The 57,032-nt window shown below is 70.0% G+C and carries 49 protein-coding genes and 3 pseudogenes (1 of these 52 cut by a window edge); 30 read left to right on the forward strand and 22 right to left on the reverse strand.

Annotated features, from left to right (window positions below):
- The 5 genes and pseudogenes from ACFPZI_RS14065 to ACFPZI_RS14085 form a co-directional block, all read right to left on the reverse strand.
- A pseudogene (locus tag ACFPZI_RS14065) lies at positions 1 to 1,996 on the reverse strand (hypothetical protein); the annotation flags it as partial.
- Positions 1,997 to 2,191: 195 nt separating this feature from the next.
- Positions 2,192 to 2,350: a DUF6760 family protein gene (locus tag ACFPZI_RS14070; protein WP_215209509.1), complete on the reverse strand. Its 159-nt coding sequence runs from the start codon at positions 2,348 to 2,350 to the stop codon at positions 2,192 to 2,194.
- The gene (locus ACFPZI_RS14075) at positions 2,347 to 2,865 is read right to left on the reverse strand and encodes a hypothetical protein (protein WP_381363012.1); all 519 of its coding nucleotides are present in this window, start codon (positions 2,863 to 2,865) and stop codon (positions 2,347 to 2,349) included. Before ACFPZI_RS14075 ends, ACFPZI_RS14070 begins: the two co-directional genes overlap by 4 nt.
- Positions 2,865 to 3,308 carry a phage tail protein gene (locus ACFPZI_RS14080; protein ID WP_065004200.1) on the reverse strand — a complete coding sequence of 148 codons (444 nt, stop codon included), beginning with the start codon at positions 3,306 to 3,308 and terminating at the stop codon, positions 2,865 to 2,867. Before ACFPZI_RS14080 ends, ACFPZI_RS14075 begins: the two co-directional genes overlap by 1 nt.
- Before the next feature lie 101 nt (positions 3,309 to 3,409).
- Positions 3,410 to 4,996 (reverse strand): phage tail sheath family protein, encoded by a 1,587-nt coding sequence (locus ACFPZI_RS14085; RefSeq protein ID WP_381363015.1) that lies wholly within the window; start codon positions 4,994 to 4,996, stop codon positions 3,410 to 3,412.
- Between the two features lie 219 nt (positions 4,997 to 5,215).
- Here ACFPZI_RS14085 and ACFPZI_RS14090 point away from each other — a divergent pair, with 219 nt between their 5' ends.
- Positions 5,216 to 6,823, forward strand: coding sequence for an eCIS core domain-containing protein (locus ACFPZI_RS14090; RefSeq protein ID WP_381363017.1), 1,608 nt, complete (start codon positions 5,216 to 5,218; stop codon positions 6,821 to 6,823).
- A 149-nt stretch (positions 6,824 to 6,972) separates the two neighbouring features.
- Positions 6,973 to 8,352, forward strand: a complete 1,380-nt coding sequence (locus ACFPZI_RS14095; RefSeq protein WP_381363019.1) for a ricin-type beta-trefoil lectin domain protein — start codon at positions 6,973 to 6,975, stop codon at positions 8,350 to 8,352.
- Positions 8,353 to 8,428: 76 nt separating this feature from the next.
- On the opposite strand, the gene ACFPZI_RS14100 is transcribed toward ACFPZI_RS14095, so the two are convergent.
- The 3 genes from ACFPZI_RS14100 to ACFPZI_RS14110 form a co-directional block, all read right to left on the reverse strand.
- Positions 8,429 to 10,666: an AAA family ATPase gene (locus tag ACFPZI_RS14100; RefSeq protein WP_381363020.1), complete on the reverse strand. Its 2,238-nt coding sequence runs from the start codon at positions 10,664 to 10,666 to the stop codon at positions 8,429 to 8,431.
- Positions 10,663 to 11,307 (reverse strand): Pvc16 family protein, encoded by a 645-nt coding sequence (locus ACFPZI_RS14105; protein WP_381363022.1) that lies wholly within the window; start codon positions 11,305 to 11,307, stop codon positions 10,663 to 10,665. The genes ACFPZI_RS14100 and ACFPZI_RS14105 overlap by 4 nt, the downstream gene beginning before the upstream one ends.
- Positions 11,308 to 11,471: 164 nt before the next feature.
- Positions 11,472 to 12,155 carry a helix-turn-helix transcriptional regulator gene (locus ACFPZI_RS14110; protein ID WP_332429485.1) on the reverse strand — a complete coding sequence of 228 codons (684 nt, stop codon included), beginning with the start codon at positions 12,153 to 12,155 and terminating at the stop codon, positions 11,472 to 11,474.
- 513 nt (positions 12,156 to 12,668) lie between these two features.
- Here ACFPZI_RS14110 and ACFPZI_RS14115 point away from each other — a divergent pair.
- A complete protein-coding gene (locus ACFPZI_RS14115) occupies positions 12,669 to 15,656 on the forward strand; it encodes a helix-turn-helix transcriptional regulator (protein ID WP_381363215.1) in 2,988 nt (995 codons plus the stop codon).
- Between the two features lie 260 nt (positions 15,657 to 15,916).
- On the opposite strand, the gene ACFPZI_RS14120 is transcribed toward ACFPZI_RS14115, so the two are convergent.
- Entirely contained in the window at positions 15,917 to 18,199 is a 2,283-nt protein-coding gene (locus ACFPZI_RS14120; RefSeq protein ID WP_381363023.1) for a heterodisulfide reductase-related iron-sulfur binding cluster, read from the reverse strand.
- 615 nt (positions 18,200 to 18,814) lie between these two features.
- Here ACFPZI_RS14120 and dnaK point away from each other — a divergent pair.
- The 5 genes from dnaK (at position 18,815) to ACFPZI_RS14145 (ending at position 24,754) form a co-directional block, all read left to right on the forward strand.
- Positions 18,815 to 20,662, forward strand: a complete 1,848-nt coding sequence (gene dnaK / locus ACFPZI_RS14125; RefSeq protein WP_381363025.1) for a molecular chaperone DnaK — start codon at positions 18,815 to 18,817, stop codon at positions 20,660 to 20,662.
- Positions 20,659 to 21,330 carry a nucleotide exchange factor GrpE gene (gene grpE / locus ACFPZI_RS14130; protein WP_381363027.1) on the forward strand — a complete coding sequence of 224 codons (672 nt, stop codon included), beginning with the start codon at positions 20,659 to 20,661 and terminating at the stop codon, positions 21,328 to 21,330. Before dnaK ends, grpE begins: the two co-directional genes overlap by 4 nt.
- Positions 21,331 to 21,420: 90 nt before the next feature.
- Complete coding sequence (gene dnaJ / locus ACFPZI_RS14135) at positions 21,421 to 22,617, forward strand: molecular chaperone DnaJ (RefSeq protein ID WP_381363028.1); 1,197 nt, start codon at positions 21,421 to 21,423, stop codon at positions 22,615 to 22,617.
- A 5-nt stretch (positions 22,618 to 22,622) separates the two neighbouring features.
- Entirely contained in the window at positions 22,623 to 23,075 is a 453-nt protein-coding gene (locus ACFPZI_RS14140; protein WP_381363029.1) for a heat shock protein transcriptional repressor HspR, read from the forward strand.
- A gap of 572 nt (positions 23,076 to 23,647) precedes the next feature.
- The gene (locus ACFPZI_RS14145) at positions 23,648 to 24,754 is read left to right on the forward strand and encodes a sugar ABC transporter substrate-binding protein (RefSeq protein WP_381363031.1); all 1,107 of its coding nucleotides are present in this window, start codon (positions 23,648 to 23,650) and stop codon (positions 24,752 to 24,754) included.
- Between the two features lie 167 nt (positions 24,755 to 24,921).
- Here ACFPZI_RS14145 and ACFPZI_RS14150 read toward each other — a convergent pair whose 3' ends face one another.
- The 6 genes from ACFPZI_RS14150 to ACFPZI_RS14175 all read right to left on the reverse strand — a co-directional run bounded on the left by ACFPZI_RS14150 (position 24,922) and on the right by ACFPZI_RS14175 (position 28,986).
- Entirely contained in the window at positions 24,922 to 26,103 is a 1,182-nt protein-coding gene (locus ACFPZI_RS14150) for a DUF418 domain-containing protein (protein WP_381363033.1), read from the reverse strand.
- Positions 26,100 to 26,996 carry a hypothetical protein gene (locus ACFPZI_RS14155; protein WP_381363034.1) on the reverse strand — a complete coding sequence of 299 codons (897 nt, stop codon included), beginning with the start codon at positions 26,994 to 26,996 and terminating at the stop codon, positions 26,100 to 26,102. The genes ACFPZI_RS14150 and ACFPZI_RS14155 overlap by 4 nt, the downstream gene beginning before the upstream one ends.
- Positions 26,953 to 27,909: an ABC transporter ATP-binding protein gene (locus ACFPZI_RS14160; RefSeq protein WP_381363036.1), complete on the reverse strand. Its 957-nt coding sequence runs from the start codon at positions 27,907 to 27,909 to the stop codon at positions 26,953 to 26,955. Before ACFPZI_RS14160 ends, ACFPZI_RS14155 begins: the two co-directional genes overlap by 44 nt.
- Positions 27,902 to 28,168: a hypothetical protein gene (locus ACFPZI_RS14165; protein WP_381363038.1), complete on the reverse strand. Its 267-nt coding sequence runs from the start codon at positions 28,166 to 28,168 to the stop codon at positions 27,902 to 27,904. Before ACFPZI_RS14165 ends, ACFPZI_RS14160 begins: the two co-directional genes overlap by 8 nt.
- Positions 28,169 to 28,231: 63 nt before the next feature.
- Complete coding sequence (locus tag ACFPZI_RS14170) at positions 28,232 to 28,450, reverse strand: hypothetical protein (protein WP_381363040.1); 219 nt, start codon at positions 28,448 to 28,450, stop codon at positions 28,232 to 28,234.
- Positions 28,451 to 28,779: 329 nt separating this feature from the next.
- The gene (locus ACFPZI_RS14175; RefSeq protein WP_381363217.1) at positions 28,780 to 28,986 is read right to left on the reverse strand and encodes a response regulator transcription factor; all 207 of its coding nucleotides are present in this window, start codon (positions 28,984 to 28,986) and stop codon (positions 28,780 to 28,782) included.
- Between the two features lie 456 nt (positions 28,987 to 29,442).
- On the opposite strand from ACFPZI_RS14175, the gene ACFPZI_RS14180 reads away from it, so the two are divergent.
- Entirely contained in the window at positions 29,443 to 30,483 is a 1,041-nt protein-coding gene (locus ACFPZI_RS14180) for a helix-turn-helix transcriptional regulator (RefSeq protein WP_381363042.1), read from the forward strand.
- Here ACFPZI_RS14180 and ACFPZI_RS14185 read toward each other — a convergent pair.
- Both ACFPZI_RS14185 and ACFPZI_RS14190 read right to left on the reverse strand, forming a co-directional pair.
- Positions 30,446 to 31,450, reverse strand: a complete 1,005-nt coding sequence (locus ACFPZI_RS14185) for a helix-turn-helix transcriptional regulator (RefSeq protein WP_381363044.1) — start codon at positions 31,448 to 31,450, stop codon at positions 30,446 to 30,448. The two genes, ACFPZI_RS14180 and ACFPZI_RS14185, sit on opposite strands and share 38 nt — an antisense overlap.
- Before the next feature lie 9 nt (positions 31,451 to 31,459).
- Complete coding sequence (locus ACFPZI_RS14190; RefSeq protein WP_381363046.1) at positions 31,460 to 32,437, reverse strand: helix-turn-helix transcriptional regulator; 978 nt, start codon at positions 32,435 to 32,437, stop codon at positions 31,460 to 31,462.
- Between the two features lie 161 nt (positions 32,438 to 32,598).
- On the opposite strand from ACFPZI_RS14190, the gene ACFPZI_RS14195 reads away from it, so the two are divergent.
- The 5 genes from ACFPZI_RS14195 to ACFPZI_RS14215 all read left to right on the forward strand — a co-directional run bounded on the left by ACFPZI_RS14195 (position 32,599) and on the right by ACFPZI_RS14215 (position 37,971).
- Positions 32,599 to 32,781 carry a hypothetical protein gene (locus ACFPZI_RS14195; protein ID WP_381363047.1) on the forward strand — a complete coding sequence of 61 codons (183 nt, stop codon included), beginning with the start codon at positions 32,599 to 32,601 and terminating at the stop codon, positions 32,779 to 32,781.
- Positions 32,782 to 32,784: 3 nt separating this feature from the next.
- The gene (locus tag ACFPZI_RS14200; RefSeq protein WP_381363049.1) at positions 32,785 to 33,120 is read left to right on the forward strand and encodes a hypothetical protein; all 336 of its coding nucleotides are present in this window, start codon (positions 32,785 to 32,787) and stop codon (positions 33,118 to 33,120) included.
- A gap of 656 nt (positions 33,121 to 33,776) precedes the next feature.
- Entirely contained in the window at positions 33,777 to 36,374 is a 2,598-nt protein-coding gene (gene clpB, locus ACFPZI_RS14205; protein WP_381363050.1) for an ATP-dependent chaperone ClpB, read from the forward strand.
- Between the two features lie 172 nt (positions 36,375 to 36,546).
- Positions 36,547 to 37,077: a type III secretion system chaperone family protein gene (locus tag ACFPZI_RS14210; RefSeq protein WP_381363052.1), complete on the forward strand. Its 531-nt coding sequence runs from the start codon at positions 36,547 to 36,549 to the stop codon at positions 37,075 to 37,077.
- A gap of 339 nt (positions 37,078 to 37,416) precedes the next feature.
- The gene (locus ACFPZI_RS14215; protein WP_381363054.1) at positions 37,417 to 37,971 is read left to right on the forward strand and encodes a Uma2 family endonuclease; all 555 of its coding nucleotides are present in this window, start codon (positions 37,417 to 37,419) and stop codon (positions 37,969 to 37,971) included.
- Between the two features lie 31 nt (positions 37,972 to 38,002).
- On the opposite strand, the pseudogene ACFPZI_RS14220 reads toward ACFPZI_RS14215, so the two are convergent.
- Positions 38,003 to 38,440: pseudogene (locus tag ACFPZI_RS14220) on the reverse strand (aminotransferase class I/II-fold pyridoxal phosphate-dependent enzyme); the annotation flags it as partial.
- A gap of 23 nt (positions 38,441 to 38,463) precedes the next feature.
- Between ACFPZI_RS14220 and ACFPZI_RS14225 the strand changes: the two are divergent.
- The 7 genes and pseudogenes from ACFPZI_RS14225 to ACFPZI_RS14255 all read left to right on the forward strand — a co-directional run bounded on the left by ACFPZI_RS14225 (position 38,464) and on the right by ACFPZI_RS14255 (position 45,713).
- Positions 38,464 to 39,909: a recombinase family protein gene (locus tag ACFPZI_RS14225; protein ID WP_381363056.1), complete on the forward strand. Its 1,446-nt coding sequence runs from the start codon at positions 38,464 to 38,466 to the stop codon at positions 39,907 to 39,909.
- Positions 39,910 to 40,086: 177 nt separating this feature from the next.
- A complete protein-coding gene (locus tag ACFPZI_RS14230; protein ID WP_381363058.1) occupies positions 40,087 to 40,290 on the forward strand; it encodes a hypothetical protein in 204 nt (67 codons plus the stop codon).
- 423 nt (positions 40,291 to 40,713) lie between these two features.
- Positions 40,714 to 41,559 carry a helix-turn-helix domain-containing protein gene (locus ACFPZI_RS14235; protein WP_381363060.1) on the forward strand — a complete coding sequence of 282 codons (846 nt, stop codon included), beginning with the start codon at positions 40,714 to 40,716 and terminating at the stop codon, positions 41,557 to 41,559.
- A 5-nt stretch (positions 41,560 to 41,564) separates the two neighbouring features.
- Entirely contained in the window at positions 41,565 to 42,254 is a 690-nt protein-coding gene (locus ACFPZI_RS14240) for a zinc finger domain-containing protein (protein WP_381363219.1), read from the forward strand.
- The gene (locus tag ACFPZI_RS14245; RefSeq protein ID WP_381363062.1) at positions 42,251 to 42,637 is read left to right on the forward strand and encodes a hypothetical protein; all 387 of its coding nucleotides are present in this window, start codon (positions 42,251 to 42,253) and stop codon (positions 42,635 to 42,637) included. The genes ACFPZI_RS14240 and ACFPZI_RS14245 overlap by 4 nt, the downstream gene beginning before the upstream one ends.
- An 853-nt stretch (positions 42,638 to 43,490) precedes the next feature.
- The gene (locus ACFPZI_RS14250; protein WP_381363063.1) at positions 43,491 to 43,982 is read left to right on the forward strand and encodes a plasmid mobilization protein; all 492 of its coding nucleotides are present in this window, start codon (positions 43,491 to 43,493) and stop codon (positions 43,980 to 43,982) included.
- A pseudogene (locus ACFPZI_RS14255) lies at positions 43,979 to 45,713 on the forward strand (relaxase/mobilization nuclease domain-containing protein). The gene ACFPZI_RS14250 and the pseudogene ACFPZI_RS14255 overlap by 4 nt, the downstream one beginning before the upstream one ends.
- Before the next feature lie 22 nt (positions 45,714 to 45,735).
- Here the strand turns inward: ACFPZI_RS14255 and ACFPZI_RS14260 are convergent.
- Positions 45,736 to 46,788: an AraC family transcriptional regulator gene (locus tag ACFPZI_RS14260; RefSeq protein WP_381363065.1), complete on the reverse strand. Its 1,053-nt coding sequence runs from the start codon at positions 46,786 to 46,788 to the stop codon at positions 45,736 to 45,738.
- 864 nt (positions 46,789 to 47,652) lie between these two features.
- Between ACFPZI_RS14260 and ACFPZI_RS14265 the strand changes: the two genes are divergently transcribed.
- The 7 genes from ACFPZI_RS14265 to ACFPZI_RS14295 all read left to right on the forward strand — a co-directional run bounded on the left by ACFPZI_RS14265 (position 47,653) and on the right by ACFPZI_RS14295 (position 52,723).
- Entirely contained in the window at positions 47,653 to 48,723 is a 1,071-nt protein-coding gene (locus ACFPZI_RS14265) for an LLM class flavin-dependent oxidoreductase (RefSeq protein WP_381363067.1), read from the forward strand.
- Between the two features lie 31 nt (positions 48,724 to 48,754).
- On the forward strand, positions 48,755 to 49,276 hold the full coding sequence (locus tag ACFPZI_RS14270) for a cupin domain-containing protein (RefSeq protein WP_381363069.1): 522 nt from the start codon (positions 48,755 to 48,757) through the stop codon (positions 49,274 to 49,276).
- Positions 49,273 to 50,232, forward strand: a complete 960-nt coding sequence (locus ACFPZI_RS14275; RefSeq protein ID WP_381363070.1) for an isocitrate lyase/PEP mutase family protein — start codon at positions 49,273 to 49,275, stop codon at positions 50,230 to 50,232. Before ACFPZI_RS14270 ends, ACFPZI_RS14275 begins: the two co-directional genes overlap by 4 nt.
- Positions 50,232 to 50,366, forward strand: a complete 135-nt coding sequence (locus ACFPZI_RS14280) for a hypothetical protein (RefSeq protein ID WP_381363072.1) — start codon at positions 50,232 to 50,234, stop codon at positions 50,364 to 50,366. Before ACFPZI_RS14275 ends, ACFPZI_RS14280 begins: the two co-directional genes overlap by 1 nt.
- A gap of 1 nt (position 50,367) precedes the next feature.
- A complete protein-coding gene (locus ACFPZI_RS14285) occupies positions 50,368 to 51,303 on the forward strand; it encodes an SDR family NAD(P)-dependent oxidoreductase (RefSeq protein WP_381363074.1) in 936 nt (311 codons plus the stop codon).
- 35 nt (positions 51,304 to 51,338) lie between these two features.
- Positions 51,339 to 51,863 carry a flavin reductase family protein gene (locus ACFPZI_RS14290; protein ID WP_381363075.1) on the forward strand — a complete coding sequence of 175 codons (525 nt, stop codon included), beginning with the start codon at positions 51,339 to 51,341 and terminating at the stop codon, positions 51,861 to 51,863.
- A gap of 380 nt (positions 51,864 to 52,243) precedes the next feature.
- A complete protein-coding gene (locus tag ACFPZI_RS14295; RefSeq protein ID WP_381363077.1) occupies positions 52,244 to 52,723 on the forward strand; it encodes a riboflavin kinase in 480 nt (159 codons plus the stop codon).
- 360 nt (positions 52,724 to 53,083) lie between these two features.
- Here ACFPZI_RS14295 and ACFPZI_RS14300 read toward each other — a convergent pair whose 3' ends face one another.
- Entirely contained in the window at positions 53,084 to 53,356 is a 273-nt protein-coding gene (locus ACFPZI_RS14300) for a group II intron maturase-specific domain-containing protein (protein ID WP_381363079.1), read from the reverse strand.
- A gap of 126 nt (positions 53,357 to 53,482) precedes the next feature.
- Here ACFPZI_RS14300 and ACFPZI_RS14305 point away from each other — a divergent pair, with 126 nt between their 5' ends.
- Positions 53,483 to 53,989: a helix-turn-helix domain-containing protein gene (locus tag ACFPZI_RS14305; RefSeq protein WP_381363080.1), complete on the forward strand. Its 507-nt coding sequence runs from the start codon at positions 53,483 to 53,485 to the stop codon at positions 53,987 to 53,989.
- Positions 53,986 to 54,552 (forward strand): Uma2 family endonuclease, encoded by a 567-nt coding sequence (locus tag ACFPZI_RS14310; RefSeq protein ID WP_055628263.1) that lies wholly within the window; start codon positions 53,986 to 53,988, stop codon positions 54,550 to 54,552. The genes ACFPZI_RS14305 and ACFPZI_RS14310 overlap by 4 nt, the downstream gene beginning before the upstream one ends.
- 422 nt (positions 54,553 to 54,974) lie before the next feature.
- Here the strand turns inward: ACFPZI_RS14310 and ACFPZI_RS14315 are convergent, their stop codons facing one another.
- Positions 54,975 to 56,141 carry a pyridoxal phosphate-dependent aminotransferase gene (locus tag ACFPZI_RS14315; RefSeq protein WP_381363082.1) on the reverse strand — a complete coding sequence of 389 codons (1,167 nt, stop codon included), beginning with the start codon at positions 56,139 to 56,141 and terminating at the stop codon, positions 54,975 to 54,977.
- Between the two features lie 28 nt (positions 56,142 to 56,169).
- On the reverse strand, positions 56,170 to 57,032 hold the 3' portion of the coding sequence (locus ACFPZI_RS14320) for a restriction endonuclease subunit S domain-containing protein (RefSeq protein ID WP_381363084.1). It continues 421 nt past the right edge of the window; the window shows 863 of its 1,284 coding nt (coding positions 422–1,284); its start codon lies off the right edge, out of view; its stop codon occupies positions 56,170 to 56,172.

Below are 57,032 nucleotides of genomic sequence, written 5' to 3' on the forward strand. Positions count from 1 at the left end.
GGGCGGTGGTCCCGGGGGCGGCTATTCCGGGTGTCGGAGCGGTGACAGGGGTGCCGGGTGCGGCGGGGGCGTCACCGATGGCGGCGACGGGGAGTGCGGGGATGGATGAGGCCGGGGTCGAAGTTCCGGAGCCCGCGCGGCGCTGCACGGTCGGAGCGGTGGCCCCGGGAGCGGCCGTTCCGGGTGCCGGGACGGTGGCCGGAGTGCCGGACGGTGAGGCGATGTGCGTGTTCCGGGCCCGCTGGACGAGGGGCGTCTCGGCGGTGGCGACGGACGGGGAGGATCCGGGCGTGGCCGTGGTCCCGGGGGATACGGGAACGGTCGTGTCCCGGTGCGCCGGTGACGACGACGGGACACGCCGGATCGGCGCGGCGGGTGCCATGGAGCCGGGCCGGGCGAGGCGCTGCACGGCGGCCACGGGGACGGTGGTCGGCGCGGACGCGGGTGTGCTGCCGCGGGCGCTCCCGGGCGGGCCGGCCGCCGGCCCGGTGGGGGTGGCCGGTGCGCGCTGCACCGTCGACGCTTCGGACGGCGCGGCCGGCGTCCCCGAAGGGCCGGTCGAGGGCGCTCCCGAGGACACGGCTGCCGGGCTCACGGCGCCGGACGGGGGAGGCGCGACGGAAGGCGTAGCGGCAGAGACCACGGGAGGCGCGAGGGCAGGCGCAACGGAAGCCGCCGGAGCGGGAGTTGTCGCGACGGGAGCCGCTGCGGCAGGAGCCGCCGTGCCGCCACCACCGTCTGCCGGCGCGGTGCCGGGCCGTCCGGGTCCTGGGCCGCCCGACGGCCCGGAGGCGTCGGGCTGTCGCGTGCTCGTGGCACCGCCGCCGGACCGGGCCGCCCGTCGCTGCACGGCGGGCGCGGTCTGTCGCAGGGGTACGGCCACGGGTGCGGGGCGGAGCCTCGGAGCCATCGGCGACAGCGCGGACGGCACGGCGGGAGCCAGTGCACGGGCCGGGGTCAGGGACCGCACCACGGGAGGCGCCGGGGTGGCAGGCGCCGGGGAGGAAACCGCTCGTGCCGGTGCCTGCTCCCCCGCCGCTCCCTCGGTGTCCCCGCGCGGTACGGACACCGGCGCCGGGTCGGGGCCGGGCGTACCGGACGCCGCTCGCACGGATGTGACGGTCCGTTGGACCGCAGGATCCGGCCCGCCGGGGCGGCCGGCGTCCTCGGCCACCCGAGGAACCGCCACTCCGGCCTGCGTACCGGAGGCCGTACCCGTACCGGAGTCCGCGCCGGCCCGACTACTGGTGGCCTGCGCACTCGGACCGGGCCGCACGGCCGCGCGCTGCACGGGGGCGGGGGCATCCGTGCCGGAGGCCGGGGAGGCCGGGGAGTTCGTGAGCGGGGCGGAACCCGGGGGCGGGGCCGTCACGGGCGCGCCGAGCAGCGGCCGGCGACGCGCGCCGGCGGGAGCGGCTCCCCCGGCGGCCGGGGCGGGGGAGGACGGCGGGGTGACCGCGGGAGCCGGTGAGGCGGCCGGGCGTGTACCGGAGCCGCCCCTGCCGGTGCCCCCGGCGACCGGCAGGGCACGCCGTTGGAGGGGCGCTGCCGTGGCCGTCGTCCGGGTCAGTGCCGCGGGCCGGTGGGCCGGGGCGGGGACGGGGACGGGGGTGACCGACGGCCCCGAAGGGCGGGTGACGGTGAGGGGCGCTGCCGCGCGCTGTACCGGCGGCGGCGCCGTGCCGTCGCCCGAGTGCCCGGCGCCGTGCTCGCCGTGCTTGCCGGGCTCCGGGCGCGTGGTCCGGGGAGCCGCGACCGGCAGGGAGAGCGAGGGCAGTTCGAGTCCCGGTGAGGGCTCCGCCGAGGCGGCGAGGACGCCTTGGACCAGCCCGCCGGGCGCCCCGTCGAGCACGGCGTGGGAGAGCGTGCCCATGAAGGCCGGGTTCTGCCAGGTGCTCAGCCGGCCACCGAACCCGGAGTCGGCGACGGGCCACGAGGGCCGGGCGGTGGCCCGCTGGATCGGCGGCAGCCCGGGCCAGGCGGCGGTCCGCACCACGGACGCGCCGCCGCCGTTGTCACCCGCTCCGGCAGATCCCGCGGACGCGAAGGACGCCCGCGAGGACGCCCCGGGGGCATCCTGCGCAGCACCCGTGGCAGGGGACGGCGTGGGCGTGTCGGCCGCGCTGGATGCGTCGGCCCGGCCCCGCCTCCCCGGCGCGTTCCGCAACCGGTCGAGGAATCCCATGCCGCGTCAGCCCTCCGCCGTGGCGCGGGTGACGAGCGAGGTGATCTGCTCCGTGTACCGGCGGCGGTCGCCGTGTTCGAGGTCCAGGATGTTCTCCAGGCTCCAGTGGAAGTGGTAGGCGATGTACGCGATCTCCTCGTGCAGCCGGTCGGTCGCGTACGTCACGATTCCCCCAGGCGGCTCCCGCCGAGTTCGACCTCGAACGGCTGCTCGCAGTGGGGACAGGTCACGCCGGCCCGGGTGTGGCCCTCGGCGTTGACCTGCCGGTAGAAGTCCTGGAGGAACGCCAGGTCGGAGGCGAACATGTTCTCCACCACCCCGTCGTGCACCATCGGCAGCGTGCCCAGCCGGGTGATCACCCGGCCGAGCAGGACCACCGACAAGTAGGCGGGGTTCTCCTGCACCCGGACGTCGCGCAGCGGGATCAGTTCGTCCCGTGCGGTCGCGAGCCGCATCACACCGTGCCGGTGCACGGTGCCGGAGTCGTCGACGTACCCGCGCGGCAGTTCGAACGGGAACTCGGTGCGCAGCACCTGACCGGCCGGGGCCGCTTCCGCGGGCGGCGCGGGCAGGGTCTGCTCCGGTCCCGCCGGGCTCTCCGCGACGGGCTCCCGGCCGGTTCCGGTCCCGGGACCGGAACCGGCCGGGACGGATCCCGGCCGGGCAGTGGTACGGCGCATTACTCGATGACCAGTTCTTCGAACGTGATGGTCACGGTCTCGGACAGGGCGGAGGCCTCACCGGCCTTCACCGTGCTGGTGTCGATCTTGCTGCACCACGCGTTGCGCATGTTGTACCGCTTGACCGGGTTGTTCTGGTAGTCCATCACCATGATGGTGGCGTTCTTGCGGGCCGTGGCCATCGCGCCGTTGACCGACTCGTTGATCCACTGGTTGAACGCCGCGGACTGGGTCATGCCGCGGACGACGGTGCAGGTGCCGGCCTTCTTCACACCCGGCATCTTCTTGGTGACGGGCTTGCCCTGGGCCGAGACCTGCTGGTACTCGATGACGTCCTGCTCGAGGCTGAGGCCGCTGACCTCGGCGAGGTACTCGACCATCACACCGTCGATCTGGAGGCCGAAATTGTGTGACGTAAGGGCGTCACCCGGCTGCAGACTCATTTATCTTTCTTTCCTTCTGACCTTGAGCGGCCCGCCCGCGGCGTGAGCCGAGAGCGGGACCGGGGGATGGGAGGGCGGAGAACGCGGGGGGAGACCTCCCCCTACTCCTCCAGCTCCCCGCTTCCGCTGGAGAACTGGGCCAAGCGGAAGATCACGAACTCGGCCGGCTTGACCGGCGCGATGCCGATCTCGCAGATGACCCGGCCGAGGTCGACCGACTCCTGCGGGTTGGTCTCCTCGTCACATTTGACGTAGTACGCCTCCTCCGGCCGGGCGCCGAAGAGGGCGCCCGAGCGCCACTCGTTGACGAGGAAGGCGGAGACGTTGCGCCGGATCCTGGCCCACAGCTGGTGGTCGTTGGGCTCGAACACCACCCACTGGGTGCCGATCAGGATCGACTCCTCCAGGTAGTTGAAGTACCGGCGGACGTTCAGGTAGCGCCAGGCCGGGTCCGAGGACATGGTGCGGGCGCCCCAGACGCGGATGCCGCGGCCGGGGAAGGCGCGGATGCAGTTGACGCCGACCGGGTTGAGCAGGTCCTGCTCGCCGCGGGTGATCTGGATCTCCAGGTCGACGGCGCCGCGCACCACCTCGTTGGCGGGCGCCTTGTGCACACCGCGCTCGAAGTCGTTGCGGGCCCAGATGCCGGCGATGTGGCCGCTCGGCGGGACGGTCCTGGTCTGGCCGCTCGCCGGGTCGAAGACCTTGACCCACGGGTAGTAGAGGGCGGCGTACTTGGAGTCGTAGCCGGCGGTCTCCTGGCGCCACACGCGGATGTCGCGGGCGTTCATGTTGGGGGGCGGGTCGATGACGGCGACCCGGTCGCCCATCAGCTCGCAGTGCGCGATCAGGCCGAGCTGGACGGCCTTGACGGCCTCCAGGTCGATGGCACCGCGCTGGTAGGCGGCCATCAGGTCGGGAACGGCGACCATGGAGATCTCGTCCACGGCCTCGAGGCCGCCGAAGCCGGTACGGTCCGCCGAGTCGCCGAGGTACTGGGCCGGGCCGGGGTGGCCCCCGGTGGCGTCGGCGACGGCGGCGGCCGGGGCGGCGGGCGCGGCGGCCGGGGCGACGAGGGCCACGGTCTGGTTCTCCGGGCGCACGAGCTGCGCGGCGGGCGTCGCCTCCTGCACCGCGATGAGCTTGGAGCGCTCCTTCACCTGTGTGACGACGTAGTTGCGGCCGCCCTTCTTGGCGGTCACGTCGAAGGACTCGACGGCCTTGCCGCCGTCCTTGACGACGAGCTTGAACCGCTCGGCGGGACCCTCGCCCTCGGGGTCGGAGACCTCGACGCTGAGCGGGCCAAAACCCGCGGCCACAGCGGTCACGGTGAACGTGCCGAGCTGCTGGGGCGCCCCGGCGGGCAGCGCGGCCGGCGCGGCCGAACCGGTCACCTCGGCGGGGGCGCCGGACGTCTCACCGGCGGCACCGCCGACGCGGACCACGTAGGCGGCGCTGCCGCCGTTGTTGAAGAAGCCGTAGACGGAGTGCGCCAGGTAGTACCCGTCGGTGAAGGCACCGAAGGCGGCGACGAACTGTGTCCAGTTGGTCACCAGGGTCGGCGTGTTCAGCGGACCGGATGGTGCGAGCCCGACGAAGGCCGCGACCGACGTTCCCACCCCCTCGATGGGGCGCGAGCCGCTGGCCACCTCCTCGACGTAGACGCCCGGCGACAGGTAGGACGGCATGCTCTGCTCTCCTCGGGGTACGAGTCAGGTCTACGCTCACCCTCGCGCGCGCAGTGCGTTGTTCGAAACGTTCCCGAGGGCCGTGCCGGGGGCACGATGGTTGCCCGGAGGGGCAACCCGCGGCGGTGCCCACATGACTGCCCCCGAGTGCCTTACGATGCCCGCCGGCTTCGGGTACGTATGGGAACCCCATGCATCCGCCCACGATGGAGACTGCCCATGCGCGCACAGGAAGCCAGGAGCGACAGGACCGCGGAAGGGAGCGGCAGGCGTCAAGGGGCTGCCCCCTTCGTGTTCGCGCACCGTGTACTGGAGCTCCAGCGCTCGGCGGGCAACGCGGCGGTGAGCCGCGCCGTCGAGGAGGAGCGCCACCGGCACGACGCGAGCTGCGGCCACCTGCCCACCGAGACGGCTTCCCCTTCGGTGCAGCGGTCGGCGGTGCACCAGGTGCTGCGTGCTCCGGGCCGGTCCCTGGACGCCCCCCTGCGGACGGAGATGGAGGCCAGGCTCGGCGCGGACTTCAACGATGTGCGCCTCCACACGGACGCCGTGGCCCAGCGTTCTGCGGCGGAGGTCGGGGCCCGCGCGTACACCTCGGGCAGTCATGTGGTGATCGGCCGGGACGGCGCGGACAAGCACACTCTCGCGCACGAGCTGACGCACGTCATCCAGCAGCGCCGGGGACCGGTCGCCGGCAGCGACAACGGCAGCGGACTGAAGGTCAGCGATCCCGGCGACCGCTTCGAGCGGGAGGCCGAGGCGAACGCCCGCCGGGTGATGAGCGGCGCGGCCCCGGTGCAGCGTGCCCCCGGGCCCGCCGAGGTGCACCCGTCCGGCGCTGAGGGCGCACACGGCCTCCAGCGGGTCGTGGACACCGGTGTGCCGGACGTGCAGCGGGCCATTGACACGGAGGAGGCCGCCCCCGCGTCCGGGTTCCAGCAGATCCAGGAAACGGGCGCCAATGACCGGGACGTGACCCTGCGCATGCTGGACCGGATGTCCCGCATCGCGCTGCAGACCGTCATCGACACCAACAGCGCTTTCCGCGACAGGAAGGGGAAGAACGTGGCCCGTGGCGCGAAGAAGATCACCCCCCACCTGGCCGTCTCGCTCCTGCCCGACGGTTCCCTCGCCATCGCGGGGAACACCGGTGACAAGAAGGTGACCGACAACGACAAAAGGGTGGTCGAGGAGGAACTGCAGCGGTACATCGACCGGTCCGACGAGGTGAAGAACGCGAAGGCCGCGGAGCAGGGCCGGAATGCCGACCTGCGTGCCAACAGGGACCGGGTCAAGTTCCGGGCCCAGATCAGCGGTGACTACGCCAAGCGGCACAGCGGGGCCGAGGGCCTGCTCGCCATCACCGAGGCCCTGAGGAAGCCGATCAAGTGGTTCGCGGTCGGCGGAGCAGCGGAGAAGGGGACCTCCCGGCACGGTGAGATGACCGTGCTGGGCCAGCACGTCGAACACTGGCTGGAGAACCCGGCAGAAGACTCTTCCACCCCCAGGAAGGTCAGCATGGGTGGCGTCAAGAAGGCGTGCAGCGGCTGCCATTGGGCCTTCGAAGCCGTCAACGAGCACCTCGGCCGGCCCAACGGGTACGAGGTCGAGGCCGCCGGCACCCACGACCAGTTCTTCCCGGGCTGGGTGATGCCGGAGTGGATGCGGGACCACCCCGAGGTGGTGGAGGGCGTCAGGAGGAGGGCCGCGGAGAAAGAAGTGACCCTGGACCAGGACTGGGTCCTCAGGGGGAAGATGTCGGAGGCGCCGAATGGCGGCCACGACCCGGCCGTATCGGAATCCGAGTGGGCGTCGGGCGATGAGTAGGCCGTGGGGGAGGGCGCGGGCCCGGCCGGGGCGGCTGCGCCCCGGGGATGCGTGCCGCCACCGGACCGGGCAACCGGGTGCCTGTCCGGGCAGCCGACCCTGCCCCCGAGGCTCCTGACCTCTCAGGGAGTGTCCCGTAGCGTCGCTGTGTGACCCTTTGGACTTCTCTTGAGCCGGCGTCGACGACGGTGGATCCCGGTGGTAGTGCGACGGTGCGGTTGCGGGTGCGCAATACCGGTGACGTGGTGGACGAGTACCGGTTCGAGCCGGTGGGTGATCTTGCGCCGTGGGCGCGGGTGGAGCCTGTGTCGTTGCGGTTGTTTCCGGGGACGACGGGGACGGTGGAGGTGTCGTTCGCTCCGCCGCGTACGTCGGACGCGGCGGCGGGTCCGCATCCGTATGCGGTGCGGATCTCGCCGACGGAGCATCCGGAGGCGACGGTTGTTCCCGAGGGGAATGTGACGGTGACGCCGTTCACGGAGGTGCGGGCGGAGTTGGTTCCGCCGGTGGTGAAGGGGCGGTTGCGGGGGCGTCCGAGGCTGGCGGTGGACAATCTCGGTAATACGAGGGTGACGGCGTCGCTCAGTGGGAGTGACAACGGTGATCAGTTGTCGTTCGATCTGGATCCGGGCAATGTGCAGATCGAGCCGGGTCGTGCGGTGTTCGTCAAGGCGCGGTTGAAGCCGCGGGAGATCATCTGGTTCGGTTCGAAGCAGGAGCGTCCGTATGCGCTGGTGGTGCAGCGTTCGGGGGTGGATCCGCAGAGTGTGGACGGTACGTTCGTCCAGCGCGGCTTTCTTCCCGGGTGGCTGGCCACGGTGCTGGGTATGACGCTGGCGCTGACGATCGCGTTCGTGGTGATCTGGCTGTCCTACAAGCCCGAGGTCCGCTCCCTGGCCACCGAACAGGTGGCGGAGGCCGACGTGGGCAGAATTCCCGCTCCGAGCCCCGCTCTGTCCGCGCCGGCCGTCGTGACGCCCGCCGAACCGTCGGCGGAGGCGCAGGTGCCCGAGCAGGAGAAGCCCGAGGGCACCGGGGACTCCGACGGCGCGGACTCCGAGGAGAAGGAGAAGCCGGAGACCGACGGCGGCGGGGGCGGCCAGGACGATGCCGGGCAAGAGGTCGAACTGGTCGGTGACCTCATCATGGGCGTGGGCTCCGAGCGATGCGTCACCGTTCCGCTGAAGAAGGGCGTGGCGCAGGACGGCACCGGTCTGGAACTGCGGGACTGCGAAGCCGATGCCCCCAACCAGCGGTGGGACATCCAGGCCGACGGCACCGTCCGCTCCATGGACATGTGCATGGACGTGGCCTGGGGCTCGGTGGACGACGGCGCTCTGATCCAGCTCGCCCGGTGCAGCGGCAACCTCGCCCAGCAGTTCGCGATGAACCAAAATCGCGAACTGGTCAACCCGCAGGCGAACAAGTGCGTCGACGCCTATCAACGCAGGACCCTCAACGGTACGAAGCTGGTGCTGTGGCCGTGCATGGACTGGGACAATCAGAAATGGCTCACGAAGACGGGCTGACCGGTCCCTACCAGGCCGCCCTCGTCGGGAAGGCCCGGCCGCGGCCGGGCCGGCGGGGCGGACGGTGCGCCTTCCGTCACCAGGTGCCCTCGCCCGGCACCAGCCGTCCCGCCTTGCGGTACTCCCGGCGCGCGCCCTCCAGCAGGTCGGCCGTGGTGACCCGCCCGTCCCGGTCCGCGGCCGCGTACGCGGCGGTGACCACGGCGCTGCGGATGGAACCACCGGCCAGGTCGAAGTCCCGCGCCACCCGGTGCGGGTCGATGCCGTCCGCGCACGGCACGTGGGAGAGGCTGTGCCGCCACAGCGCGAACCGCTGACCGGCGTCCGGGAACGGGAAGTCGACCACCAGGTCCAGCCGTCGGGTGAACGCCTCGTCGATGTTCGCCCGCAGATTGGTGGTGAGCAGCGCGATGCCGTCGAAGGACTCCAGGCGCTGCAGCAGATACGCGCTCTCCATGTTGGCGTACCGGTCGTGCGAGTCCTTGACCTCGGACCGCTTGCCGAACACGGCGTCCGCCTCGTCGAAGAGCAGGACGGCGTCGGTGCGGTCCGCCTCGGAGAAGATGCGCTCCAGGTTCTTCTCGGTCTCGCCGACGTACTTGTCCACGACCGAGGACAACCGCACGACGTACATGTCCAGCCCCAGTTCGGCGGCGACGACCTCGGCGGACAGCGTCTTGCCCGTGCCGGACTCGCCGGCGAACAGTCCCAGCACGCCCCGGCCCCGGCCGCCGCCGGCACTGAGCCGCCAGTCGCCGAGCACCCGGTCGCGGTGCCGGGCCCGCTGGGCCAACTCCCGCAGCCGCGTCAGCGGAGCCTCGGGCAGCACCAGGTCGCTCCAGTCCACCGCCGGCCGGATCCGCCGGGCATGCCGCTCCAGCCCCGAGGCCGACTGCTGGCGCGCGGCGAGCCTGAGGTGGTCGGCGGTGAGCGCGGTGCCGTCGAACGCGGCGAGGCCCCGTGCGGCCCGTGCGGCCCGCAGCACCCGGTCCGCGCTCAGGTGGTACGGGGCCACGGTGGCGGCGAGGTCGAAGCCGAGGGAGCCGCCGGGTCCGGCGGGGGTGCTGAGGGCGGGGGGCCCGGCCGGATCGGGGGGCCCGGCAGAAGCGGAGGGACCGGCGGGGTCGGGGGGCCCGGCAGAGGCGAGGGGACCGGCAGGATCGGGGGGGCCGGCAGAGGCGGGGGGCCCGGCGGGGTCTGGGGGACCCGCCGGTGTGCCCGTACGGACGTCCGGGTCTGCCCCGGCGTGCAGTGCCGCCGACCAGGTGTCCACGGCGCCGGCGCCCAGCCGGGGGGCGTCCAGGACGAGGGGGTCGTGGTCGCACCACTCCGGGTCGTACGGCCGGGAGCCGGTGAACACCACGGGCACATCGGGCACCGACAGTGCCCGCACCAGTGCCCCGGGATCGTCCGGAAGCGGGGACACGACCACGGCGCGGTCCCGCAGCCGGGCCTCGCGCAGCAGAGCGCCCAGCGGTTCCTCGGCGTGCGGCCCCTGGGGGGAGTAGTGCAGGGCGCCGCCGGGAAGGGCCCGCGCGGCGTGGACCAGGCCCTCGCCGTCGCGGTGCTCGCGCAGGTAGACGGTGAGCGGCGCGGCGGCCAGTCGTGCGGCGAGCCGCCCGGCGAACGTGTCGCCGCCGGACCCGTCCGCGGTGGCCGGCACGGTGAGCGGGCGCACCCGCCCGGCGAGGGACGGATCCGGGGTGTCGTCGCCGAGGAGGTGGGCGAGCAGGCGGCCCGGGACCCGCAGCGACCGGCTGAGGAACGGGCGCTCCGGCTCGTCGACGCCGAGCAGGGCCAGGGACCGCAGGGGTGCCGAGGAGTGGAAGACGGCGCGGACCTCGGGCCGGTGCACGGGGGCGCCGCACAGGTCCAGGGCGAGTCCGACGGTGGCGCGGCGGCGGCCGACGTCGTCGTTGAGGTAGCCGTAGAGAGGCTCGAAGGAGCGGTCCAGGTCGGGGGCGAGTGCCACGAGCAGCACCGACACCTCCAGCGGACGCAGGCCGAGCCGCCGCGCGAGCGGCCCGAGCCGGTCGCCGGGGAGTTCGCCGCCGTCGCCCTCAGGGCCGCCGAGGCCGCCGAGGCCGCCGGAGTCGCCGGAGTCGTCGTATGCGTCAGGTGCGGCGGGGGGCAGGTGGGGGGAGGTGCGGAGGTGGTGCCGGACGGCTTCCTCGGACAGGTAGAGGCCGCGGAGCGGGTCGTCGGCGGTCGGGTCACCGGCCGCGCGGTGCTCGACCAGCAGGGCGACGCGTTCCCGGAGCCGTAGGACGTGCTCCAGGAGTGCCTCGGCCGGGTCGTGGTCGTAGCTGTTCAACGGTGCCGCTTCCCCCGCTCGATGTGGTGCGGGCGGTGGCTGCGCTCGGGCGAGTCGTCCAGGGTGCCGTCGACCGCGCGGACCCGTACGGCCGCGCCCTGGGTGACCGGCGGGCCGGCGTCGTACTCCGGGAAGGCCGGGAACGGGGCGACCACCACCAGGTCGAGCGACGGCTTGAGTTCACCGCCGAGCGCGGACCAGATCTCGGCGAGGGACCGTGACTCGGTCTGGGTGCCGGCCACCGTCAGCGGTATCGAAAGCCCCAACGCGCCAAGGGCGCCGGGAAGTTCGGCGGGCGGCAGGATTTCGCGGGGCAGCAGGGTGGCCAGCACGGCGGACAGCAGGCGGTGTTCGTCCTGCGGCTGCTTGGTCCAGGCGGTGACCAGGTACGACAGCCGGAACCAGCGCGGCGGTTGGCGGCGCCGCACCACCTGGCCGCGGTCGTCGGTGACCGCGACCGTGCCGCGTTCGCGCCGCGCGACCTCCTCACGGATGTCGTAGAGGTAGGCGTTGATGGCGGGCGCGTTGCGGCGGGCCGCCCAGTCCCGGGTCGGGGCGTCCAGCGACACCTCGATGCCGGAGCCGGCCAGGGCCCCGCCTTCGAGGAGCCTCTTCAGGACCTCGTCCACCTCGTGGATCACCGTCGTACTCCTGCTCTGCCGTTCCGCGGCTCTCCGGCTGCCGGGCCCGCCGGGCCGCCGAGCTCTACCGATCCTGCCCGCGGGCGCGCCGTGCCGTGGACGCTCCGGTACGGGGCCGGGGCACGGGGGCCTGCCCGAGGGGGGCAACTCGATTGCCCGTTCGGTCAGATGTAGCCTTCCCGAAGGGCGTACGCGACGGCGTGCGCACGGTTGCGGAGGTGCAACCGGGTGGTGAGTCCGTGCAACACGTTCTTGACCGTGCGTTCGGAGTAAGAGAGTTTGCCGGCGATTTCTCCGGTGTCCAGTCCTTCGGAGACGAGCCTCAGGACATCGACCTCACGGGCCGTCAGCCCGGCGGCAGCGCCTCCGGGGTGGCCCGCGGAGGCGCGGTGCAGCGTGCCCACCTGGTTGATCAGCCGGCCCAGCAGGTCCGCGGGCAGGTCCCCGTCGCCCCGGGAGGCCGCCACGACAGCCCGCACCATCCGGTGCGCGGTGGCCTCGTGGCGCCAGACGATGGCACCGACCCCGCATTCGACCACGTCGAGGAGTTCGGTCTCCCGGATCGCGCCGACCACGAGCACGGCCCGGCTGCCGTCGCTGCGCACGAGTTTGCGCATACGGGTCAACAGGCCCTCGTCCAGATGGTCGTTGATCAGGAGGGCCACGGTGCCCGGACCGTTACGCCCGTCGTCCACCAGATCGATCACCGGGTGTCTGCGGAGTTCACTGACCGCTCCGGCCCGTGAGATGGGGTCCGGTGCGTCGACCACCACCGGAATCCGGGGTTCCTGCTCGGCCGCCTGGGCGGCCTCCGCGGTGCCGTACGAGCTGCGCAACCGAATCCCCATGCCCGAGTTCCGGGCACTGCTGGGGCGCCCGGGTCCGATGTTCCGGTTCCACATTCCTGTGCGGGGTGGGATGCGGGCAATCGTGGAGAACCACGAGACGGACCACGAGATCACGCACGCCGGTTACCGGCCGGGCCCCTGTCGCGTACGCCTCGGCCGTGCTGTGTGCGGGGGCCGGGAGGCATGTCCCGGCTCTGCGGGAATGCAACACGACCCGGCGCCCCACGTCCATACCTTTACCCGTGATTCACTCCCCCATCCTTGCTTCGTGCCCCAAGAGGCCACATTGCCAAGGCTCTTGGGGCATCCGCCGGACCGATTCCCGCGTCCTCCCCGGTGGGGGGCGGCGCGCCTTCCTCGCCCGTCTTCCCGCCCACCGCCCGCTCGTTCGGGTGGGCCCTGGTCGTCCGCCCCCTGCCCGTCCGTCCGCCCCCCTGCCTGCCCGTTCATCGATCACGACCCGCCCGTTCACCGACCATGACCCGCCCGGCTCAGGAGGAATCGTTGTCCCCAGTGGAATCCCTCAGCGAACGGGGTGACGCCCTGCGGCTGCTGGCCGCGTCGGCCGAACGCGCCTGTGGGGGATCCGGTCGTCTGGTCCTGCTGCGCGGAGCCACCGGCACCGGCCGCACCGCGCTCCTGGAGGCCGCCGCCGAGCAGGCGACGGCCCTGGGGATGCGGGTGCTGCGCACGCGCTGCACCCCGGAGGACACCGGGACCCACTGGGCCACCGTCCGTCAACTCCTCTGTGACGGAATGGACTTGACCGACGATGTCCTGGCCGGGTGCGGGGAGGCGGGGCCGGGGGACCCCGGCGCCGCAGAGCCCGCCACCGCAGACCCGCGCGCGTACACCGCCCGGCTGTGGCGGCTGTTGCGGCGGCAGGCGGACCGCGCTCCGCTGTTCGTGGCGATCGACGACGTGCACGCCGCCGACCCGTCCTCGCGCCGCTGGCTGACCGAGGTGGCCCGGCGCCTCGACCGGCTGCCGGTGCTCCTGGTGGTCACCGAGCGCTGCCAGTACGACATCGACCCGCCCGGCGCCGGTCTCGCCCACGCGCTCCCGCCCGACCTCGTGCGCACCCACACCCTCGCCCCGCTGAGCGCCGGCACGGCCGCGGAACTGGTCCGCGCCGCCTTCCCGGGAGCCGGGCCCGGCCGGGTGGCCGACTGCGTACGGGCCGGCGCGGGCAACCCGCTGCTGCTGCGCGCCCTGCTGGACGACCTGGCGTCCGGGGGCGCGGCCGGCGAACCCGCCCCGCCCGCGGAACTGCCGGACACCTGCGCCGCCCTGTACCCGGGCGGATACCCGGACGCCGTCTCCTGGTGGCTGGCCAGTGCCGGCGGCGCGACGTCCGCGGTCGCCCGCGCCCTGGCCGTACTGGAGAACGGGGGAGCGTGGGCGGTCCCCGGTGCGCAGGCCATCCCGGACGCCCGCGTCACCGCGGAGACCGGGGCGCGTGCCACGCGGGCCCCGTCCGCGGGGGACGGGGCGCCGGCGGCGGACGGCGGGACGCTCGTGAGCGGCGGGTGGCCGGTGGCCTGCGCCGCCGAACGCCACGAGGTCCAGGCCCAAGTCATCGCCAGGATGGCCCAGGTGGACGCGGCCCGCGTCGCGGGCTGGCTCACCGCGATGACCCGCCTGGGACTGCTGCGCCAGGACGCGGACGGACTGCCCCGGTACGCGCATCCGCTGCTGCGCGACGCGGTGCTGAGCGGCTGGACGAGCGGCCGGCGCAGGGCGGCCCACCGCACCGCCGCCGAGGAGCTGATGCGCCGGGGCGCCGACGTCGCCGTGGTGGCCGGGCACCTGGCGCACGCCTCCGTGGTGGCCGAGCCGTGGGCCGTCGACGTACTGGTCCAGGCGGCGGTCGCCGAGGTCGGCGCCGGCCGCGCACGAGCCGCTGTGGCGTTCCTGCGGCGCGCCCTGGATGAGCCGATGGCGCCCGGCCGCCGGGCCACCGTCCTCATCCAACTGGGTTCCCTGGAGTGCGCCGAGCACCCGTCCGGCGGCATCACCCGGCTCACGGAGGCCGTACGGCTCCCGGGCAGCTCCCGGGACCTGGTACGGGCGATGGTGGCCCTGGCCACGGCGCTCTCCCGCAGCGGTGAGACCCCGGCGGCGCTCCGCGTGCTCCGCACGGAGGAGGCCCGGCTGACGGACCACCCGGACCTGGTCCGCACGCTGCGCGCCGTCGCCGTACTGATCTCGGACCACGAACTGGGTGCCCTGCGGGAGGAGTACCGGCGGCGGCGCGGGCCGGACGGGGACACCCCGGACCTGCTCGACACGGCCCACCGGGCACTGATCGTGCGGTACGAGGCGACGGCCGGCCTGGTCTCCTCCCAGGACGCGATGGCCCGGATCCGCGGACTGCTCGAGGAGCCGGCCGATTCGTTCGCCGAACCGTTCCTGCTCTGCACGGCCGCCGCCGTGGCCCAGTGGGCCGACGAGCTCGACGAGGCCGAACGCCTGGTGCGGCGCGCACTGGACACGCTGGGATCCTTCCTGCTGCACCCCATGCACCATGTCCTGCTCGACGTGCGGGTGGAACTCGCGGCGGCCCGCGCGGACTTTGCCACCGTGCTCGCCGACCCGGGGGCCCGGCAGCCCGTGACCGGGCAGTCCGGCCCCGGGCCGACCAGCGCGCACACACAGGCCGTGATCGCGCTGGTGGAGACGGGCCGGCTGGAGGAAGCGGCCCGCCTCGTGGACGGGTTCGACCTGCGGACGGCACAGGACTCCTGGAGAACCCACCGCTTCCTGTACGCGCGGGGGGTGCTGCGCGCCGCCGCCGGGGACCCGGCGGCGGCCCTGGACGATTTCCTGGAGTGCGGGCGGCGCCAGGCGGCCCGCGAGACGGCCAGGTCCGTGGTCGCCCCCTGGCGCATCGGCGCCGCCGAGTGCCGGCTGGCGCTGGGCCGGCCGCGCGAGGCGCTGGCCCTCGCCGAGGAGGAACTGCGGCTCGCCGAGGTGTGGCACACCCCGCGTGTCCTGGGCCGGGCGCTGCGCGTGCTGGGTGAGGCGACCGGCGGCCGGCGCGGGCTGGAACTCACCGGCCGTGCGGTCGAGGTCCTGCGCGAGGGGCCGGTCGGTACGGAGCTGATCTCGGCCCTGGTCTCCCACGGCCGCCGGCTGGCCGCCTCGGGGGAGCGCTTCCACGCCCGGGAGCCGCTGCGCGAGGCGGTGGAGCGCGCCGAACGTCTCGGCGCGGTCCGGCTGCGCACCGTCGCCGAGGGGCTGCTCCACGAGGGCGGTGCCCGGCGCGCGGGCGCCCCGCGGACCGGCCCCGCCGCGCTCACCGACAGCGAGCGCCGCATCGCCGGCCTCGCCGCCGAGGGCCGGACGAACGGGGAGATAGCCACTCTGCTCCACCTCGCCCGGCGCACGGTGGAGACCCACCTGACGGCCGCCTACCGAAAACTCGGCATCCGCCGCCGCACCGAACTTCCAACGGTCCTGCCTCCCGTCCCGCCCGGCGCACCGGCCGGGGCAGGCTGACCCCGCCGCCGGGCCTGCCGTCTCTGCCGCCCCCGCCGTCTCTGCCGTCCCTCGCCGTCCCTGCCGGGCTTGTCGAGTCTGCCGGACCTGCGGGCCTGCCGGGTCGAACGCTTCCCAGGAGGACACGGAGCCCGTGGCGCCCGTGGCGCCCGCGGTGCACGACAGCGCCCGCGGTGCACGACAGCGCCCGCGGTGCACGACAGCGCCCCGTCACCGGCCGGAGCCGGGACGGGGCGCTGGAAGCGGGGCGGCCGGGCCGGTTACTTCACCGGCTCGGGCTCCGGGGCGTTCTCGCTCTCCGCCTCACCGGCGGGGTCGAGCGGCGTCTTGACGGACTCCAGCAGGAGCTGGGCGACGTCCACGATCTGGATGGATTCCTTCGCCTTGCCGTCGTTCTTCTTGCCGTTGACCGAGTCGGTCAGCATGACCAGGCAGAACGGGCAGGCGGTGGAGATGATGTCGGGGTTCAGGGCGAGGGCCTCGTCGACGCGTTCGTCGTTGACGCGCTTGCCGATCCGCTCCTCCATCCACATCCGCGCGCCGCCGGCGCCGCAGCAGAAGCCGCGCTCCTTGTGGCGGTGCATCTCCTCGTTGCGCAGGCCCGGGACGTTGGCGATGATCTCGCGCGGAGGCGTGTAGATCTTGTTGTGCCGGCCCAGGTAGCACGGGTCGTGGTAGGTGATGAGGCCCTCGACCGGGGTGACCGGGATCAGCTTGCCCTCGTCGATGAGGTGCTGGAGCAGCTGGGTGTGGTGGATGACCTCGTAGTCGCCGCCGAGCTGCGGGTACTCGTTGCCGAGGGTGTTGAGGCAGTGCGGGCAGGTGGCGACGATCTTCTTCGCCGACTGGGGCTTCCGCGACTGGTCGGTGACGTTGCCCTCGTCGTCCGTCTCCTCGCCGAAGGCCGTGTTCAGCGACATGACGTTCTCCATGCCGAGCTCCTGGAACAGGGGCTCGTTGCCGAGGCGGCGGGCGGAGTCACCGGTGCACTTCTCGTCGCCGCCCATGATCGCGAACGTGACGCCCGCGATGTGCAGCAGCTCGGCGAAGGCCTTGGTGGTCTTCTTGGCGCGGTCCTCGAGGGCGCCGGCGCAGCCGACCCAGTACAGGTACTCGACCTCGGACAGGTCCTCGATGTCCCTGCCGACGACCGGGATCTCGAAGTCGACCTCCTTGGTCCACTGAAGGCGCTGCTTCTTGGCCAGACCCCAGGGGTTGCCCTTCTTCTCCAGGTTCTTGAGCATCGTGCCCGCCTCGGACGGGAAGGAGCTCTCGATCATCACCTGGTAGCGGCGCATGTCGACGATGTGGTCGACGTGCTCGATGTCGACCGGGCACTGCTCGACGCAGGCGCCGCAGGTGGTGCAGGACCACAGGACGTCCGGGTCGATGACGCCGCCCTCTTCGAGGGTGCCGATCAGCGGGCGCTCGGCCTCGGCCAGCGCGGCGGCGGGCACGTCCTTCAGCGCCTCGGCCGATGCCTTCTCCTCGCCCTCCATGGTCTTGCCGCCGCCGGCCAGCAGGTAGGGGGCCTTGGCGTGCGCGTGGTCGCGCAGCGACATGATCAGCAGTTTGGGGGAGAGCGGCTTGCCGGTGTTCCAGGCGGGGCACTGCGACTGGCAGCGCCCGCACTCGGTGCAGGTGGAGAAGTCCAGCAGGCCCTTCCAGGAGAACTGCTCGACCTGGGAGACGCCGAAGACGTCGTCGTCACCGGGGTCGGTGAAGTCGATCGGCTTGCCGCCCGACGTCATCGGCTGCAGCGCGCCGAGGGCGACGCCGCCGTCGGCCTCGCGCTTGAACCAGATGTTCGGGAAGGCGAGGAAGCGGTGCCAGGCCACACCCATGTTGGTGTTGAGCGAGACCACGATCATCCACACGAACGAGGTCCCGATCTTGATCGTGGCGACCAGGTAGACCAGGTTCTGCAGCGTGTTGACGTCGAGGTTCTTGAAGGCGAGCACCAGCGGGTACGAGGCGAAGTACGCCGCCTGGTAGCCGTCCACGTGGTGCAGGGCGCCCTCGAGGCCGCGCAGCACGTAGATGGCGAGGCCGATGGTGAGGATGACGTACTCGACGAAGTACGCCTGACCCGACTTGGAGCCGGCGAAGCGGGACTTGCGGCCGGGACGCGACGGCAGGCTCAGCAGGCGGATGACGATGAGCACGGCGATGCCGAGTACGGTCATCACGCCGATGAACTCGATGTACATCTCGAACGGCAGGAAGCCGCCGATGACCGGCAGCACCCAGTCGGCCCGGAAGAGCTGGCCGAACGCCTGGGCGAGGGTCGGCGGCAGCGTCAGGAAGCCGACGGCCACGAACCAGTGGGCGATGCCGACGACACCCCACCGGTTCATGCGCGTGTGGCCGAGGAACTCCCGCACCAGGGTCACACTGCGCTGGTAGGGATTGTCGGTCCGGGTGCCGGCCGGGACCGGCTGGCCCAGCTTGAAGTACCGGACGAACTGGCCGATCGCGCGCGCGAGCAGGGCAGCGCCGACCACGGCCAGGACCAGCGACACGATGATCGCGGCGAGTTGCATGGGGGCTCCTCGGGCCTGCGAGGGTTGCGTCGGGGGCCCCTGCCACGGGATTCCCGACATTACTAAGCGGTAACTTATGCGGTCTGTCTGAGACTACCCCCAACCCCAACCGCACTGTAGTCGGGTGCGGGGTGATCTGAATCGCTGAGGCTTGCCTTGGAAGGCGCCCCCGGTGCGGCCGCGTGACGACTGCCAAAACGGGGCATACGCCACTAACTTATATCTGTGACGCACACTTGTATCCGTATGCCGCTGTCCTGATGCCACCGTCCTGGCGGCCCGCGGGTGCCTCCGCGCGGTGCCTCGGCGGTCTTCGCGGGAGGCTTTCGCGCGCCACCGCGTGCCGTTGCCGCCCTTGCCGCGTTATCGCTGATGCCGTCACCGGCGGGACCGGCGGGACCGCCGAGGCGGCCGCGACGGCACCGTCGATGCCGCCGGCGACCCGCTCCCGGTGGGTGACTCCCGCCTCATTCTCGTGCGGAGTCGCAGGTCAACGTCTGGTTGCGCGTAAGGAGCGGATAAGAGTTGAGTCCAGCCGACTCAGCTCTATTGACCCAGTGCCGGACGTCAGGCATGCTTGAGCCTGTTCCACTCAAGTCAGCTGGAGGAATCGAAATGGCACGTGCGGTCGGCATCGACCTGGGCACGACTAACTCCGTCGTCAGCGTTCTGGAGGGCGGCGAGCCCACCGTCATCACCAACGCCGAGGGCGCCAGGACCACGCCTTCCGTCGTCGCCTTCGCGAAGAACGGCGAGGTGCTGGTCGGTGAGGTGGCCAAGCGTCAGGCCGTGACCAACGTCGACAGGACCATCCGGTCGGTCAAGCGCCACATGGGCACCGACTGGAAGATCAACCTGGACGGCAAGGACTTCAACCCGCAGCAGATGAGCGCCTTCGTGCTCCAGAAGCTGAAGCGGGACGCCGAGGCGTACCTGGGCGAGAAGGTGACCGACGCGGTCATCACCGTCCCGGCGTACTTCAACGACGCGGAGCGTCAGGCGACCAAGGAGGCCGGCGAGATCGCCGGCCTGAAGGTGCTGCGCATCGTCAACGAGCCGACGGCCGCCGCCCTGGCGTACGGCCTCGACAAGGACGAGCAGGTCATCCTGGTCTTCGACCTCGGTGGCGGTACGTTCGACGTCTCGCTCCTCGAGATCGGTGACGGCGTCGTCGAGGTGAAGGCCACCAACGGTGACAACAACCTCGGTGGTGACGACTGGGACCAGCGCGTCGTCGACTACCTGGTCAAGCAGTTCCAGTCCGGGCACGGCGTGGACCTCGGCAAGGACAAGATGGCGCTCCAGCGCCTCCGCGAGGCCGCCGAGAAGGCCAAGATCGAGCTGTCCTCGTCCACCGAGACCACGATCAACCTCCCCTACATCACCGCCTCCGCCGAGGGTCCCCTGCACCTCGACCAGAAGCTGACCCGCGCTCAGTTCCAGCAGCTGACCGCGGACCTGCTGGAGCGCTGCAAGACGCCGTTCAACAACGTCGTCAAGGACGCCGGCATCGCGCTGTCCGAGATCGACCACGTCGTTCTCGTCGGTGGCTCCACCCGTATGCCCGCCGTCGCCGAGCTCGTCAAGGAGATGACCGGCGGCAAGGATGCCAACAAGGGTGTGAACCCGGACGAGGTCGTCTCGATCGGCGCCGCGCTCCAGGCCGGTGTGCTCAAGGGCGAGGTCAAGGACGTCCTGCTGCTCGACGTCACCCCGCTGTCCCTCGGTATCGAGACCAAGGGCGGCATCATGACCAAGCTGATCGAGCGCAACACCACGATCCCGACGAAGCGCTCCGAGATCTTCACGACGGCCGAGGACAACCAGCCGTCGGTGCAGATCCAGGTCTACCAGGGCGAGCGCGAGATCGCCGCGTACAACAAGAAGCTCGGCATGTTCGAGCTGACCGGTCTGCCGCCGGCGCCGCGTGGCGTCCCGCAGATCGAGGTCTCCTTCGACATCGACGCCAACGGCATCATGCACGTCACGGCGAAGGACCTCGGCACCGGCAAGGAGCAGAAGATGACCGTCACCGGCGGCTCCTCGCTCCCGAAGGACGAGGTCGACCGCATGCGTGAGGAGGCCGAGCGGTACGCGGAGGAGGACCACCAGCGCCGCGAGGCCGCCGAGTCCCGCAACCAGGGCGAGCAGCTCGTCTACCAGACCGAGAAGTTCCTCGCGGACAACGAGGACAAGGTCCCCGGCGAGATCAAGACCGAGGTCGAGGCCGCCGTCGCCGAGCTGAAGGAGAAGCTCAAGGGCGAGGACAGCGCCGAGATCCGCACCGCCACGGAGAAGGTCGCGGCCGTCTCCCAGAAGCTGGGCCAGGCCATGTACGCCGACGCGCAGGCCTCCCAGGCCGCGGGCGGCGGGGCCGGTGCGGGTGCCGGTGACGGCAAGGCGGACGACGACGTGGTCGACGCCGAGATCGTGGACGACGAACGTAAGGATGGTGCGGCGTGACCGAGGAGACCCCGGGCTTCGACGAACAGTCGCAGCAGCCCGACGTCCCCTCAGGCGTTCCGGTCGACGACGCCGAGCCGAAGGCCGCCACCCCCTCCGCGGAGGAGGCGGCGGCCCCGGCCGGGGACTCGGGGCCCGATGCCGGGCTGGTGGCCCAGCTGGACCAGGTGCGTACGGCGCTCAGTGAGCGCACCGCGGACCTCCAGCGGCTCCAGGCCGAGTACCAGAACTACCGCCGCCGGGTCGAGCGCGACCGGATCGCGGTCAAGGAGGTCGCCGCGGTGAACCTCATGACCGAGCTCCTGCCCGTGCTCGACGACATCGGCCGCGCGCGGGAGCACGGCGAGCTGGTCGGCGGGTTCAAGTCCGTCGCCGAGTCGCTGGAGTCGACCGTGGCGAAGATGGGCCTGCAGTTGTTCGGCAAGGAGGGCGAGCCCTTCGACCCGACGATCCACGAGGCCCTGATGCACTCCTACGCCCCGGACGTCACCGAGACGACGTGCGTGGCGATCCTGCAGCCCGGGTACCGCATCGGCGAGCGCGTCATCCGCCCCGCGCGGGTGGCGGTGGCCGAGCCGCAGCCGGGTGCCCAGCCGGGCAAGCCGGCCGAGGAGGGCACCGAGGCGGCGGCGGACGACAAGGAGACAGGTGGCCCTCAGGAGGGCTGACGCCTTCGCCGGCGTCCGCACGCCGGCGAAGGCGGGCAGGACAAGCAGGTCAGGAAAGACCGGCAGGGCAGGAGAGGAGGGACGGCGGGGATGAGTACCAAGGACTTCATCGAGAAGGACTACTACAAGGTCCTCGGCGTCCCTCAGGACGCCACCGAGGCCGAGATCAAGAAGGCGTACCGGAAGCTCGCCCGCGAGTACCACCCGGACGCCAACAAGGGCAACGCCAAGGCGGAGGAGCGGTTCAAGGAGATCTCCGAGGCGAACGACGTCCTCGGTGACCCCAAGAAGCGCAAGGAGTACGACGAGGCCCGCTCGCTCTTCGGCAACGGCGGCTTCCGCGCGGGGCCGGGGGCGGGCGGTGCCGGGTCGTTCAACTTCGACCTGGGCGACCTCTTCGGAGGCGGCCAGGGCGGTGCTCAGGGCGGCGGCCAGGCCGGCGCCGGCGGCTTCGGCGGCGGGATCGGTGACGTCTTCGGCGGACTGTTCAACCGCGGCGGCACGGGCACCACGCGTACCCAGCCCCGGCGCGGCCAGGACATCGAGTCCGAGGTCACCCTGAGCTTCACCGAGGCGATCGAAGGGGCGACGGTCCCGCTGCGGATGTCCTCCCAGCAGGCCTGCAAGGCCTGTTCGGGCACCGGCGACAAGAACGGCACACCGCGCGTGTGCCCGACCTGCGTCGGCACCGGGCAGGTCGCCCGGGGCAGCGGCGGCGGCTTCTCGCTCACCGACCCGTGCCCCGACTGCAAGGGCCGCGGCCTGATCGCGGAGGACCCCTGCGACATCTGCAAGGGCAGCGGCCGGGCCAAGTCCTCGCGGACGATGCAGGTGCGCATCCCCGCGGGAGTCAGCGACGGCCAGCGGATCCGGCTGCGCGGCAAGGGCGCTCCGGGCGAGCGCGGCGGCCCGGCGGGCGACCTCTACGTGGTCGTGCACGTCGGCAGTCACCCGGTGTTCGGCCGCAAGGACGACAATCTCACCGTCACCGTCCCGGTCACCTACCCGGAGGCGGCGCTCGGCGGCGAGATCCGCGTCCCGACGCTCGGCGGTCCGCCGGTCACGTTGAAGCTGCCCCCGGGGACACCCAACGGGCGGACCATGCGGGCACGCGGCAAGGGAGCGGTCCGCAAGGACGGCTCGCGCGGTGATCTGCTGGTCACCGTCGAGGTGAGTGTTCCCAAGGACCTTTCGGGGAAGGCTCGTGACGCACTGGAGGCGTATCGCGAGGCGACCGCGGATGAGGATCCGCGGGCGGAGCTGTTCCAGGCCGCGAAGGGAGCTTGAGGGCGATGGACGGTCGTCGACGCAATCCGTACGAACTGACGCAGGACAGTCCGGTCTACGTCATTTCGGTGGCAGCCCAGCTCTCCGGGTTGCACCCGCAGACGCTGCGTCAGTACGACCGTCTGGGGCTCGTCTCGCCGGACCGCACCGCCGGCCGGGGCCGCCGCTACTCGGCCCGTGACATCGAACTGCTCCGTCAGGTGCAGCAGCTGTCGCAGACCGAGGGCATCAACCTGGCCGGCATCAAGCGCATCATCGAACTGGAGAACCAGGTCGCCGCGCTCCAGGCCCGGGTGGCGGACCTGGAAGGTGCCCTGGACGGCGTGGCGGCGACCATGCGTCAGCGCGAGGCGGCGGTGCACGCGTCGTACCGCCGGGACCTGGTGCCGTACCAGGAGGTCCAGCAGACCAGCGCGCTGGTGGTGTGGCGGCCCAAGCGCCAGCAGCAGCCCGACTGACGGCCGGCGCGGTGCACATGGCCCTCAGGGCCCTCACGGCCCGCGCCTGATCGCCGTCGGTCGGCGGCCGGACAGCTGCCGACCGCCGACGGACATCCGGTGCCCGGTATCCGGTGACTGGTGGCCGGATGCCGGCGACCGGCGACCGGCGACCGGCGACCGGCGTGAAAACGTCGGCGCGGTGCGGTGGCGCCTTGACGAGAGTGCTCCCGTGTGACAGCCCCGGTCCGACGGGGACATTCCGTTTGACGCAAAAGTGAAGTGCCCGGAAGGCCTGGAGGGTCCGTCGAACCTCCAGGCCTCGCCTGTGCGTGCACTGTTGACGGCTAGTCAGCCGGAACTCCGTGCGCCCCCGCGTACGCCCCGCGCACGGCTGTGAGCAGCACGTGTATGCGCGTGTAGAGGATCTGTGCGAGTCTTTCGCCGAGCCCACACGACTTCAGCGCACGGTGCTGTGTTCATCTCGTTAAGTAGTTGGTCTTGACGCCAGTGGTCGCTGGAGCGTTGGCTTTTCAGTCACATGGGCCGCAATGTTGTGCCCACGTCCAAAACGCACTGAAGTGAGCCCTCGTATGCGTCGTATCGCCATATCGGTTGCCGCCACCTCGATGTCCGTCATGCTCGCCGGCTGCGGCGCACTCAACGTGACAGGGAGCAGTGACGGAGCGAGCCCCACCAAGGGGAACGATGTCACCATCGGGCTCCTGCTGCCGGAAACGGCCAACACCAGGTACGAGCATTTCGACTACCCCATCTTCAAGAAGAAGGTGGAGGAGCTCACCAGCAACAAGGGCAAGGTCGACTACGCCAACGCCGATGCGGACGCGGACAAGCAGTCGAGCCAGATGCAGCAGATGATCGAGGACGCGGTCGACGTCATCGTGCTGGACGCGGTCGACGCGCACGCCATCGCCGGGGACGTGACGAAGGCCAAGGACGCGGGCATCCCCGTCATCGCCTACGACCGGCTGGCCGAGGGCCCGATCGACGCGTACATCTCCTTCGACAACGAGCTGGTCGGCGAGGTCCAGGGCCGCTCCCTGCTGGAGGCGCTCGGCGGCGACGGCGGGGTCACCAGCAAGATCGTCATGATGAACGGCTCGCCGACCGACCCGAACGCCAAGCAGTTCAAGGCCGGGGCGCTCTCGGAGCTCAAGGACGCGGTGACCATCGCCAAGACCTACGACACCAAGGACTGGAAGCCGGAGAACGCCGAGGCCAACATGGCCGAGGCGATCACCGCGATCGGCGTCGGCAACATCGCCGCGGTCTACTCCGCCAACGACGGCATGGCGAGCGGCGTCATCAAGGCGCTGAAGGCCGCCGGGGTGACCGAGATGCCCCCGATCACCGGCCAGGACGCCGAACTCGACGCCGTGCAGCGGATCCTCCTGGGCGACCAGTTCATGAGCGTCTACAAGTCCTACCCGACCGAGGCGGACAACGCCGCGGAGATCGCGGTGGCGCGGATCCAGGGCAAGGCCATCCAGTTCGACGCGCTGACCGGCGACCGCGTCGACAGCCCCACCGACAAGGACATTCCGGCGAAGCTCGTGCCCGTGGTCGCTCTGACCAAGGAGAACATCGCGGACACGGTCGTCGCCGACGGGATCTACAAGCTCTCGGACATCTGCACGGCCGCCTACAAGGAGGCGTGCGACAAGGCCGGGCTGAAGTAGCCTTCCCGCCCCGGCCCTCGGGCCGTGGAACGTCCTGCCGGGGAGCGCGGATCACCGCGCTCCCCGGCAGTGCTGTTTCCGCACGCCCCCGCACCGCCGGTCCGCGGCCGGCAGGGCGGGAACCGTCGGTGTTCGGCCACCCCGCCCTCCGGGAGACCGTGGATCTCTCACCGATCAGCACGTCTTCGTGGCGGGCCCGCCAGGGTGATGGTCCGGAGCAGCCACTCGGCGGGGCCGTGCCGGAAGCGCCGCGACCATGCCGTGCTGATCGCGAGTTGAAGGCCGTACACGGCGCACACGAGCACCATCAGTGCGGCGGTACCCATGCGCCCGTAGAGAGAGAAACCGTACGCGGTCGCGAGGACGGTCAGGATCACGGACTGCGTCAGGTAGTTCGTCAGTGCCATCCGGCCCGCTGGGGCGAGCCACTGCCGGACTCCGTCTCCCCGTGACGAGCGGAGCAGGAGCAGCAGCAGGCAGGCGTAGGCGCACGTCAGGGCGGGAGCCGTCAGTATTCCCACGCCAAGTCCCAGGTACTGCCATCGCTCACCGAGCGGCCCCAGCGAGGCGGATGCGAAGAAGAGCGCTCCCGGCCCCCCGATGATCAGTCCGACGGTGGCGCACCGGATCAGCTGGGAACGGGACGTGCCGTCGTGCGAGAGCAGGGACCGCTTGCCTGCGGCCAGCCCGAGGAGGAAGGCGGCGAGAACCCCCGGGGCCATGATGAGGACACCGAGGACGGCATCCGGGAATCGGTCCAGATTCGCCTGGAGGACCGTTCCCGCATCGCCGCGGTATGCGCTCACGGCTTCTGCGATCTTCCCTTGATCGACGCCACTCCTGTGTGGGTCGAATGCCGCGAGTGCGCCCAGACACGTCAGGACGACACCGAAGATCCCGTAGATCCAGGCGGCGGTCTTCACCGCGGTGGCCGGTGTGATCCGCCCGGCGCACAGGAGGACCAGTCCGAGGAGGCCGTAGGTCATGAGGATGTCGCCGTTGTACAGCAGCACGGCGTGCACCAGGCCCAGCGACAGCAGGCCCAGTGACCGGCGCAGGAAACGTGGTGTGAAGTTCGCGTTCTCCCGGTCGGCCGAGGCCGTCTGGAGCGTGAAGCTGTAGCCGAACAGGAACGAGAACAACAGGTAGAACTTGGTGGTGGCCAGTGCCGTCACCAGCCACATGGCGAAACTGTCCACAAAGGCCGCGCCGGGCTCGCGAACCCCTTCCGCCGCATAGGGATCCATGATCTGCGCGCTGTTGACCATGAGGATGCCCAACAGCGCCAGTCCCCGGAGTGCGTCGATGCCGGGCAGGCGCCGGGCGGTCACCGATGTGCTTGGGCTCACGAGGCCGCCCGCCGCCGGTAGCCCAGCCATCCACAGCACGCGAGAACGGTCGCGTAGAAGCAGAATGTGCTCAGACCTGTCAGGGGGGCCAGGTCACTGCCGATCAGCGCCCTGGTGAACCCGTCCGGTTGCTCCGCGCCGTTCATCGCCGCCCGGGCGGCTGCGAACGGGAGCCAGGACCGGACCTCGTCGGCACCTGTGACGGATGCGACGGCCAGGCCGAATATTCGCTCGAGGAGAAGCGGCCACAGGATGATGGAGAGCACCGCCACCAGTCGGCTTCGGACCAGCGAGGCCAGGCCTCCGGCCAGTATCGGCAGGAACGTCATGACGATCAGGTACCTCAGCAGAGGGCCGAAGGCCGCCGGCCAGTCGGGCTGTGGCAGCCCTCGCACGGCGAGGGCGGTCGAGCCTGCGGCGATGCCGAGGCCGAGGGCAACGGTGGAACCGGTCAGCGCGCCCAGCGCTCCCACGAGGAGTTTGGCCGCATACGACAGACCACGGCTGCCCACCGTCAACCAGGCCGTGCGCGCCGTCCGGTGCCTGAACTCCGAGGCGATCGGGCCGGTTCCGAATACGAACACCAAGAGCCAAGCGTTGAGGGGGAGTTGCATGGCGATTGCGTTGAACTGCAGTGTGTCGACCAGCCGGGCGACCTCGACAAAGGGCTGCCCTCCCCTCTCCGGCTCGGCTGCCTCCATCGGGAGCAGCACGCCGTTGAGCAGAGCCAGAACGGTCAGCGACCCCAGCACGGCCCAGGTTGAGCGCAGGCCCTTCAGCCTCAGCCATTCGAAGTCCACAGCCCGTTTGAGCGCGGTCCCGGCCAGGGGGACGACCGGGACCGCGCGATCATGGGTGGCGGTATCCGCCTCGTTGGTCACCAGGGGACTCATCGGCTCTCGTATTCCTGATCGGCAACGGAAAGGTAGAACTCCTCCAACGAGGTCGCCCGCTCGTCCAGCCAGTGCAACGGCACCGAGTGTTCGGCCGCCAGGTCTCCGACCCGGAATCTCGACAGTCCTGTGATGTGGGCGGTACCGGGACCGGTGACGACGAGGGTCCCCCTCGCTGCTCGACCAGTTGCGTCAACTTGTCCAGCGCGGGGCTCTCCACGCCGACTCGTCCGTGAGCGATTTTGGAGAGATCCGCCATGGACGTGTCGGCGACGACTCGGCCTCTCGTGAGGACGACGACCTCGTCGGCCAACTGCTCCATCTCGGCCAGCTGATGGCTCGACACCAGAACGGCGCGACCACCGTCGGCGAAGTCCCGGAGGAAGCCACGCAGCCAACGCACGGAGTGAGGGTCGAGTCCGTTGGTCGGCTCATCGAGGATCAGGACGCGGGGATCGCCCAGGAGCGCCTGCGCGATCGCCACGCGCTGCCCCATGCCGAGGGAAAGACGGCCGAGGCGCAGCCTGGCGGCCTCCTGCATGCCGACCCGGCTCAGGATCTCGCCCCCACGTTCATCCGGAACGCCGATGCCGGCGGCGACCATCCTCAAGTGCGTCCGCACCGAGTGCTCGGGGTGTCCGGCGACGCCGCCGAGAGCTGCGCCGACCACCTCGGCCGGAGCGCGCCACTGCGCGAGGGAGCGCCCCATGAACAGCGTTTCACCCTCCCCCGGCAACAGGCCGAGCATCATCCGGATGGCCGTGGTCTTTCCCGCCCCGTTGGCCCCGAGGAATCCGGTCACCCGGTGCGGGGACAATTGCAGGGAAACATCGGAAAGTACTCGGCGGCCGCGGAAGTCTTTGGTCAGGCCCCGGGCGGTTGCCAAAGGTGACGGGGCTGCCGGATCAGCCATGGTTCAACCAGAAGAGACATCCGGACACGATGAGCAGGGTGAACGAAAACAGAGCGCCGATGCCGAGCTTTTCTCGCCGTGCCAGACACCAGAGGCTCATGCCCACGGGCGGTATCCAGCCGCAGTAGTAGAGAACCCAGCCGGCCGTTCTCGCGCTCTCGGTATGAATGAAAACAAACGAAATGAAAGAAGCGCAGACGAATAACGCCGCCATTCCCCACATGTTGTCCGCGACTGCCTGTCCGAGCGGCTTCTTCATACGTTCTTCCTCTCATGGAGCGGGGTTCCTCCCCGAGGTCGGGAGGAACCCCGCTTCGTTCGATCAGACGACCTGCTGGACCAGCCAGGCGATCAGCTCACTGATGATGTAGCTCGGCGACGCCTTGATGGCCCACTTGAAAGGATTGAGGTTCGAAAGGCTGTTGACCCACCTGTCGAAGGCGGCCTTCCCCTTCTTCGCGGCCTCCACGGCTGCCTTGAACAGCGGCTTGCTCTTCTTGAGCAGCGTCTTGAGCGCGCCGAGCTTGCCCTGCGCGACCACCTCACCCTCCGCACGGCCGCGGCCTCGGAGCTGAGTTCGACCTCGGGGTACACCTCCACCGTGGCCGACGGCGCTGCGGCACTGTGTGACGACGCGACAGTGGCAACAGTCCGATGAGCAGAAACGGCCGACGCCGCGGGTGCAGCCACCCCCAGAGCCGCAGCGGCCACCACCGAAGCAGCGATCATGCGTGTCTTCTTGTGCATAGTCCCTCCCCTTAATCCCCTTGGGGCGCCCCTGGCGGGTCGCCCAGCCGGCCTGTCCGGCCGACGGGAATCAAGGTGCCGTACGGGAGACTGTTCTGCCCATTGGACCTTGGGGCATAGCCCTTACGGGCACTTCTCCAAGAGACATGCCTTCACTGTGCAGGTTGGAGACCAGGGCTGCTTCGAGGCGCGTTTGAATGCCCGTTTCCGCATCAGGCTTGTCAGGTGTGCTTTCACGGTGCGTTCCGCTATGCCGAGCCGCCTGGCGATCACGAGATTGGATGGACCGTCAGCGAGAAGTGTGAGGACCTGTCGCTCTCGGTCCGTCAGCTGATCGAAATCGAAATCCTGTGAGACGCGGAGGCGATTTTTCGCGTTCTGGGTCGTCCTGGGTCGTTCTGGCGCCGCTCGGCGTGACGGTGATTTTCGTTCTGTTTTCCTCCTCGGAAGGAATCGCGGGACCTGCTTTGTCGGTCGATTCGTTGGCGTCCCACCTGGTCACAGTGGTTTTCCCCTTCCCCGTGGTGCGTCGGTGCGGTGACTGCCACCGTGGTCGCGGCAGCGTCAGGTGCCCGACGGAATCCCTGGGCGATCATCGACAATCGCATCACTGCGTGCCCGGACACCACCCTCATCTTGTTGTCATGAGACGTGTAGCGGGGGTTGATATACGGTGATTTGCAGGAGGAAAAGGGGCTCCTGTGTGGCCGAGCCGTGTTGCGGAGCAGGGTGTGTCCGCGCATAGTTGCGCATCGGAAAGTGGCTGAACCGGGGGTGGGACGGGCAATGGCGGGGCGCGGGACGGACGAGCATCCGCATGGTGCTGACCGACTGTGCGACATCGGGGATCGCGTGTATTCCCGGGCCGTACGGCGCGGGCGGGTGCCGCGCCGGGACGCGGAGCCGGTGCCCTGCCTCCTGGACCTGGCCCTGCTGCACCCGGATCCCGACGCCATGGACTGGCTGGTGCCGACCGCCCCGCAGGAGGTCATGACCCGGCTGCTGCGCGGGATGTACGACGAGGTCAGCGCGAGCCAGCGCCGGGTGGGTTCGGCCGTCGAGGCCTTCGAGTGGTATGCCGGCCTCGGCCACCAGGGACCCGCCTCCCCCTCGGCCACGGAGGGCCCGGCGATCCGGGTGCTGGACGGTGTGGCCCGTATCCAGGCCGCGATGGACGAGGCGACGCAGGCGTGCACCACGGAGGTGCTGACGGTCCAGCCCGGCGGCATCCGGCGCGAGGCGGAGCTGTCGGAGGGCCTGCACCGGGCGACGGCGCTGCGCGGGCGCGGGGTGCGGATGCGGGACCTCTACACGCATGTGGCCCGGCACGGCCAGGGACTGCACACGTACCTGGAGCTGATGGGCGACGCGGTGGAGGCACGCACCCTGGACGAGGTGACCGAGCGGCTGATCCTCTTCGACCGCACGGTCGCCTTCATCCCCGCCAACGCCGAGCGCTCGATGGCCCTGGAGCTGCGGCACCCGGCGCTGGTGGAGTACCTGGGCACGGTCTTCGAGCGGCTGTGGCGGCTCGCCCTCCCGCTGGCCGCCCCGCTCCCCGACACCGGCATCGAGGGCATCTCGCACCGGGAGCGGTCCATCGCGGCGCTGCTGGCGGAGGGCCACCAGGACGCGGTGATCGCGGAGCGGCTGGGGATCAGTGTGCGCACTTGCCGGGCCCACATCGCCCGCCTGTCGGAGACGTTGGGCGCGGCCAGCCGCACCCAACTGGGCGTCAAAATGGCCCAGGCCGGCCTGGACGGCCCGCCGCGATCGGCGGCGGCCTCCGTCACGGTTCCTGATCGAGGATCCCGGACTGCCCGATGAGGTAACCGAGCTGAGCCCGGCTCTGACTGCCCAGGGTCGTGGCGAGCTTGGCGATGTGCACGCGAGCGGTGCGGACGTTCATGCCGAGACGGTCGGCCATGACGGCGTCGGTGTGGCCTTCGACGAGGAGGCGGGCGAGGGCGCGTTGGCGGGGCGTGACGCCGTCGACGCTGGGCCGGCGAACGAAACGCGGGTACATCGGCGTGGCCAGATGCCAGAAACGGTCGAAGGCGGTGGCGAGGTAGTCGACGATCGTCGGGTGCCGGATCTCCAGCGCGACGCGGCCGTCACTGTCGGAGGGGACGAAGGCGACGGCCCGGTCGACGATGATGAGACGGTCGGTCACTTCGTCGAGAGTGCGGGCCTCCGCGTCCCCCTTCAATTGCTCGTATCGCGCGATGACCATCAATACGTGGCGTTGGCTGTGCGGGTACAGGGTACGGATACGGCCGCCGCGATCGAGGAAGGCCTGGTCGCGTTCCAGGGCGAGGGCCTGAGCCGCCACGCCGCGCCCGGAGCTGTAGTGGTTCCTGTGCGGCTGGACACACAGGAGTTCATCGGTTCCTTCCGCCAGAGCTTCGAAGAGGGCCCTGTTGATCCGTTCCGAGCCGCTGAGAACCCGGATCATCGGGGTGTCCGCCCCCGTTGTGCGGTGCCCGCCGATCCGCATGAGCGGCTGGAATGTCTCGGCCAGCCGCTCCTCGCGCCGCCGTTCGTCCGTGATCCGCACCTCGCAGGCCCGCAGCATCCGGTGAAGGGCGACGGTCGGTTCGACGGGCTCCAGGCGGTTCGGATCGTCGACGGCCGGATGCAGCAGCCCGAAGTCGACCAGGCAGGGAGCAGCACGCGCCTCCTGCGCGCGGACGTGCCCCTCACGCAGGGAACGGGCGTACAGCTCCACCCCCGCCCCGCACAGTTCCTCCGTTCCGTGGTCGTGCGACTCCGCCGTCACGTGTGGCTCGCTCATCCCCGGTTCTCAGTGCTCCTGTTCGAGGATCCCCGACTGGGCGATAAGGTAGCCCAGTTGGGCGCGGCTGCCACTGCCGAGGGCGGAGGCCAGTTTGGCTATGTGAGCGCGGCAGGTACGGACGTTCATGCCCAGGCGCCGGGCGATGGCCTCGTCGACATGGCCCTCCACGAGGAGCTTGGCGATGGAGTGCTGGATGTCCGTGAGGCCGTCCGAGGCCGGTTCGTACGGGGCGCCCATGCTCAGGGGGACCGCGCGGGTCCACATGAACTCGAAGACCTTGATCAGGTAGCGGACGAGGCCGGGGTGGCGCAGTTCCAGGGCGACCTGACGGTCGTCGCGGGTGGGGATGAAGGCCACGGTCTCGTCGCAGATGACGAGCCGCTCCACGAGCTCGTCGATGGTGCGGTACTCCACCCTGCTGGTGTCGAACCGTGCCACGTACGCCAGCGTCTCGGGGCTGTGGCGGGCGGTGTGCTGGTAGAGGGTCCGGATGCGCACCCCCCGCTCGGTCAGCTGCTGGTCGCGCTCCAGCCCTTGGGCGAGGGTGTGTTCCAGCCGACGGCCGCCCGGCTGGACGGTGAGCATCTCGGACCGGCACTGTGCGGTGGCCAGGTCGAGGGCGGCGTTGATCCGGTCGAAGCCCTCCAGCACCGTGATCGAGTGGGTGGTCATCGTCGTCTGGGCACTGAGGGCCATGAACGGTTCGAAGGCGTCGGCCAGTTCGATCGACATCCGCCGGCGCTCGGTGATCTCCCGTTCCAGCGGGTTGAGCCGGTGGGCCAGGGCCACCGCCGGGGATAGAGGGCGCAGCCAGGTGGGGTCGTCCGGGTCGGGGTGCAGCAGGGCGAGCTCCATCAGGCAGGGAGCGGGCTCCACGTCCGTGCGCGTGATGCGGCCGGCGCGCAGGGCGTCGGCATAGAGGCGGCTGCCGGCCTCGCACAGTTCGGTGACCGCATGGGGATGTGTCGCGTTGGTCTGATTCATTGTCAAATCTCCACCCCCCAGGGTCCTGAACATGCAGGAACATGATGCACCGATTGTGTGGCCACAACGTGCCCGAATGAGCCATCGTCGTACTGACGGGGGAAAAGGGTGATCTTCAAGTGAGGACGAAGCCGACTATGCGTAAGAGAACGCTTCGCTCGGTGCTTGTCGCCGCACTCTCCGCCGTCGTGGCCTTCGGCGTGCTGAGCGGCATGGCCGGCACGAAGGGTGACGTCCGGGCGGACAGCAGCTGGGGACCGGTGGTGGGCGCCAAGTCCGTGGTTGCAGACAGCAGTTGGGGTGTGGCCGCTCCCGTGGTCGCGAACGACAGTAGTTGGGGCTGAGCGATGACCACGCCTCCCGACGACCGATCCTTCCGCCGCGAGATGGCCACCGCCTACCGCTCCGGTTGGCACTTCATCGACCTGGTCACCGCCATCCCCCACAGCGGTGACTCCCTGATGGTGACCGTGTTCGGTGAACCGGTCGTCGTCACGCGCGAGGAGGACCAGGACGTACGGGCGTACCGGTGTCTGCGGCGGCCCCGTGGGGCGCCGCAACCCGTGCGGTGTGCCATCCGGTACGGAATGATCTTTGTGAACCTGGATCAACGGGACCATGAGCAGGTGGAGTCCGTCTCTCCCGCTCCCCGGACCCTCTCGGCCACCCCCCGCAGCGCCTGACGCGATTCCCCCGTCGTAAAAGATCGCGCAGGTGCTTCCCCCGGCAGTGGCGTCACCGTGACCTGAACACGGTGACGCCACTGCGCTTTCCGGGGACATTTCCGGGTATGGCCAGGATCGAGTGATGGCCGGAACCGGTCGTTGGACGATACGGATCTTCACCGCTGTCTCACCCCTGCCCCCTCGCGCGTGTGAGCGCGATTGCCATGATCTCCCGCGCCTGATCCGGTACCGGCGGTGCCCGCCTGTGGCGCCCTGCCCGCCGCACCTTTGCCGCGCGCCCCGGTCGTCCCGCGCGACGCACCGCCGCCCTCAGTGTCGCCCACCGCCGGCGGTTGTCGTCCTCCGCGTGCGGACCCGCCGTGCGCCTTTCGCGTCCGCGCCGCGCCTTCACGTCCGCCTCGTGCGGTGACGCTCGCCGTGCTCCGTTTTCGCCGTGTGCATGCCCGTGGCCGACGTGCGCGGGCGGTGGTCGCGCCGGAAGCTGGAATGCCCGGGAATCCGGGAGTGCGGGAGCCCGGGAACTCGACCGCTCCGGCCCTCCCCTCCTCACCTTGAGTGGAATAGACTCAAGTTTGTGTACGCTGGCCGAGTCAGCCAAGCCGAGCCAGCCCTGAAGGCCGCTGAACGGTGATCGCAAGGAGGAGAACGCGCACGTGGACGCCGAGCTGACCAATCGGAGCCGGGACGCGATCAACGCAGCCGGCAATCGGGCCCTGACCGGGGGACACCCCGACCTCACCCCCGCCCATCTGCTGCTCGCCCTGCTCGAAGGGCAGGACAACGAGAACATCACCGACCTGCTCGCCGCGGTCGACGCCGACCAGGCGGCCGTACGCGCGGGGGCCGAGCGCGTCCTCGCCGGGCTGCCGAGCGTCACGGGGTCCACCGTCGCCCCGCCCCAGCCCAACCGTGAGCTGCTCGCCGTCATCGCGGACGCCGAGGCGCGCGCCCGTGACCTGGGCGACGAGTACCTCTCCACCGAACACCTGCTCCTCGGCATCGCCGCGAAGGGCGGCGCGGCCGGCGAGGTGCTGGCCGGGCAGGGTGCCACCGCGAAGAAGCTGCAGGACGCCTTCCAGCAGACGAGAGGAGCGCGCCGCGTGACGACGGCCGACCCCGAGGGCCAGTACAAGGCCCTGGAGAAGTTCGGGACCGACTTCACCGAGGCCGCCCGCGAGGGCAGGCTCGACCCGGTGATCGGCCGGGACCAGGAGATCCGGCGAGTCGTGCAGGTGCTGTCCCGCCGCACCAAGAACAACCCCGTGCTCATCGGCGAGCCCGGCGTCGGCAAGACCGCCGTCGTCGAGGGCCTCGCCCAGCGGATCGTCAAGGGGGACGTGCCCGAGTCGCTGAAGGACAAGCGGCTGGTCGCGCTCGACCTGGGGGCGATGATCGCCGGGGCCAAGTACCGCGGCGAGTTCGAGGAGCGGCTGAAGACCGTCCTCGCCGAGATCAAGGACTCCGACGGGCAGATCATCACCTTCATCGACGAGCTGCACACGGTCGTCGGCGCCGGTGCCGGCGGCGACTCCGCCATGGACGCCGGCAACATGCTCAAGCCGATGCTCGCCCGCGGTGAGCTGCGCATGGTCGGCGCCACCACCCTCGACGAGTACCGCGAGCGGATCGAGAAGGATCCGGCGCTGGAGCGACGCTTCCAGCAGGTGCTGGTCGCCGAGCCGTCGGTCGAGGACTCCATCGCTATCCTGCGCGGTCTGAAGGGCCGTTACGAGGCGCACCACAAGGTGCAGATCGCCGACAGCGCGCTGGTGGCGGCGGCGAGCCTCTCGGACCGCTACATCACCTCCCGCTTCCTGCCCGACAAGGCCATCGACCTGGTCGACGAGGCGGCTTCCCGGCTCCGTATGGAGATCGACTCCTCGCCCGTCGAGATCGACGAACTCCAGCGCGCCGTGGACCGGTTGAAGATGGAGGAGCTGGCGATCGGCAAGGAGACCGACGCCGCCTCCCTCGAGCGTCTGGAGAAGCTGCGCCGCGACCTCGCCGACAAGGAGGAGGAGCTGCGCGGCCTCAACGCCCGCTGGGAGAAGGAGAAGCAGTCCCTGAACCGGGTCGGCGAGCTGAAGGAGAAGCTCGACGACCTGCGCGGCCAGGCCGAACGCGCCCAGCGCGAGGGTGACTTCGACTCCGCGTCCAAGCTGCTCTACGGCGAGATCCCCGGCCTGGAACGCGACCTGGAGGCCGCCTCCGAGGCCGAGGAGGAGGTCGCCAAGGACACCATGGTCAAGGAGGAGGTCGGCTCCGACGACATCGCGGACGTCGTCGCCGCCTGGACCGGCATCCCTGCCGGCCGTCTGCTGGAGGGGGAGACGCAGAAGCTGCTGCGCATGGAGGACGAGCTGGGCAAGCGGCTCATCGGTCAGAGCGAGGCCGTCCGGGCGGTGTCGGACGCCGTACGCCGCAGCCGCGCCGGAATCGCGGACCCGGACCGCCCCACCGGCTCCTTCCTCTTCCTCGGCCCCACCGGCGTCGGCAAGACCGAACTGGCCAAGGCGCTCGCCGACTTCCTCTTCGACGACGAGCGGGCGATGGTCCGCATCGACATGTCGGAGTACGGCGAGAAGCACAGCGTGGCCCGCCTGGTCGGCGCCCCGCCCGGCTACATCGGGTACGAGGAGGGCGGCCAGCTCACCGAGTCCGTGCGCCGCCGCCCGTACAGCGTGGTGCTCCTCGACGAGGTGGAGAAGGCCCACCCCGAGGTCTTCGACATCCTGCTCCAGGTCCTCGACGACGGGCGGCTCACCGACGGCCAGGGCCGCACGGTCGACTTCCGCAACACGATCCTGGTGCTGACGTCCAACCTGGGCAGCCAGTTCCTGGTCGACCCGCTGACCACCGAGGAGCAGAAGAAGGAACAGGTCCTGGAAATGGTCCGGGCCTCCTTCAAGCCGGAGTTCATCAACCGGCTCGACGACCTGGTCGTCTTCTCCGCGCTGACCAAGCCCGAACTGGAGCGCATCGCCGCACTGCAGCTCGACCGGCTGGGCCGGCGCCTCGCCGAACGCCGGCTCACCCTGGACATCACTCCCGAGGCGCTGGCCTGGCTGGCGGAGGAGGGCATGGACCCGGCCTACGGTGCCCGCCCGCTGCGCCGCCTGGTGCAGACCGCCATCGGCGACCGGCTCGCCAAGGAGATCCTGTCCGGCGAGATCAAGGACGGCGACACGGTCCGCGTGGACCGCGCCGGCGAGGGCCTCCTGGTGGGCCCGGCCACGGGCAAGACGCTGTAATACCCCCCAGGGGTACGGTCTCCATGGTTATCGGAATGTGATCATGGAGGCCGGCGCGTGGGGGTACCTCTCGGCCAGGCAGGTTGCCCGGCACGTGCCAAGAGAGAGAGGGTGGGACATACGTCTGGTCCCATCCACGGCCGGACGCCAGACGACCGCAGGAGTGTCCCAGATGTCCATCGACCCGTCCTCGATTCCTAGCTTCGGGGGCCAGCAGCCGGAGCCGCAGCCCCAGGGCCCCGCGGGCCCCGTCGTCCCGGATCAGGACCTCGTGAAGCAGCTCCTCGACCAGATGGAGCTCAAGTACGTCGTCGACGACGAGGGTGACCTCGCGGCGCCGTGGGAGCAGTTCCGTACCTACTTCATGTTCCGTGGGGAGGATGACCAGCAGATCTTCTCCGTGCGGACCTTCTACGACCGGCCGCACGGCATCGAGGAGAAGCAGCAGCTCCTCGAGTCGATCGACGACTGGAACCGCCGCACCCTGTGGCCCAAGGTTTACACCCACACCCATGACGACGGCACTGTCCGTCTGATCGGTGAGGCCCAGATGCTGATCGGCACGGGCGTCAGCCTGGAGCACTTCGTCTCGTCGACGGTCAGCTGGGTGCGGGCCGCGATCGAGTTCGACAAGTGGCTCGTCGAGCAGCTCGGCCTGGAGCAGGAGATCAACGAGGCGGAGAAGCCCGAGGACGACGAGTAGGAAGCCCTCCGCTTCCCGCCCGCGTACACGCGTACACACGAAGGAGCCCGATCCGGAACCGACCCCAGAGGTCGCCCGGATCCGGGCTCCTTCGGCTTCCCCACAGGCCCGCTGCCCGATCCTTCTCACGCGGGGCGGCAGAGGGCGTGGTCGACGAGGTCGCGCAGCGCGTTCTCCTGGCTTGAGCTGCCGCCACCGGGCAGCCTGCGCGCGATCGTCCAGGAGCATCGACGCGATCATGCACCCCGGGTTTCCCGAGGGGTGCACGCACACGGTCACAAGCGCGGCAGGGGAAAGCTCCCCCGCCGTATCCTGACCCCACACGGGAAGGAGCCGTCCATGAGTGTCGACGCGATCGCGCACACCGAGTTCCCCAAGGGGTACACGGTCCTGTTCGGGGCCGAGGGAAAGGTGATCATGACTCCGCAGAGCGAAGAGCACTCCAGCACCATCAGATCGATGCAGATCGACTCCGCTCTCGCTCTCGGCCGTCACGCGAAGGTCACCTCCGACGTCTACATCGACTTCCCCGCCGACGAGAACTCCGCCCCCGATCTGGCGATCCTTCGCGAGGACGCCCGTCGGGAAGGCAAGCGCTACAGCTTCGAAGACGTCCTGCTGATCTCCGAGGTCGTCTCGATCTCCTCCGCACGCAAGGACTACGACGACTGCACCACGAAGTACGGCCGCTACGGCATCCCCATCTACCTGGTCGTGGACCCCTACGCCCAGGAAGTCGTCCTCCACACCCAGCCGACCGCGACCGGTTACATCGCGGCCCACACCCACAAGTACGGCACGGGCAAGCTCCCCGTCCCCCTGGCCGACGGCCGCACCTTCACCCTTGACCTCGACGAACTCCCGCGTCCGGAGCCCGAGGTGGACGCCCGCTGACGTAGGGCTCCCGGCGACGCCGTTCGTGGGTTCAGGACGCCAGGCGCCGCAGCCGGCCGGCGGCTTCGTGGAGAACGTCGTCCTTCTTGCAGAAGGCGAAGCGGACCTGGCTGCGACCGGCTTCCGGGTCGTCGTAGAAGACGGATACGGGGACGGCGACGACACCGCAGCGTTCGGGGAGGGCGCGGCAGAAGGCGTAGGCGTCCTTCTCGCCGAAGGGGGCGATGTCGGTGGTGATGAAGTACGTGCCCCGGGGCTGGTAGACCTCGAAGCCGGCAGAGCGCAGACCGTCACTGAGCAGGTCGCGCTTGCGCCGGTGGGCTGCGCGGAAGTCGTCGAAGTACGACTCCGGCAGCGCGAGTGCCTCGGCGACCGCGTACTGGAACGGGCCCGCGGAGACGTACGTCAGGAACTGCTTCGCCGAGCGGACCGCCGTCACCAGTCCGGGTGCCCCCGTCACCCAGCCGACTCCTCGTTCGTACACTCATTCACATGTCGCGCAACAGGCCCACCAGGGGCATCTCCAGCACCACCGCCGGTGAGCCGGCGGCGGTCTACTGCCGCATATCCCAGGCGGACGACGACGACCAGACGGGCGTCGACCGCCAGGAGCGCATCTGCCGCGAGATCGCCGAGCGGCGCGGCCTCGTCATCAACCCCGCCCACGTCTTCGTCGACAACAGCCGCTCCGCCTGGAGCCGCAAGCGCAAGCGGCCCGGCTGGGACCGCTTGCTGGAGGAAGCCCGGAACCGCAGCTTCCGGCACGTCATCGCCTACCACCCCGACCGGCTCATGCGGCAGCCGCGGGACCTGGAGGAGCTGCTCCAGGTCTCCGACGACCACGCGATCACCCTCCACGGCGAGGCGAACCGGCGGGACCTCGCCGACCCCGACGACCGCTTCATCCTCCGCATCGAGGTCGCGCACGCCTGCCGCTCCTCGGACGACACCTCACAGCGGTTGAAGTCCGCCATGCAGGACCGGGCGCGGGAGGGCAAGCCGCAGGGCGGGGTGAGGCGGTTCGGGTACACCAAGGACGGGATGACGATCGTCGAGGAGGAGGCCGAGGTCGTCAGGGAGGTGTTCGACCGCTACCTGAAGGGGGAGGGCCCGGCACCGATCGCGAAGGACCTGCACAGCCGGGGTATCCGCACGGCCGGCGGCAAGGCATGGACCGGCGGCACCGTCCGCGCGCTGCTCGACTCCCGGCACGTCGCCGGAATCCGCATGCACCAGGGCGAGGAAGTCGGTCCCGGCACCTGGCCCGCGATCATCGACGCCGGAGTGTGGGCGGAGGTGCGGACGCGCCGCGAGTACCGGTCGGCGGTCTACCGGGAGGCGCTCGGCAAGCCCGCGCAGCGCTACTACCTGCTGCGCGGCCTGGTGATGTGCGGGCGGTGCGGGACGCTGATGTCCGGCACGGCCAAGGGCACCGGGCCTGTCTACCAGTGCAACCGGCGGGGCCGGAACGACGAGAAGAAGTGCACCCGGTCGATCACGGCCCAGACGCTGGAGGACTTCGTCGTGGACGCCGCGGTCGAGCTGCTCGGCAAGCTGCGGGTGGACGGCCGGCTCGCCAGCAGCAACCTCTCCGAGCGCGTGTCCGAGGAGCTGGAGGACGACCAGCGGCAGCTCGACGAACTCAACCAGATGTGGACCGCGAAGGAGATCTCCACTGCGGAGTACCGCAAGATGCGCAAGGAGATCACCGACCGGATCGCCAAGGCGCAACGCAAGGTCGTGGTCCGGCCGATGGTGCTCCTCGACGGCCTCACCGGCGCGGGAGCGCGGGCCGCCTGGGACGCCGAGGACATGACGGACGAGCGGCGCAACGCGGTGCTGCGGTTCCTCTTCTCCGGGATCGTCATCGACGAGCCGAAGAAGTTCGGCCGGTACATGGACTGGGACCGGATCAGCGTCGAGCAGAACCCGCTGTAGCAGGGCGAGGCCGGTGGAATCCGCCCTGCCGGCCGAGGTGATGAAGGGCGCAACATAGCCGACGATCGCCGGTTGGGGAAACCGGCGATTCTCCGGAGCATGGACGTCCCCAGCCTGCCCGCTGGCCCTCACCACACGCCGGTGGGCCGCCGATCGAACGCCGCCCTGAGGACGTCCATGCCCCAACGCCAGACCGAACCCGCCGTCATCCAGCCCGTCGTCGCCCCCGAGGGGGCCCGCGCCGTCCGTCAGAAGGTGGACTCGGAGAGGGAGGCCGCTCTCCAGCGCGTATGCGCGGGGTTCACGACGACGATCAGTCCACAGAGTGCCGCGCGGCTCGCGGACCTGCTCTCCACCTCGACCTACGTCCAGGCGGCCTGACCCGAGCCGGAGGAACGGAATCGCCCCGTCGGTGAGTCCGAGGACGACCGGCACGGCCGGCACATGGCTGTCACCAGCTCGCAGGGCAGCCTGGCAGGCGCCATCAACCGGCATCAGCGCGGCCGGCCTCCGGCCTCGGAAGCGCCGCCCAAGACGCGTTCGCCGTGAGCTGTGCGGTTTCTCTGCCGAGCGCTGGATCTTCGCGCGCGGGTGTGGCTGTCTTGGTGCTGCGCCCGGAGCGCTGGCCCGCGGGAACGGAAACTCCAGCGCGCCAGGGCCCAGAAATCCGCAGTGGCCGGGCCCATCGCACCCGCGCCCTCGCGACCCTCACCGACACGGGGGACCGCGCCCCACTTACACCCTGTGCACGGCCCGCAGAGGGCCCGTCGCATCCACCTGCCCTGATCAAGGAGCCGCCACCCGATGAGCTACGAAGCCCGCGAATGGGTGTGGGACCACAGCAGCAGCAAGGGCACCGCCCGTATGGTCCTCGCCCTGATCGCCGACCGGTGCCGCGATCGCCGCTGCATCGCGTACGCGTCTCTGCCCACCCTCATGAAGCGCGCGAACGCCTCCCGTACGGCTGTGCGTGACGCCCTCACGAAGCTGATCGCCGGCGGTGAACTGGTGCAGCTCGCGGGCCGCAAGGGCCCACGCGGGGAGACGTACTACCACCTCCCGGCCGCCGCCCGATTCCTCGCCGAACAGGCCGCCGCGGGGGACCGGAATCCGGCCCCCAAGGGGGAGCAGATTCCGACCCTCGGGGGGCCGGAATCCGACCCTGCCGAGCACTTCGAGGGGGGATCGGCATCCGACCCCGGGGAACGGAATCCGGCCCCCGGGGGGTACGGGTTCCGACCCGGCGGGGGTGCGGATTCCGACCCCCAGAACAGTAGAGAACCGAAGGTGAACGGTAAGAGCAGCAGCAGCTCTGTCCCGCTCATCTCCGCGACCGAGTGGCAGATCGACGACGGCGCCCGTGCCTGGCTGCAGCGCCACGGCCACCTCGACCGACTCGGCGAGCACGCCCTGCACGCCGCCGACGAGAAGTGGCGCACCTACCGGGCCTCATGGGCGCCTCGCACCGCCGCCGCGTGGGCCGCCGACTGGCGCGCGTGGATCGCCCGGGAGCACGCCCCCACTCCTGGCAGCCCGAACCTCTACGCCCTGCCCGGCGGCGCGCCCGCCTCAGCCACCGGCATGACGCGCTCCGAGGCGCACATGGCCGCCCTGCTCGCCGCCCTCGACGAACCGACCGGAACGGAGTAACCACCCTGGAGCGCAACGAAGTCGCCGCCGTCCTGGCCTACATCGGCCGCCTCGACCCCCGCACCATCCGCACCGGCACGGGCGAGGCCCGTGACCAGATCGCCCAGTGGCACGAACTGCTCCACGACGTGCCTTTCACCACCGACCACGGCTGGGACGTCCGCGAGACGATTCGGACCCACGTCCTGGACTCCCCGTACCCGATCCTGCCCGTGGACGTCGCCCGCAGATGGCGTGCCCACCAGCGCGACCGCCTCGACCGGCACACCGACCCCACACCGGTCGCCGACCCGGACGACCCGGCCGCCTGGCAGGCCGAGTTGCTCGGCACCCGGCACGCCGTCGCCGCCGGAGTGGCCGCGCTCTCCACGCACCGGCAGATCACCAACGGCGGTCCGCACCCCGACGTCGAGGCACGCCTGTGCGCCATCGGCTCGTGCATCCCACCGGCCGTCCGCGCCCAGCTCGTCCCCTACCGGCCGGCCCGCGCCGCACGCGAGGCCGCCGTCGCCGAGGGGCTCCCGGACGCGCTCAGTGTCCGGTGCCGGTGGTGCCAGGCCCCCGAGGGCGAACCCTGCCGCAGCCGACGCGTGGGCCTCGACGGCCGTGCCCGGGGCAACGCGCCCCGCACCACGCCCCACCCGACGTGTGTGGACCTCGCCGCTGCGGAGCCCACCCGGCAGAGAGCTGCATGACCGACCCCAACTTCCCGCCTCTCGCCGCTCCACTCGAACCCTCGCCCCTTCTCGCGGTCGTCGCCACGGTGCCCGTGGTTGCCCTGCTACTGGCCGGATGGCTCATCCGGCAGAGCCGGACCCGTACCGGTGGCGAGCGATCCGGCATCCCCGCGGTCTGGGTCGCCGCCCTCGCCGCGATCGGGTGCACCGCCTACAGTGCCGACACCAGCCGGCGGTTCGTCGCCGACCACCTCGACATGGCCGGCACGGCGGAGCGCGCCGGCACGCCACGGCCCTGGCCACCGTCGACCTGCCCTCTCCCTGGACGGCATTCGCGTGGGACGAGGAAACAGCGGGTGAGGCACCTGCACTCCACCGCCGGTCGGTCCCCGACCGGATGACAGGCGGGGACCGTCCCGATGGGGAACAAGCGGGACCGTGCACGGGGACCGAGCCGACCACACGTGGGGACCGGGATCCAGCCGGGGACCGTCCCAGGAGAACAGCCCAAGCCCGGTCAACGGGACCGAGGAAAACACCCACGGGGACCGCGGCGAGGCCGGTCCCGGGGACCGCGGGACCCCGATTCCCGGGACCGACGAGGCCGCAGGGGACACAGAGGGGACCGGTGCCCATACACCCAAACTCGCTGCTCAGGGCGCCAGAGGCACGGTCCCGCAGCCGTCCCCGACAACGGAGACGAGCACGCGGAGCCGATCCGGGGACCGCGCGCTTCGGGGACCGTCCCCACTCGGACAGCGATGCCGGGGACCAGGGTCCCGCGGACACCGATGCGGGGACCGAGCAGAGCGGGGACCGTCCCCGCACGGTCCCCGTGAAGAGGAAGCCGCAGCCGGAAGGCCCTCGGATCCGGTCCCGAGGCGGACTGGCCAAGCGAGTGGGCAAGCAGCCCCCGCTGACCGTGGATCAGATGGCCGAACAGGTCCGTCCCCACGTCTCCGCGCTGCTCGAGCGCGACGGAAACGAGGCCGTCACCTGAGTCCAACTGCGGGAAATCCTCCGTGCCCAAGGTCTCCAGAGCAGCCGGAACGAACGCCTGACGCCGGTCCTGGAACGACTCCGCAGCGAAGCCATCACCACCACGACAAGGAACAGGACTCCGTGAAGATCCCGATGCCAAGCCCAGACCCCACCGCAGGCCAGTCGGCCCTCAACTCGATTCCGTCAGGAGCAAGTTGGAGGTCCGGACACTCCCCCGCGGGGGGAGCGCCCGAACCCGACCCCGCCCCGGGGGTGGCGGGGTCCTCCCGACGCCAAGGGGCGCCGGACGGGAAGGCTGCGGCCGGGGGCGGACCGCAGCCGGGCAGGGCCGGCCACAAGGCCAGGGCCAGGAAGGGGAAGTCGCGTCCGCGCGACAAGAAGCAGCGCCCCGCCCACAGCGTCCGCCTCAACGAGCACGAACTCGCCATCATCCGATCCGGCGCCGAGCACGTCGGCATGAGCGTGGCCGGGTTTTTGGCCTACTCCGCCCTGGCCACCGCCCGTGACCAGTCCCGCACCGCGGCCGCCATCGCCACCGAGCGCGATGTCCTGACCGCGCTGTTCGGCGTACGCCGCCAACTCGGCTGGGCCGGCAGCAACGTCAACCAGATCGCCAAGGCCCTCAACTCCGATGCTGACGCACCGCACTTCGCCGCCGCTCTCGCCGATCTGCGACGCGCCGCGCAGGCCGTCCAACGGGCGGCCGACAGGATCACCAACCGGCGGGAGGACGAGGCGGCTTGATCCCCCGGATCCACCAACAGGGCAGCAACACCCTCGGCCTCCTGCACTACCTGTACGGCAGGGGCACCCACGAGGAACACATCGACCCCCACCTGGTCGCCTCCTTCGACAACATGGCCCCCGACCCCGGCCGCGACCCCTCGGTGACGAAGAAGGACCTCCAGCACCTCCTCGACCAGCCCCTGTCCCTCCTCGACCCCGGCCAGCGCCCGGACAAGCACGTCTGGCACTGCTCCGTGCGCGCCGCCCCCGACGACCCGATCCTGTCCGACGAGCAGTGGGCCAAGATCGCCCGCCGCATGGTCGCTGCCACCGGCATCGACCCCGGCGACGGCGCCGGCTGCCGCTGGGCCGCCGTCCGCCACGCCACCGACCACATCCACATCATCGCCACCCTCATCCGCGAAGACGGCCGCCGCCCTGACCACCACCGCTCCGGCAAGCGCGCCCAGGCCGAGGCCCGCCTCATCGAAGCCGAGTACGGCCTGCACCGCGTCACCCCTGGTGACGGCACCGCCGCCAAGCGCCCCACCAGCGCCGAACGCCACAAGGCCGAGCGCCAGGGCAGGGAACGCACCGTGCGGGAGGAGCTGCGCGAAACCGTCCGCCGCGCGGCGGCCGGCGCCGCCACCGAGACCGAGTTCTTCGACCGGCTCAAGGCCGCCGGGCTTCTGGTCCGCACCAGCGTGCTGCCCTCCGGTGACCTGCGCGGTTACACCGTCGCCCTGCCCGGCGATCGCAACAAGGACGGCGAACCGGTCTTCTACGCAGGCTCGACGCTCGCCCCCGACCTGTCCCTGCCCCGCATCCGGGACCGCTTCAACACAGCTGCCGTCGCGTCGGCGCCGGGCAGCACCGGCCGCCAGGACCATGGGGCCGCACAGCAGCCAGCGCCGTCCGCCGCACGGCGCACCGCCACACACGCGGCATGGGCGGCCCTGCTCGTCATCGACCACGGCGACGACGGCGCCGCGGCAGCGCAGATCGCCGCCACCGGCGAGGTCCTCGACGCCCTCGCCAAGACCTCCGCCCCCCCATACCCGACAACAGCTACGCGAAGCGGCCTGGGCGTTCGAACGGGCCTCCCGCTCCCACACCCGAGCAGAGTTCTGCCACAGCCAGCAACTACGACGCGCAGCCCGAGACCTGGTCCGTAGCGGCCCGGCACTCGGCCGGGGCGAGGACGGCGCCACGACCACCATGGTGATCGACACGCTCTTCTTCCTCGCCCTCGCCGCCGCACACTGGCACGCCCAGCGCCAGCACGCCCAGCAAGCCGCAGCCGCACGGCAGGCCGCCACCCACCTCCAGGCCGCGTACGCCGCGGCCAGCGAGGAATCGATGGCCCGCCTGCGAGCCCAGGGCCTGCGCCTGGCCCAGCCCGTACGCGACTGGTCCGCCGCCCTTCTGCGCACCACCGCGCCACAGATCGCCGAGCGGGTGCTCGGCGAACCGGGCTGGTCCGCCCTGGCAGCCACCATCACGCACGCCTACCAGGCTGGCCATGACCCACAAGCGCTGCTGCACGAAGTCGTCGCCCAACGTGAACTGCACACCGCCGAGTCCGTCAGCGACGTCCTCGTCTGGCGTCTGCGACGCATGGCCGACCTGCCCGCCAACGTGACGGTGATCTCCCCGCACGGCACCCGGGCCACGGACTCACTGCCCTACGCTGCCCCGCTCGGACCCGTCTCCATCGCTGTCGACCAGCACCGCCGACACCGCAGGTAATCACCAGCAACGGCGGGGCCGTTCAGTGTGCTGATGTCCAGGATTCCTTGTCTTCGTAGCGAGAAGCCTCCCTGAACGCCGTCGGAGGCATCCCCCTCCACCGCTTGAAGGCCATCGTGAAGCTGGCCGGATCCGTGTAGCCCAGCTTGCGGGATATTTCCGCTACAGAGTGATCTGTATGCGAGAGCAGATCGCAGGCCAGGTCACTCAAAGTCTCGTCCCGTACCCGGGCGAAGTCGTTTCCCGTGAGTTCAAGCTTGCGTTGCAGGGTGCGTGGGGAGACTCGCAGCGTCGCGGCCACATTTGCCAATGTGCGGTTGAGACTGGGTGCGGCCCTTATGGCTTTCGCGACAGTGTGGGGCCAGTCGCCAGTCGCCCTGAACGAGTCGATGATCTGGGCATCCGCTTTGACCCATGCCTCGTGCTGGAAGGCGTTGCCGAAGGGGAGCTCCTCTGTTGATATCGCAGGGTCCCACCACAGCCGCAACGCCTCGGCACAGCAGTCGATGGTGCAGGAGACGTACGTCAAGGCCTCGGGCGAGACTTCCGCGAGAGGGACTTCGATGCGGGTGAAGGGGAAAGCGCCGCCGTACAGCCACGCGAGAGATGGGGTGGCGGTACAGAGATCGCGGTAGACGCTGAACGGGATCAACTCCTCCGGGGCGTCCGGGTAGGTGAATTCGATTCCCGTCACCCTCCCATCCGGTTCCCGAAGAGGCGTGATCTCGAGGAGCCCAGGGGCGTTATCAGTCGCGCTGGCAACTTCTGCCCACGCCGCAACGGTCGGTGCGGTCGCGAGGGCCATTCCGCGAGCGCCGTAGGTGCTCGTCGCGTAAGCGCGCGAGGCTCGCACCCAAAGATCGACGCGATCTCTTGTGAGAGCGACGAACTGAAGCTGGAAGGCCAGCTCCTTCCTCGCAGGAATAGTGCTTCCCGGTCGGGTCAGCGCGTTGGGGTCGATCTCCGCATTCGCGAGCGCAGTTCGCCAGTCGAGATCCGCCTCCTCGAGTACCTGGCGCAGGTTGTGAACACTGAAGTTCGGCACGCGCAAGTTCTGATAAGAGCTCAGCTTCATCGCTGCACTCTTTCGCCGCCGACGCATGGAGGCGGTCCGGCGTGTCCAGGAACCCTCTGAGGAAGCCGCGTCCACCTGCCGCGGTGGGGAGCCGGCCGGCCAAGGAGTCCCGGCGAAGCCGACACGGATGTCGTTCCACCGCAAGGCATGTTCGCTCGGCTGTCGGGAGGAACGGTTGCAGAACGCATCTCTCTCCTCTTCGTCGAGGGGATGGGGTGCCGCTCCGGAAGCACTACGGCGGCTGGAGCACCACCAGGCATCTGAAGTAACGCCAGCAGCTTTACATCTTGCGCCGCCGACCGGCAAGAGGAGGCGCTTTGGCGCGTTTTCCTGCGTTGATGGCGTCTCCTACCATGACGGTCCGGTGCTGCCTGCTCTTAGCGTCATGCGTCAACGGGGGTCGGCGGAGAAGCCGACTTACCGACATCGAAGGAGATCCGGGGAGCACCCCCAACGTACGAGATCGCCCTCAGCGGCAGGGTCATCATCGTTGCTCGCCATAGGCGACATCGCGCACGTCTGGAAAAACCACGACGACGCGGATCGCGTATACGCCGCCATCACAATTGGCTGCAACCAGTAGGCCAAGAATGCGGCTCGCCATACATCCAGTGGAGAGCGCAATCACAATCGGGCACGTCCGGTCGGCACGCCACCCGCGATCGCGACAGTCGAATCCCTTTTCGCACGATCCGATCCGGCCCAGGTGCTCTTCGGTATCCCAAAGACACAACGATATGGAGAAAACCAATGACGCAGAATGTCGCACCCCGTGATTTCGTCGCTGATCACACAGTCGAACGTTCTCAGCGGCCCATGATAGGTGGCCCGAACAAGTTCAAGGTCGCGATTTTCGGCGCGAATGTGACTACCGGCCAGGGCGGTCTCAACCTCGCCGAGAACACGATCAAGCTCGGCAACTGGGGCGAGATCCAAGGTCTCGCGCAGAAGGCCGACCGCTACGGTGTCGACGGGTTCATCCCCATCGCCCGCTGGCAGGGTCTCTCGGGCCCCGACCGCCCGTGGGGCCGGCAGTTCGAGACGTTCACGTGGGCCGCAGGTCTGGCAGCAGCGACGCAGAACATACAGATCTTCGCCACCTGCCTCGTCCCCTTCATCCACCCGGTGATGGCGGCGAAGATGATGGCCACCGTCGACCACATCAGCGGCGGCCGCATGGGCCTCAACGCCACAGCCGGCTACTTCAAGCCCGAATACCACATGTTCGGCGTCGAGGTGCCCGAGCACGACACGCGCTATGAGCTCGCCGACGAGTGGATGACCATCGTCGAGCGGCTCTGGGCAGTCGAAGACGACTACCAGTTCGACTTCGACGGGGACTTCTTCCACCTCCAGGGTGCGCAGTCGTGGCCCAAGCCCGTTCAGACGCCCGGGCCGATGGTGATGAGCGCGGGCTCCAGCCCCGCCGGTCAGCAGTTCGCGTTCAAGCACGCCAACATCTTGTTCGCGGCGATCGGCAGCGTCGAGCACAGCCAGTCGGTGACGCCGAAGCTGCGCGAGAACGCCGACGCGGCCGGGCGTGAGGACCTCGGCCTGTGGGCCGGTGTGCACATCATCTGCAAGGACACGGAGAAGGAAGCGCGGGAGTACCTCGAGTACGTCGAGGAGAAGGGCGACTACGAGAGCGCCCTCCGCTACAAGCACATCATCCAGAACGGCGACTCCCGCGGGTGGAGCTGGGATCACTACAAGAAGTCCGAGGACCCGAAGCAGGACGAGAGCATCAAGACGTTCTTCCGGGCCGGTCTCGTTCCGCTCGTGGGCACGCCCGAGATGATCGTCGACGGGCTCCAGAAGCTGCAGGACTCGGGCATCACGGGCATCTGCACCGGACTCGTCGACTACGACGAGGGCCTCGACCGGATGAACGAGCAGATCTTCCCGCTCATGCGCGACGCGGGCCTGCGCGCCTGACATCCGACCATTCACGAAGGAGTGAAGGCAGATGACATTCCCTGACCCCAAGCAGTTTCGGCTCATCGTCGCGGGCCCGACCGAGTCCGGCGGCGCCGACTTCCTCGACGCGGGCCCTGCCGCCGAGTTCGACTTCCCCGGCGTGTCCGCAGGTGCGTTCTACTGGGCCGTCGAAGGCGGCCACAGCAAGGAGAACTTCGGTGCCCCGCCGACCAGGGTCGCTCTGGCAGGACCCAATGGATCCACCTTCGGCGTGAGCAGCTTCCCTGCGCACTCGTCGGGCGAGGTGGGGGCCGACGATCTCGGCGACAGCATGACCGTCACCGATGACGACGGCGACGCCGGAATGCATGCGAGCGACACCATCGACTACGAGGTCGTGATCTCGGGCAAGGTCGACCTTCACCTTCCCGGCGGCAAGAAGCGCACGCTCGTTCCGGGCGACCTGCTCGTCATGGCGGGCGTTCCCCACGCCTGGAAGAACCCTTACGACGAAGACTGTGTGTACATCGTCGTGACCGTCGGCTTCAACTCCCCGACGGTGGCATCGTGACTCTCACTGCCCCCGGCAAGGCGCTGCGCGCGGTCTTCGAGAGCGAGGAGACGGCGCTGATGCCGTTCGGTTCGCTGCCGATCCACGCGGCGATGGCGCAGCACGCGGGCTTCGGGGCGTTCCAGCTCTCGGGCGGGATGTCGGCATGGTGGCAGGGCATCTCGGATGTGGGATGGCTCACCCTGACCGAGGTCGTCGACCACGCGAAGCGCACGGCGCGCGCTGCGGACATCCCGGTCTACTGCGATGCCGACACCGGTTTCGGCGCGCCGATCAATGTGCAGCGCACGGTGGCCGAGTTCATCGACGCCGGTGTCGGAGGCATCCACATCGAGGACCAGCGCGAACCGAAGAAGTCGGGTGGTGTCGCCGGCATCGAGCTCGTGTCCGACGCCGAGGCGATCGGGCGCCTGAACGCCGCTGTCGACGCGCGTGACAAGCTCGACGAGGATTTCGTGATCGTCGCCCGCACCGACGGCTACGGTGCCGCCGGGGGTGGCGTCGACGAGGCGATCCGTCGTGCGCAGCTCTACAAGGCTGAGACCGGCGCCGACGTGATCTTCTTCGAAGGCATGCACACGTGGGAGCAGGCCGAGCTCGCGCTGAAGGAGACGCCCGGCCCGGCATACGCCGTCAGCGTGGGGCTGATCGGTCGTAAGACCGTCGCCGAGATGACCGCGCTGGGGCAGGCGATCCAGCCTGTTCCGTTCGTTCTGCCGGGCATCCACGAGGTGTGGCGACTGCTGGCCGACGTCAAGGAGTCGGGCGAGGCCACGCCTTTCGCCGAGTACCTCGACCGCATGGGTGCCGACGCCGGCACGGATTACGACGTCGGCTGGGGCGCCGTGTTCGGGCGCCCGTCGACCGACTACGTGCGCGAGACGGAGGAGAAGTACCTCCCGCAGAGCGCCCAGCGCGACTACGACAACAACGCCCACGTCGGAGAGCACTACTGATGACGCGGCTCGTGAAGGGAAAGGCCGGCCTCGTGACCGGCGCAGCATCCGAGATCGGGCGGGCAAGCGCGCCGGCGCCGGCGAAGAACGGCGCGCACGTGATCGTGGCCGATCGGCAGAGAGGAGAGGTGTGAAATGGGAATCAACGACGAACTCGATTTCAACGCCCGTGTGGCGATCGTCACGGGTGCGGGACAGGGAATGGGGCGCGAACACGCGAAGATGCTCGCGTCGCGAGGGGCGCGTGTCGTCGCCAACGACATCAACGCCGAGCGCGCCGCCGAGACGGTGGCCGAGATCACCGTCGACGGTGGCGTCGCGGTGGCCGACAGCAACGACATCGTCACCGCGGCGGCGGACATCGTCCAGACTGCGCTCGACGCGTTCGGACAGCTCCACATCGTCGTCAACAACGCCGGCATCAACGCCTTCGGGCGGTTCTGGGAGATGGACTCCGAGACGTGGTGGCGTGTCTTCGATGTCAGCGTGAAGGGGGTCGTCGAGGTCTCGCGTGCTGCGATGCCGCACCTCATCGCCTCCGGCAGCGGGCGCCTCATCAACGTGTCGTCGAACGCCCTCATGGGTGTTCCGCTCGACTCGGCGTACGCCGCCGCCAAGTCGGCGATCTGGGGTCTCGGCAACACTCTCGCCGCCGAGGCGAAGGATGTCGGTGTGCAGGTCAGTACGGTGCTGCCGGTCGCCTGGACGCCGATGACAGAGGATGCATTCCGCGATCCCGTCGTCCAGGACGCCATGCGGGCGCACGTGCCCGCAAGTGCTGTCTCGGCATTCGTGGCATGGCTCGCGCACCAGGACACCACGGTCTACGGCGAAGCCTTCGAGGTGGCAGGCGTCGCCGCCGCCCGCACGGCTTTCTCCGTGATGCCGCGCATGAAGACCGCTGAGCCCACTCCCGAGAGCTGGGCGGCAAGCGTGGGCGACCTCATGCAGGACGGCGATCTCGAGCCGCTTCGGAACGCGAGCCAGTCGTTCCGCGGTCAGATGGTCTACCTCGCGCCCGAGCTCGATACCGTGCTGTCCGCCGACGCGGCAGACGTGTCAGTGAGGTGACGCAGATGTCTGTAGAGACGAAGGCGCAAGGAACCGTGATCCAGAACAGCCTGCGTGAGTTCGATGCCGATCCGATGATCGTGCGTCAGACGTTCGCCCAGTTTCCTTCGGGCGTTGCGGCGCTCGCGGCCGACATCGACGGAGCGAAGCACGCGCTCGTCGCATCGTCCTTCATGGTCGGCGTGTCCCTCGAACCGTGCCTCGTCGCCGTCGCGGTGCAGAAGGCGTCCGTGACGTGGGAGCAGATCTCGAAGGCGGGCCGCCTCGGCGTCTCGATCTTCGGCAAGGGGCAGGGCGGTCTCACCCGACAGCTCGCCCATAAGGATCGCGCTGCGCGATTCGAACAGGTCGCGATCGAAGTGAGCGATGACGGTGCGGTATTCATCGACGGTGCGGCGCTGTGGCTCGACTGCTCCATCTCCGCCGTCTCGGAAGCCGGCGACCACTGGATGGTGCTGCTCGAAGCACACCGTCTCGGTGCCGGTGAGAACGAGCCGCTCGTCTGGCACGGTTCGACATTCCGCGAGCTCGCATCTCCTCCCGCAGTCGACGCCGCGTAACGGAATCGAGCACACCGCCTCCGCGCCGCATCTCCGACGCGGAGGCGATCGGGCGGCTGAATACGGCTGTTGACGCTCGCGACCGCCTGGATCCCGACTTCGTGATCGTCGCGCGCACCGGCGGATTCGGCGCTGCGGGTGGAGGTATCGACGAGGCAATTCGCCGTACGAATCTCTACCGGGTCGAGACAGGAATCGATGTCATCTTCTACGAGGGCCTTCAGACGTGGGAGCAGGCCGAACTGGCGCTGAGAGAGACGCCCGGGTCGAATGCTTCAGGACATCAAGCAAGCCCGCGAGGGTCTCTACAGGCGAGCCGCCGATCGGTTCATATGTGATGTCCACTGATGTGGCCCCTGACCGCACCAAGGAGGATTCCATTGCTCCAGACAACTCGGCAGAGCCCGGCCAGGCGCCTGACAGCGAGCCGGCCGTTCGCGATCGAAAGCCTTCAGTCACACGACCAGGTCGTCACCGGCGTCGTCCAACACGGCGATGCCCGCGGACGACTGCTGGGTTTTCCCACCGCCAACCTCACCATGGCGACCAACGCTCGCCTCGACGGTGTCTGGTCCGCCGTAGTCGTCACGGAGGATGACGGCCGACACTGGCCTGCTGCGGTCTCCATCGGACGGAGAACCACCTTCTACGGCCGCCACGGCCAACGACTCCTCGAAGCCCATCTCCTCGACGTGGAGATCGAGCTGTACGACCGGGAAATATCGGTCCATCTCGTGAACCGACTCCGCTCGCAACGCCGGTTTCGTGACGTCGAGGACCTTGTGGGGCAGTTGGCGAGAGACATTGAGGATGTCCGCAACTGGGCGACGTCGATCTCGCTCGAAGCGGGCGCGCGATGACCCCGCGTCGACCGCCTCGGTGGGCAATTCTGCGCGTTGTGGCCGCTGTGGAGGCGCAGCGTCGCGCCGGGTGCGCACGGATCGACGTCGGCCTGCTCGCACGGCGAGTCGGACTCAGCCGAAGCATGACGTCCGCTTGCCTCTTCGCGGCAGATTCAGAGCGCTCCACGCCGGCGTCCCCGCATCGTGCGGTCGGCGTGCCGTAGCCGAGCTGACGACGCTTTTCGGGTCGGGTGCGGGGGTCGGGAACGGTCGACAGACGGGTGACGGTGAAGGAGTGCGGCGGCATGATCTAGCAGGCGAGGATCGGCAATGGGTGTGTTGCCTGAGCCAGAAGATGTCGAGTAGCCGAGGGGAATCTCACCCCTCGGCTCTCATAGAAGCCGTGCGTAACAGTCTCCCGTTACACGGCTCTTGCCACTCTGAACACCAGGCCACGGACGCCACAGTGGTCCAACGCCAGTGCGCGAACATGCGGGGATACCGATCAGCGATCTCCCACATCTTCTGGAGCGCCTTGCGTAGCGCCGCGAGCTTCTTGTGTTTCTGGCGAATCCATCGCACCAAGTAGGCATTGATGCGCGTCAGGAGGGGTGTCAGCGCCGACCGGTAGAACCGGCCGAAATACTGCATCCATCCCCGCACGGTTGGATTACTGATTTCGGCGCTTTGAGGTCTGACCGGTGACAGCCCGCTTGGGTGGCGGTACGCGGCGACAGCGCTACACCGGAAGGTGTGAGGTGCGCAGACAGCGGCGGGATGGACGCTCAGGAACGCGCGCGGCGCGAGCCGCTGCGCCTGCAGGCCGCCGAGCTGTTCGCGGCCGGGGCCAGTGCGCCGGAGGTCGCCGAGTTGCTGCGGGTGATACCGAAGTCCGCCTACCAGTGGCGGCGCGCCTGGGTTGCCGGAGGGCCGGCGGCGCCGGCCTCCCGGGGCCCGGTGGGCGGCGCTGCAAACTCCACCCGGCGCTGTGCGGGAAGCTGGCCGCGATGCTGGAGCAGGGGCCGGTCGCGCACGGCTGGGACGAGGACCAGTGGCGGGCCTGCGCAGGTCCACCGTGACGGCTCCCACTGCGGCGACCGCGGCGAGGCAGAGCAGGCCGTCGCTGATCAGCGGCGCAGCTCCAAAGGGGCGTCAGCCACAAGGCCGGCACGCATGTTGCCGATGTCCGACAGCCCTGAGGCAGGGCGTCCGACGGGCCGGAGACAGTACGCTGAACCGAGCGGGATCGGGCCCGCCGCACAGTGTCCGGGAGGTGCTTCATGACGGCCGAGATGGTGGCCCCGGCGTGGATGCACGAGCAGATCACGGCGGAGGAGTACGAGTCCTGGTCCGAGGAGCAGTGCGCCGGCATCGAGATCGTTGACGGGATGGTCGTCGTGAGCCCGAGTGCGTCCAAGCGGCACAACCGGCTGGCCCGGATTCTGGCGAACGCCCTGGATGCCGCCGCGGGGCCGGACTGGAACGCAGACACCGACTTCGACGTCCGGCTCCAAGACGTCCCGCTGACCAATCGCCGCCCGGACGTCGTGGTGTACCGCGCGGACACGATCGACGTCACGCCCACCCGGCCCGAGCACGTGCTGCTGGCGGCGGAGGTGGTGTCACCGGGCTCGGAGACCACCGACCGGATCGTGAAGGTCGACCAGTATGCCAAGGCAGGCATCGGCTTCTACTGGCGGATCGAGCAGGCCGCGACAGGTGTTCCTCTGGTGTACACCTACGTGCTCGACCCTGCGACGAAGACGTACCGGGAGGGTGACGTATTCACCGGCGTCGTCAAGGTCACGGCTCCGTTCCCGGTGGAGATCGACCTCGGGCAGATCTGACCCACATGCTGCTCAGCGGCCCGCTGTGCGTGAGCGGACGGTGCCGCACGGGGCATCACGGAGAAGGCCGTGCGACACCTGTCACGGGCTCTGACCAGGCAGATCCGGGCAGTGGAGCACCGTCCGGAACCACCCGGCACACCCCCACCAGCCCTCGTAATGTGTAGGTCTCATCTCTGTCGACCGCCCCAGTGCACGCACGCCAGAAGGCGGATCGCCAGTCCGTCGGCGCCGACCAGCCTGAGGTGGCGGATGGGGGTCCTCCTGGGAGCCATCGGGGAGCCGACTCGCTCTCCGAGCCCCTTCGAGACCACTCGAGACCACTCGAGACCACGACAGCCCGACGCTCTGACCAGGGAAAACGCCATCCGTCCTGGCGAGCTCAGCAACCGAACCTCATTCGGGACGAAGGGGGCGTGAGTTCAGGACGAGAGGTGTCGCAGACGGCTGGTGGCCTCGGCGAGAACGTCCTCCCTCTTGCAGAAGGTGAAGCGGACCTGGCTGCGGCCGGCTTCCGGGTCGTCGTAGAAGACGGAGTTGGGGACGGCGACGACGCCGCAGCGTTCGGGGAGGGCGCGGCAGAAGGCGTAGGCGTCCTTCTCGCCGAAGGGGGCGATGTCGGTGGTGATGAAGTACGTGCCCTGGGGCTGGTAGACGCCGAACCCGGCCGCGCGCAGGCCGTCGCCGAGCAGGTCGCGCTTGCGGTGGAGGTCGGCGCGGAAGCTGTCGAAGTACGCGTCCGGCAGCCGCAGCGCCTCGGCGATCGCGTACTGGAAGGGGCCCGCACTGACGTAGGTCAGGTACTGCTTGGCCGTCCGGACGGCAGCGACGAGCGGGGCGTCCGCCATGACCCAGCCAACCTTCCATCCAGTGAAGGAGAAGGTCTTGCCAGCGGACGAGATGGAGACGGTGCGTTCACGCATGCCCGGCAGGGCCGCAATGGAGTGGTGCGTGCCTTCGTAGACCAGGTGCTCGTACACCTCGTCGGTGACTACGAGCAGGTCGTGTTCGATGGCGAGGGCGGCGATGGCGCTCAGTTCCTCGGGAGTGAGGACCATCCCTGTGGGGTTGTGGGGTGTGTTCAGGAGCAGGAGGCGGGTGCGCGGGGTGATCTTCGATCGCAGCTCGTCCAGGTCCGGGCGGAAGGACGGGGCACGGAGGGTGAGCGGGACGCGCTTCGCGTCGGCCATCGCGATGCAGGCGGCGTAAGAGTCGTAATACGGCTCGAAGGCGATCACCTCGTCGCCGGGCTCCAGTAGGGCGAGCATGGTCGCGGCGATCGCCTCCGTCGCGCCCGCGGTGACCAGGATCTCCGAGTCGGGATCGAGGCTCAGGTGGTAGAAGCGGCGCTGGTGGTCGGCGATCGCCTCGCGCAGTTCCGGGATGCCCGGGCCCGGCGGGTACTGGTTGCCGCGCCCATCTCGCAGCGCTCGTACGGCGGCCTCGCGGACAGACTCCGGGCCGTCCGTGTCCGGGAAGCCCTGCCCCAGGTTGATCGCACCCGTCGCCGTCGCCAGGGCCGACATCTCCGCGAAGATCGTCGTCCCGAGACCGTCCAGCCTGCGGTTCAGCAGTGGCCTGGTGTTCATCTCTCCACCGTTCTCACTTGAGTCCCCATCAAGCTTCCAGGCCCCATCCTGTCTCATCGAGGTTCCCCTCCCCACGGGGTGCGGACAGAGCGAGGTGCCGCCCTTCCGGTTCGGTAGTCGGCTCCCGGAGGATGCCAGCCTTCGCTGAGATGTCGCGCAGGAGTGCCTCCCGCAGGGTGTGCAGCGTCGCGATCTTGGAAACGAGGAGGCGCGCTGTGGCGTGCAAGGGTTCGGCGCTCCGACGGAAGTCGGTGCGCGTGAAACGGTCGGGCCAGGTGAGGGCCAGAGATTTCAGGCGGAGGGCGGAGATCTCGCGACGGGTCTGGCCCTGCGCGAGATCTACGATCGCGTTGCTCCGGCTCCGGAGTTCGTGGAGCAGCCACCAGCCGTCCTCGTCATCCAGAGGCCGTACAGCGACGACGCTTCTGAGGGGGGTCGCCGCTCGGCTCGACACTGCGATGTGCGCGCCGTCGGAACGGGTGCTGAGCATAAAGGTCCCTGGAGGATGTACCGCGCCGTCGCGGGCCGGGCCGCTCAGACGGAACCGGTGGACGTGGGGCACAGGAAGGTCGTAGAGGTCTCTGGGCGCGATCAGGTCGACAGCGGCCTCTGCGGGCGTCGGTGGCAGTGAGCTCTCGGAGCCTCTGCCCGTCTTCAGACGGGCGACCTTGGCGAGTGTTCGTGTGTCCCACGACGGCTCTGAAGCCGCCACGTCGTCGTGGAGCGCGTCAGCCAGTTCCATTGCCTTGCGCGCGGTGTGTTGGTAGAGCGAGACCATCTCCTCGATGAGGCTGAAGGTCCGGTGGTATGCGGTGATGACGTCTGGCGGAGGCAGCGGAAACAGCATGCGGTGGAGGGTGTCGAGGCTGATGGTGGGCTCGACATGTGCCG

It is taken from the genome of Streptomyces chlorus, from assembly GCF_042655885.1.
Taxonomy (GTDB): Bacteria; Actinomycetota; Actinomycetes; order Streptomycetales; family Streptomycetaceae; genus Streptomyces; species Streptomyces chlorus.

Excerpts from the sequence above, each read along its gene's own strand:
- ACFPZI_RS14075 (WP_381363012.1), bottom strand. The coding sequence starts at position 2,865 with ATGCGCCGTACCACTGCCCGGCCGGGATCCGTCCCGGCCGGTTCCGGT.
- ACFPZI_RS14080 (WP_065004200.1), bottom strand. The coding sequence starts at position 3,308 with ATGAGTCTGCAGCCGGGTGACGCCCTTACGTCACACAATTTCGGCCTC.
- ACFPZI_RS14085 (WP_381363015.1), bottom strand. The coding sequence starts at position 4,996 with ATGCCGTCCTACCTGTCGCCGGGCGTCTACGTCGAGGAGGTGGCCAGC.
- ACFPZI_RS14090 (WP_381363017.1), top strand. The coding sequence starts at position 5,216 with ATGCGCGCACAGGAAGCCAGGAGCGACAGGACCGCGGAAGGGAGCGGC.
- ACFPZI_RS14110 (WP_332429485.1), bottom strand. The coding sequence starts at position 12,155 with ATGGGGATTCGGTTGCGCAGCTCGTACGGCACCGCGGAGGCCGCCCAG.
- ACFPZI_RS14120 (WP_381363023.1), bottom strand. The coding sequence starts at position 18,199 with ATGCAACTCGCCGCGATCATCGTGTCGCTGGTCCTGGCCGTGGTCGGC.
- dnaK (WP_381363025.1), top strand. The coding sequence starts at position 18,815 with ATGGCACGTGCGGTCGGCATCGACCTGGGCACGACTAACTCCGTCGTC.
- dnaJ (WP_381363028.1), top strand. The coding sequence starts at position 21,421 with ATGAGTACCAAGGACTTCATCGAGAAGGACTACTACAAGGTCCTCGGC.
- ACFPZI_RS14140 (WP_381363029.1), top strand. The coding sequence starts at position 22,623 with ATGGACGGTCGTCGACGCAATCCGTACGAACTGACGCAGGACAGTCCG.
- ACFPZI_RS14145 (WP_381363031.1), top strand. The coding sequence starts at position 23,648 with ATGCGTCGTATCGCCATATCGGTTGCCGCCACCTCGATGTCCGTCATG.
- ACFPZI_RS14155 (WP_381363034.1), bottom strand. The coding sequence starts at position 26,996 with ATGAGTCCCCTGGTGACCAACGAGGCGGATACCGCCACCCATGATCGC.
- ACFPZI_RS14160 (WP_381363036.1), bottom strand. The coding sequence starts at position 27,909 with ATGGCTGATCCGGCAGCCCCGTCACCTTTGGCAACCGCCCGGGGCCTG.
- ACFPZI_RS14165 (WP_381363038.1), bottom strand. The coding sequence starts at position 28,168 with ATGAAGAAGCCGCTCGGACAGGCAGTCGCGGACAACATGTGGGGAATG.
- ACFPZI_RS14180 (WP_381363042.1), top strand. The coding sequence starts at position 29,443 with ATGGCGGGGCGCGGGACGGACGAGCATCCGCATGGTGCTGACCGACTG.
- ACFPZI_RS14185 (WP_381363044.1), bottom strand. The coding sequence starts at position 31,450 with ATGAGCGAGCCACACGTGACGGCGGAGTCGCACGACCACGGAACGGAG.
- ACFPZI_RS14190 (WP_381363046.1), bottom strand. The coding sequence starts at position 32,437 with ATGAATCAGACCAACGCGACACATCCCCATGCGGTCACCGAACTGTGC.
- ACFPZI_RS14200 (WP_381363049.1), top strand. The coding sequence starts at position 32,785 with ATGACCACGCCTCCCGACGACCGATCCTTCCGCCGCGAGATGGCCACC.
- ACFPZI_RS14210 (WP_381363052.1), top strand. The coding sequence starts at position 36,547 with ATGTCCATCGACCCGTCCTCGATTCCTAGCTTCGGGGGCCAGCAGCCG.
- ACFPZI_RS14215 (WP_381363054.1), top strand. The coding sequence starts at position 37,417 with ATGAGTGTCGACGCGATCGCGCACACCGAGTTCCCCAAGGGGTACACG.
- ACFPZI_RS14225 (WP_381363056.1), top strand. The coding sequence starts at position 38,464 with ATGTCGCGCAACAGGCCCACCAGGGGCATCTCCAGCACCACCGCCGGT.
- ACFPZI_RS14230 (WP_381363058.1), top strand. The coding sequence starts at position 40,087 with ATGCCCCAACGCCAGACCGAACCCGCCGTCATCCAGCCCGTCGTCGCC.
- ACFPZI_RS14235 (WP_381363060.1), top strand. The coding sequence starts at position 40,714 with ATGAGCTACGAAGCCCGCGAATGGGTGTGGGACCACAGCAGCAGCAAG.
- ACFPZI_RS14245 (WP_381363062.1), top strand. The coding sequence starts at position 42,251 with ATGACCGACCCCAACTTCCCGCCTCTCGCCGCTCCACTCGAACCCTCG.
- ACFPZI_RS14260 (WP_381363065.1), bottom strand. The coding sequence starts at position 46,788 with ATGAAGCTGAGCTCTTATCAGAACTTGCGCGTGCCGAACTTCAGTGTT.
- ACFPZI_RS14270 (WP_381363069.1), top strand. The coding sequence starts at position 48,755 with ATGACATTCCCTGACCCCAAGCAGTTTCGGCTCATCGTCGCGGGCCCG.
- ACFPZI_RS14280 (WP_381363072.1), top strand. The coding sequence starts at position 50,232 with ATGACGCGGCTCGTGAAGGGAAAGGCCGGCCTCGTGACCGGCGCAGCA.
- ACFPZI_RS14285 (WP_381363074.1), top strand. The coding sequence starts at position 50,368 with ATGGGAATCAACGACGAACTCGATTTCAACGCCCGTGTGGCGATCGTC.
- ACFPZI_RS14300 (WP_381363079.1), bottom strand. The coding sequence starts at position 53,356 with ATGCAGTATTTCGGCCGGTTCTACCGGTCGGCGCTGACACCCCTCCTG.
- ACFPZI_RS14305 (WP_381363080.1), top strand. The coding sequence starts at position 53,483 with ATGGACGCTCAGGAACGCGCGCGGCGCGAGCCGCTGCGCCTGCAGGCC.
- ACFPZI_RS14310 (WP_055628263.1), top strand. The coding sequence starts at position 53,986 with ATGACGGCCGAGATGGTGGCCCCGGCGTGGATGCACGAGCAGATCACG.
- ACFPZI_RS14315 (WP_381363082.1), bottom strand. The coding sequence starts at position 56,141 with ATGAACACCAGGCCACTGCTGAACCGCAGGCTGGACGGTCTCGGGACG.